The sequence below is a fragment of the Pandoraea nosoerga genome, assembly GCF_902459585.1.
Taxonomy (GTDB): Bacteria; Pseudomonadota; Gammaproteobacteria; order Burkholderiales; family Burkholderiaceae; genus Pandoraea; species Pandoraea nosoerga.
This window is the reverse complement of record NZ_CABPSC010000010.1, coordinates 1-56,041: the sequence shown is the minus strand read 5'-3', so window position 1 is coordinate 56,041 and position 56,041 is coordinate 1. Positions and strand designations below refer to the sequence as shown.

Sequence of the window (56,041 nt, the reverse complement as noted above, 5' to 3'; positions counted from 1 at the left end):
GAAGGCGGTATCTCGGTGGTCACCGCGCAGTCCGCGTCGCTCTCGTCGGCCGCCTATGCGGCGACGGACCTCCAGCTCGCGCTGCCGGACGGCGCGCCGCTCGCCGCCGCGGGCTCGTTCGCGTTCGCGCCGGGCTCGCGCTGGCTCATTCGCGGGCGCTCGGGCAGCGGCAAGAGCACGTTGCTGCGCGCGCTGGCGGGCCTGTGGCCGTTCGGCGCCGGCCGCGTGGACGTTCCGGCGGGCGCGCGCGTGCTGTTCCTCTCGCAGCAGAGCTACCTCCCCATCGACACGCTCAAGGCCGCGCTGGCCTTCCCGTCGTCGCCGGAGGCGTTTACCGACGACGAGTGCCGCGACGCGCTCGCCGCCGTGAACCTCGGCCAGTATCTGGACGACCTGCCGAGCGTCGCCCACTGGGCGCGGCGGCTCTCCGGCGGGGAACAGCAGCGCCTGGCCGCGGCGCGCGCGTTGCTGCACAAGCCCGACTATCTGTTCCTCGACGAAGCGACCAGCGCACTCGACGTGGAAACGGAGCAAGCCGTATACGAAGCGCTCCATACCCGCCTGCCGGCGACGACGATGGTGAGCGTGGCGCATCGCGACACACTCTCGCACTTTCATCAGCACACCATGACGCTGCGCGGTGCTCGCGAGGAGGCGGCCGACGCGCAGCGCACGAGTCGCGCCGACCCGCCGCAGGCGGTGGACGCGGCGTAGTTCGTTCACCTGCTAAATAATATTGACGCGCCTGTCCCGAGGCGCAGGCGGTTTGGCATAATCACGAGCACCCTAGGCATTACACGGGCTCATCGTGACCACCCCCACTCCCTCGTCCGGCAGCGCCGACACGACTCAGCGCCGGACCATCGTCGTCACCGGCGCCGCTTCCGGCATCGGCGCGGCCATCGCCCGCCGGCTCGCCTCCCCCGACACCCGACTGCTGCTGCACACGCGCGGCGCCTCCGACGCCAGCCGCACGCGCCTCGCCGACGTCCGCCAGACCTGCGAGGCCGCCGGCGCGCAATGCGCGCTGTGGTTTGGCGACCTGTGCGAGGCGCCCGCAGCCACGCGACTGATCGACGCCGCGCGCGACGCGTTCGGCGCCGTGGACCAGATCGTGAGCAACGCCGGTTTCGCCACGCGCGAGCGCCTGACCGACATCGACGCCGACGCCTTCGCCCGCACGCTCTCGGCCATGCCCGGTGCGTTCGCCGCAATCCTGCGTGCGGCGCTGCCCGACCTGCAGCGCTCGGCGTGCGCCAGCGTCGTGGCCGTCAGTTCGTTCGTCGCGCATCGTTTCGCGCCGAATCAGGCCGGCTTCCCGGCGACGGCCGCCGCCAAGGCCGCGATCGAGGCGCTCGCGAAGAGCGCCGCCGCCGAATACGCGCGCGCCGGCGTGACGGTCAACTGCGTCGCGCCCGGCTACACGCGCAAGGACAGCGGTCACTCGGCGATCGATCCGGCCGCATGGCAGCGTGCGGCGCACGCCACGCCGACCGGGCGCCTGTGCGAGCCGGACGACATCGCCGCGCTCGCCGCCTTCCTGCTCGGCCCGCACGCGCGGCAAATCACCGGGCAGGTGATTCACGTCGACGGTGGATTGACACTCTGAACGAGCGCCGCGCGACAAACCTCCCTACATCACACATAACGACAAGCACACGGTCCACCGAGGAGTCTTCATGGCATTCTTTTCCTGGTTCAAGGAACTCAACACGAAGGAGCGCAAGGCCCTGTATGCGGGCTTCGGCGGCTACGCCGTCGACGCGTTCGACTTCATGATCTACTCGTTTCTCATCCCCACGCTCATCGCCGCGTGGGGCATGTCGAAGAGCGAGGCCGGCATGATCGCGACGAGTTCGCTGATCTCGTCGGCCGTGGGCGGATGGCTCGCCGGCATTCTCGCGGACCGCTACGGCCGCGTGCGCGTGCTGCAGTGGACCATCGCCACCTTCTGCCTGTTCACGTTCCTCTCGGGCTTCACGCACTCGTTCTGGCAACTGCTCGTCACGCGCACCCTGCAGGGCATCGGCTTCGGCGGGGAGTGGACGGTCGTCACCATGATGATGGGCGAGATGATCCGCTCGCCGCAGCATCGCGCCAAAGCGGTCGGCACGGTGCAAAGCAGCTGGTCGGTCGGCTGGGGCGCCGCCGCGCTGCTCTACTGGTTCTTCTTCGCCGTGTTCGAGGCTGACACCGCATGGCGAGCGTGCTTCTGGATCGGCATCGTGCCCGCGCTGTGGATCACCTACGTGCGCCGCAACGTGTCGGATCCGGAGATCTTCACGCAGACGCGCAAGCAGGTTGCCGAAGGCGCGCTCAAGAGCAACTTCGCGCAGATTTTCGCACCCGCGCACGTGAAGACGACGATTCTCGGCAGCCTGCTGTGCAGCGGCATGCTCGGCGGCTACTACGCCATCACCACATGGCTGCCGACCTATCTGAAGACCGAGCGCGGGTTGTCCGTGTTCAACACGAGCGCGTACCTCATCGTGCTGATCGTGGGGTCGTTCGTGGGTTACATCGTCGGCGCGATTCTGTCCGACAAGTTCGGACGCCGCGCGGCGTTCATCTTCTTCGCGGTGGCGTCGTTCCTGCTGGGCATGGCCTACACGATGCTACCGATCACCGACGGTGCGATGCTGCTGCTGGGCTTCCCGCTGGGCATCGTGGTGCAGGGCATCTTCGCGGGCATCGGCGCGTATCTGACGGAGCTGTATCCGAACCATATCCGCGGCTCCGGCCAGGGTTTCTGCTACAACCTCGGGCGCGGCATCGGGTCGTTCTTCCCCATCGGGGTCGGCATGCTCGCGCAGGCGGGCTCGCTCGTGAAGGCGATCGGCATTGTCGCGGGCGGCGGCTACCTGCTCGTGGTGGTGTGCGCGCTGCTGCTGCCCGAGACGCGCGGCAAGGCGCTCACGGCGGCCGACCCCGCGCGCTGAAGCCGACGGGCGGCAAGACGGGACGCCGGATCGCTCGTCGCGGCGCCATCGACGGCGCTCGAATGCCGCGCGGCGTCGCGAGCGCCGTCTCTCCTACACGAGTGCCGCCGGCAACGTCCCCGCATAGGGCGTCTCCGGCAGTCCCTTCACGCCGCATCGCACGGCAAATACGTGACCGTCCTGATCGGTCGCGTTCGCGCCGGGGCGAATCGACGTCACGAACAACGTGTCGAACTCGCGCCCGCCGAACGCGCACATCGACGGTTTGGACACCGGCAGCAGGATTTCCCGATCGAGATCGCCCCTGGGCGTGAAGCGCAGCAGTCGGCCGCCGTCGTTGGCGCACGTCCAGTAGCATCCGTGCGCATCGACCGCCGCGCCGTCGGGCCGCCCCGGATACCGGTTCATGTCGACGAACAGGCGCCGCGCGCTGATGGCGCCGCTCGCCGCGTCGAAATCGTATGCCCACACGCGTCGACGCGTGGGATGCGAGTCGCTCAGATACATCGTGCGACTGTCGGGAGAAAAGGCCAGCCCGTTCTGCGTCACGAGCCCGTCGACGAGCGGCGCGGACAACTGCCCTTGCGCGTCGAAGCAGAACAGCGAACCGGCATCGCTCGCGAGCGACATGTCCTGCACCATCGTGCCGGCCCAGAAGCGGCCCTGACGATCGCAGCGGCCGTCGTTGAAGCGCATGCCCGCCGCCGGGAACGCCGGCGCGGCCAGCCGCCGCCATTGCGCCGCGGTAACGTTTGCGTCAGCGCCCAGCTTCGCCGCGAACAGCCCCGTCTCGGCGCCGACGAGCAGCGTGCCCGAAACATCGAAGGAGAAACACGCCACCTGCTCGGGGAACGTCCATTGCCGGTGCTCGCCGTCAGCGGGCGTTACTCGATGCAATTGCCGCGCGGGGATGTCGACCCAGTACAGCGCCTGCTCGTCGGCGCGCCACAGCGGGCTCTCGCCCACCGCGTGCGGTGTCGGGCGCGACGGCTCGAGCCGTTCGATCGACACGCTCATGGCTTGGGCTCCATCGGCCCGAGCAGCACGAAGGGGCCGCCCTGATAACGCTGCGCCCAGTCGTCCATCTGCGGATCGGGCGCCTTGGGCGGGAACAGATGCGCAAACTCGGCCGAGCTGTCTTGCGGGCGGAAGCCGAGAAACGCCGCCTTCGTGTTGTCGACCCACAGCGTGGGGTTGTTCGACACGCCGTAGACGATGGCGTGTCCCACGCGATTCGTGAACAGCGAGCAGCGCACGAGTTCGACGAAATCCCGATAGCTCAGGTACGTCACCATCATGCGCGGATTCTTCGGTTGCTCGAACGACGAGCCGATGCGCAGGCACACCGTCTCCAGACCGAAGCGGTCGAAATAGTAGCGCGACAGGTCTTCGCCGAAACACTTGGAGATGCCGTACATGCCGTCAGGGCGATGCGGTGCATCCACGTCCAGTACTTCGGTGACCGGATGGAAACCGACGGCATGGTTGGAGCTGGCGTAGACGATGCGCTTCACACCGTGCTTCTGCGCCGCGCTGTAGACGTTGTACAGCCCGAGGATGTTGGCTTGCAGGATGTCGTCGAACGGCGCCTCGACCGAGATGCCGCCCAGATGCACGAGGGCGTCCACGCCTTCGAGCAGCGCATGCACCGCCGCACGATCGGCGAGGTCCACCTGCATCGCTTCTTCGTGCGGCGCTTCGGCCGCGATCGGCGCGATGTCGCTCACGCGCACGATGTCCGCCCATTGAGCGAGTTTGCCGCGCAGTTGTTTGCCGAGATTGCCCGCCGCGCCGGTCAGCAGCAGACGGCGGTACGGTTTGCCGGAAGTCTGGCTCATGTCACTCCTCATTCATCGCTGGATCGCCATGCACACCGCGGTGCATCGCCACTCTCACACCGACGCCGCGCCGCTCGCCGCGAGCGCGTCGCCTCATGGTTCCTACGCCGGGTCAGGCGCCGGCCGCCGTGCGGGGGGCCTGATGGGCCTGATGGGCCTGATGTGTCTAATGGGCCTGATGCGCCTGATACGGCGCCTGGGCCGCATGCGCGTCGCCCCGCGCGCCCGACTGTGGCGCGACCGTGCCCGGAATGACTGGCTTGACCGGCTTGACCACCGTCCACAGAATCACCGCGCCGATCAGGTCACCCAGTCCCAGCGCCACGAAGAACGGTGCATAGCCGAGTGCCGTCACGAACGTGCCGATCACCAGCGTGAAGAGCAGGTTGCCGATGCCGGCGGACAGGCTCGCCAGCCCCGTGGCCGTTGCCACTTCGTTGCGCGCGAACAGGTCGGCCGACATCGAGATCACCGTGATCGAGAGCGTCTGATGCGCGAAGCCGCCGAGACACAGCAGGAAGATCGCCATCATCGGGTCCTTCACGAAGCCCACGCCGCACATCGCCGTCATGATGATCGCGCCGATCGTGAACACCACGCGCTTGCCGTTGAAGATGGTGATGTTGAAGTGCTTGTTCAGCCACAGGGAGATCGTGCCGCCCATCAGACAGCCGACGTCCGCCGCCACGAACGGCAGCCACGCGGTCGCGGCGATCGTCTTCAGGTCGAAGCCGCGCGCCTGATTGAGATACAGCGGCATCCAGAAGACGATCGTGCCCCACACCGGATCGGCGAACAAGCGCGGCAGCGCGATGCCCCAGAAGTTGCGCTGGCGCAGGATGGAAAGCGGGCTGGGCTTGCGGGCGTCGGCTGCGGCGTCGACCGCGCGGCCTTCGTTGATATAGTCCGACTCGGCCTGCGTGAGCGACGGGTGATCGGTCGGGTGACGGTAGAAGACGAGCCACAGCACGCCCCACACGAGGCCCATGCCGCCTGCGATCACGAACGCCGTCTCCCAGTTGTAGCGCATGATCGACCACGCGATCAGCGGCGGCGCGAGAATCGCGCCAACCGACGTGCCGATGTTGAAGATGCCTGCCGCCAGGGCGCGCTCCTTCGTCGGGAACCAGAACGCGGCGGCGCGCATGCCGGCGGGAATGAACGACGCTTCGGCCAACCCCAGCAGCCCGCGCAGCACGAACAGGCCGATCCAGCCGTCGGCCAGGCCGTGCAGCATGCACACGACCGACCACGTAACGCCGCACAACAGGAAGCCCAGACGCAGCCCGATGCGGTCCATCAGGTAGCCGGTGAGCGGCGCACCGATCGGATACAGGACGAGAAAGGCGCCGGTGATCCAGCCGTACTGCTGAGTGGTAATGTGGAGATCTTTCATTACCGTGGGGGCGGCGACCGCAAGCGAGCTGCGCGCGAGGTAGTTCATGACCGTGCCGAGCGTCAGCAGCCCGATCATCCACCAGCGCAGGCCTTTGATCTTCAGTGCCATGATGGGTGTCTCTCTCCGTAATTTATTCTGTTGCGGGCCGGGGCTCGCATGGAGAGGCATCCTACGTCAGATGATGTACGATGACAATGGCTGAAAACGGTGTTTACGGATAATCCCTAAGGTTTCTCGCTCGATTCCGAATTCCGTCGGTTCGCTTGACACCGCTGAAACATGCACATATTGGGAGCGTTTTACCGCATACCGAAAAGGCAATCGAACGCTTGAATGTATGACGTCCTATGTCGCGGCATTTTCGGTCATTTGGCGACTCGTCGGCCTCCTTCCGCCACGCCCGCGCGGGCAAGAAAAAACCGCCCGGACGTTGCCGTCCGGACGGTTTCTTCACAGTGGCGCGGCGGCCTACCCCCGCGCCTCCTCCTCTCAACCTCTGCCCATCTCGTATTCACGAGGTTTCGTCAGGTGTAACCGTGTGCGCTCGGGCGCACGGCAAGACCGATGGCGCTCAGCGCGGCAGCTCCGAGTGCCCCATCAGGAATTCGTCGACGGCACGCGCGCACTGGCGGCCTTCGCGAATTGCCCACACCACGAGCGACTGACCGCGACGCACGTCGCCGGCCGCGAACACCTTCGGCAGATTCGTCGCGTAGGCGCGCTCGCCTTCGGTCGACGCACGCACGTTGCCGCGCGCATCCTTGTCCACGCCGAACGCGTCGAGCACGGTCTGCACCGGCGAGACGAAACCCATCGCGAGCAGCACCAGATCGGCCTTGAGCTCGAACTCCGAGCCGGCGATTTCCTGCATCTTGCCGTCCTTCCATTCGAGACGCACGGCGATGAGCTTTTCGACCTTGCCGTTCTTGCCTTCGAAGCGCTTGGTGGCGACCGACCAGTCGCGCTCGCAACCTTCCTCGTGGCTCGACGACGTGCGCAGCTTGGTCGGCCAGTACGGCCACACCAGCGGCTTGTTCTCCTGTTCGGGCGGCTGCGGGAGCAGCTCGAACTGGGTGATGCGCTTCGCGCCGTGGCGGTTCGACGTCCCCACGCAGTCCGAGCCGGTGTCACCGCCGCCGATCACGATCACGTGCTTGCCCGTCGCCGTCAACTGCTTGGCCAGCTTGTCGCCCGCGTTGACCTTGTTCTGCTGCGGCAGGAACTCCATCGCGAAGTGAATGCCATCGAGCTCGCGCCCCGGCACCGGGAGATCGCGCGGCTGCTCGGCGCCGCCGGCAATGACCACCGCGTCGAACTGCGCCTGCAACTGCTCCGGCGAGATCGTCTCTTTGGAGAAATTATTGATGTGCGCGTCCGGCGCGTCCTTGCCGACGTACACGCCGGTGCGGAAGGTCACACCCTCGGCTTCCATCTGACGCATGCGGCGATCGATCAGCCACTTCTCGAGCTTGAAGTCGGGGATGCCGTAGCGCAGCAGGCCGCCCACGCGATCGTTCTTCTCGAACACGGTCACGTCGTGACCGGCGCGCGCGAGTTGCTGCGCGACCGCGAGCCCGGCAGGGCCGGAGCCGACCACGGCGACCGTCTTGCCGGTCTTGTGTTTCGCCGGTTGCGGCTCGACCCAGCCTTCGCTCCACGCCTTGTCGATGATCGCGTGTTCGATCGACTTGATGCCCACCGCGTCGCTGTTGATGTTCAGCGTGCAGGCGGCCTCGCACGGCGCCGGACAGATGCGGCCCGTGAACTCGGGGAAGTTGTTGGTCGAGTGCAGCACCGAGATCGCCGATTTCCAGTCCTGGCGATACACCAGGTCGTTGAAATCGGGAATGATGTTGTTGACCGGGCAGCCGTTGTTGCAGAACGGAATGCCGCAGTCCATGCAGCGCGCCCCCTGCACCTTCGCCTGCTCGTCGGAGAGCGCGAGCACGAACTCCTTGTAGTGCTTCACGCGTGCCAGCGGTGCTTCGTAAGACTCGCTCTGGCGCTCGAATTCGAGAAAACCTGTGACCTTGCCCATGTTTCTTCAGTCGGAAAGTTTTGTGGTTACCGTGCCTCGTCCGCGCGCGGCACGCCGCGGGGTCCTTGCCCCACGGCTGTGCCGCGCAAACGGCGTCAGGCCGCCAGTGCTTGCTTGTCGTTAGCCTTCGCCATGTCGCCCAGGGCGCGCTTGTATTCGTTCGGGAACACCTTCACGAACTTGCGGCGCGCGCCGTCCCAGTCTTCGAGCAGCGCCTTGGCGCGCGTCGAACCGGTGTACTGGAAGTGGCGCTCGATCAGCTCGCGCAACTGCGCTTCGTCCGTCTGGCCGCGATGCCACAGTCCCGGGCTCACCGTGCGCTCCTGCTCACCGTGCGGCAGCACCGGATCGAGCGCGACCATGGCCGTGTTGCACTTGGCGGCGAACGTGCCGTCGGCGTCGTACACGTAGGCCACACCTCCCGACATGCCGGCGGCGAAGTTGCGGCCGGTCTCGCCGAGCACGACCACCGTACCGCCGGTCATGTATTCGCAACCGTGATCGCCCGTGCCTTCCACAACAGCCGTGGCGCCCGAGTTGCGCACGCAGAAGCGTTCGCCGGCCACGCCGTTGAAGAACGCCTCGCCTTCGATCGCGCCGATCATCACCGTGTTGCCCACGATGATGTTGTCCTCGGCGTTGCCGCGGAAGTCGTTGGTCGGACGCACGATGATGCGGCCACCCGACAGGCCCTTGCCCACGTAGTCGTTGCCGTCGCCGACGAGGTCCAGCGTGATGCCGCGCGCGAGGAATGCGCCGAAGCTCTGGCCCGCCGTGCCCTTGAGCTGCACGTGGATCGTGTCGTCGGGCAGACCCTCGTGACCGTAGCGCTTGGCCACTTCGCCCGAGAGCATGGCGCCGACCGTGCGGTTACGGTTGCGCACGGGCTGGATGAACGACACATGCTCGCCCTTCTCCAGCGCCGGCATCGCCTTCTCGATCAGCGCGTGATCGAGCGCGCCGGCCAGGCCGTGGTCTTGCGACTCGACATGCAGGCGCGGCACTTCGGCTTCCACTTGCGGCAGATGGAAGATGCGCGAGAAGTCGAGCCCCTTCGCCTTCCAGTGCTCAACGCCCGCCTTGGTGTTGAGCAGGTCCGCGCGGCCGATCAGGTCGTCGAACTTCGCGATGCCCAGTTGCGCCATGATTTCGCGCACTTCCTCGGCCACGAAGAAGAAATAGTTGACGACATGCTCCGGCTTGCCCTGGAATTTCCTGCGCAGTACCGGATCTTGCGTCGCCACGCCCACCGGGCAGGTGTTCAGATGGCACTTGCGCATCATGATGCAGCCCTCGACAACGAGCGGCGCGGTGGCGAACCCGAATTCGTCGGCGCCGAGCAGCGCGCCGATCACCACGTCGCGGCCGGTCTTCATCTGACCGTCGGCCTGCACGCGGATACGGCCGCGCAGACGGTTGAGCACCAGCGTCTGCTGCGTTTCGGCCAGCCCCAGTTCCCACGGCGTGCCGGCGTACTTCACCGACGAGAGCGGCGAGGCGCCCGTACCGCCGTCGTGACCGGCGATCACCACGTGATCGGCCTTGGCCTTCGCGACGCCGGCGGCAACCGTGCCCACCCCCACTTCCGAGACGAGTTTCACCGAGATCGACGACGACGCGTTCACGTTCTTCAGATCGTGAATGAGCTGCGCCAGGTCTTCGATCGAGTAGATGTCATGGTGCGGCGGTGGCGAGATCAGGCCGACGCCCGGCACCGAATAGCGCAGCTTGCCGATGTACTCGGTCACCTTGTGGCCCGGCAGCTGACCGCCTTCGCCCGGCTTCGCGCCCTGCGCCATCTTGATCTGGATCTGGTCGGCCGACACCAGATAGTCGGCTGTCACGCCGAAGCGGCCCGAGGCCACCTGCTTGATCTTCGAGCGCAGCGAATCGCCGTCCTGCAGTTCGATGTCGGTCTCGATGACGTCGCGACCCACGATCGACGCGAGCGACTCGCCCTTCTTGATCGGAATGCCCTTCAGTTCGTTACGATAGCGGCGCGGATCTTCACCGCCCTCACCGGTGTTCGACTTGCCGCCGATACGGTTCATCGCGACAGCCAGCGTGGCGTGCGCTTCGGTCGAGATCGAGCCGAGCGACATGGCGCCGGTGGCGAAGCGCTTCACGATTTCCTTGGCCGGCTCGACCTGATCGAGCGGGATCGCGCGCTGCGGATCGACGCGGAACTCGAACAGACCGCGCAGCGTCATGTGCCGCTTGCTCTGATCGTTGATGAGATTCGCGTATTCCTTGTACGTCTGGTACGAATTCGAACGGGTCGAGTGCTGGAGCTTGGCGATGGCGTCCGGCGTCCACATGTGGTCTTCGCCACGGATGCGGTACGCGTATTCGCCGCCGGCGTCGAGCATGTTGGCGAGCACCGGGTTCTCGCCGAAAGCATCGCGATGCAGACGCACCGCTTCTTCGGCCACTTCGAAGATGCCGATGCCGCCGACGTTCGACGCCGTGCCCTGGAAGTACTTCTGCACGAGTTCCTGCGACAGGCCGATGGCCTCGAAGATCTGCGCGCCCGTGTACGACATGTACGTCGAGATGCCCATCTTCGACATGACCTTGTGCAGGCCCTTGCCGATCGCCTTGACGAAGTGCTTGATCGCCTTTTCCGGCGTCAGGTCGCCACCTTGCTTGCGGGCGATCTGTGCGAGCGTTTCCATCGCGAGGTACGGGTGAACGGCTTCCGCACCGTAGCCGGCGAGCAGCGCGAAGTGATGCACCTCGCGCGCCGAACCCGTCTCGACCACGAGACCGGTGCTGGTGCGCAGGCCCTGCGCGACCAGATGCTGGTGCACGGCCGACGTGGCAAGCAGCGCCGGGATCGCCACCTGCTCGCGATTGGTCAGACGGTCCGAGACGATGAGGATGTTGTAGCCCGACTTCACGGCGTCCACGGCTTCCGCGCACAGCGAGGCGAGGCGCGCTTCGATGCCTTCCTTGCCCCATGCGACCGGGTAGCAGATGTTGAGCTCGTAGGAGCGGAATTTGCCGCCGGTGTACTTGTCGATGTGGCGGATCTTCGAGATTTCCTTGAAGTCCAGCACCGGCTGCGACACCTCGAGACGCATCGGCGGGTTGATGTTGTTCGTGTCGAGCAGGTTCGGCTTCGGGCCGATGAACGACACGAGCGACATCACCATGTTCTCGCGGATCGGGTCGATCGGCGGGTTCGTCACCTGTGCGAAAAGCTGGCGGAAGTAGTGATAGAGCGTCTTGTTCTTGTTGCTCATGACCGCGAGCGGGCTGTCGTTGCCCATCGAGCCCACGGCCTCTTCGCCGTTGATCGCCATCGGCGTCATCAGCAGCTTCACTTCTTCCTGCGTGTAACCGAACGCCTGCTGCAGGTCGAGCAGCGGCGTGGCCGTGTCGTGGTGCACGCCGGCCTCCTCGACCTTCGGTTCGATCTCGTCGAGCTTGATGCGCACGGCGTCGATCCAGCTCTTGTACGGCTTGGCGTTGGCCAGGTTGTCCTTGAGCTCCTTGTCGTCGATGATGCGGCCCTGCTCCATGTCGATCAGGAACATCTTGCCCGGCTGCAGGCGCCACTTCTTGACGATCTTGGACTCGGGAATCGGGAGCACGCCCGACTCCGAGGCCATGATGACCATGTCGTCGTCGGTGATCAGATAGCGCGCCGGACGCAGGCCGTTGCGATCAAGCGTGGCGCCGATCTGGCGGCCGTCGGTGAAGGCGATGGCCGCCGGGCCGTCCCACGGCTCCATCATCGCGGCGTGGTACTCGTAGAACGCACGGCGGTTCTCGTCCATCAGCGTGTGCTGCTCCCAGGCTTCGGGGATCATCATCATCACGGCGTGGGCGAGCGGGTAGCCGGCCATCGTCAGCATTTCGAGACAGTTGTCGAACGACGCGGTGTCCGACTGGCCCGGGTAGATCAGCGGCCACAGCTTCTGCAGATCGTTGCCGAGCACGGCCGACGAGATCGCGCCCGTGCGGGCGTTGATCCAGTTCACGTTGCCCTTCACGGTGTTGATTTCACCGTTGTGCGCGACCATGCGATACGGGTGCGCCAGTTCCCAGGCCGGGAACGTGTTCGTGGAGAAACGCTGGTGAACGAGGGCGAGCGCCGAGACGGTGCGCGGATCGGCAAGGTCGCGGTAATAGCGGCCGACCTGATCGCACAGCAGCAGGCCCTTGTAGACGATGGTGCGCGCCGACATCGACGGCACGAAGTATTCCTTGCCGTGCTTGAGCTTGAGCGCCTGGATGCGGTGGCTGGCGGTCTTGCGGATGACGTAGAGCTTGCGCTCGAGCGCGTCCGTCACCATGATGTCCTGGCCGCGGCCGATGAAGATCTGACGGATCACCGGCTCGGTGGCCTTCACGGCCGGCGACATCGGCATGTCGCGATCGATCGCGACGTCGCGCCAGCCCAGCACGACCTGACCTTCCGCCTTCACGGTGCGCTCGAGTTCCTGCTCGCAGGCCAGGCGCGACGCGTGCTCCTTCGGCAGGAAGATCATGCCGACGCCGTATTCGCCAGCCGGCGGCAACGTCACGCCCTGCTTGGCCATCTCTTCGCGGAAAAACTGATCGGGAATCTGCAGCAGGATGCCCGCGCCGTCGCCCATCAGCGGATCGGCGCCGACGGCGCCCCGGTGGTCGAGGTTTTCGAGAATCTTCAGACCCTGCTCGACGATGGCGTGGCTCTTCACGCCCTTGATGTGAGCCACGAAGCCGACGCCGCAGGCATCGTGTTCGTTGGCCGGGTCGTACATGCCCTGTGCGTCCGGCGCCGAGTACGCCTCACCCGGCAGCGCTGCTGCCGTCGCAATCGGTTGCTGTTTCTTTTCCACGAGTTACACCGTCTCTTGGCGAGGTCGCCGCGCGCATGCTCGTCGCGGTCGACCGGGTTAAGTGGGGTTGGCCGGGCCGGCCAGAGCTGCGGATTCGCGCACGTCGAAGGTCTTTCTCGAGCGTTGCCACAGGGGGCCGACTCAGCGCGCACGGTTTTGCGCATCGCACCAATCGGCCGAAGTTGGAATATACGCCAGGAATTTCACAATGACAAAATATTTTATTAGGGTCGGATGCAATTTAAAAACCGCACCAAAAGGAGGCTTGTTTTTATTGGGGTCAGATTAACGAGACACAGGCCCCGACGATAGAAAAATTTCGTGTTTTCAAGCATTTGGCGAAAGGACGGCAGACCGGGGACGGCCTGCCGCAGGGGCGATCAAGCGGCGCCGGCGGCCAGTTTGCGGGGGCGCCCGCGCGTGAGCGGGCTCACACGACGGTTGGCGGCGAGCGACATGCGGGCCTGATATTCGGGCCCGCCGAGCAGCCAGCCCTTCTGCGTGGCTGTACGCAATGCGTCGACTTCGTGCGCCGGCAGCGGGATGGAGAATCCTTCCGCGTAGGCGCGTTGACGCTCGAACGGCGTATTCCCCAGGGCCCAGTACAGGGCGTGGTCGGTGACCAGGCTGTCGACCGTGAGGCCCACGTGATGGTTGTAGCTCGACCACACATAGTTGCCCGGCGCATCGGTGAGGCCCGCCCGTACCGGATTGAGCTCGACGTAACGACTGGCGAGCAGCAGATAGTGCTCGGCTTCGATCACGGTGGCGCGGTAGCGGCCCTCCCAGAGCGTGCCCGTGCGCTGGTGGCGCCGGTTGAAATACAGCACGTAGTAGCGCCCCACCGCCTGCAGGGTTGCGGGCAGGCTGCGCTCGTCGGCGGGCGTGGCGACCAGGTGCAGGTGGTTCGGCATCATGCACCACGCGTGGATTGCCAGGCCGTGCGTGCGTGCGGCGTCGCGCAGGCGGTCGTGAAATACGCGCCGATCCTCGTCGTCCACGAAGATCGCCTGCCGGTTATTGCCGCGCAGAATTACGTGCTGCGGTTGGCGCGGAATGAAAAGTCGCGGTAATCGGGCCATGCGGATTCAAATGTAATGCTTTAAAACTCGATATCACGATATTCGAGGGACTTTCACTGCTCAAAAACCCTTTAAATACTGATATCTAGCGAAATCCTTTCGATTCGTACAAAAACTCTAGATTCGACGATTGCACTGCGAAATCCCAAGCGCATAATGCATCGAAAAATAAATAAATAATCTTGGGAGGATAGACAAATGACAACTCGGGCCTATCGGTCCGCGGCGCGTTTGTGCGCGCTCGGATTCGGCATTTCCCTGGCGTCCGCCGGCGCCTTCGCTCAACAAGCTGGAGACAACGTCATCAACCTGGGGTGGTTCCACATCGCCCCGCAGGATTCCAGCAAACCCATGACTACGAACGTGACCCAGCAGGGCATCACGCCGGCGCTCGTGCCCTCGAGTTTCACGTCCCCGGGCAGCGGCGCCAAGGTCAGCAACGCCGACACGCTCGGGCTGGTCATCACGCACTTTCTCACCGACAACATCGCCGTTCAGACGGTGGCCGGCGTGCCCGCGAAGTTCAAGCTTAACGGACAGGGCGTCATTGCGCCGCCGGGTGTGGCCGGTGCGCTGACCAGCATCGATCTGGGCGCCGCGCAAAACAATCCGATCGTGCAGAGCGTGCGCCAATGGAGCCCGGCGCTCGTGTTTCAGTATTACTTCGGACAGGCCAACTCGACGTGGCGCCCGTTTCTCGGCATCGGCGTGAGCTACACGTTCTTTACCAACGTGAATCTCAATCCGAATTTCGAATCGGCGCTGAATCAGAATTTCGGCAGCGTGCTCGCTTTCACTTCGGGGCATAACGGCCCGACGAGCGTGGAAGCCAAATCGTCCGCGTCGTGGCAGCCGGTTTTCAATGCCGGCTTTTCTTATGCCTTCGACAAGCACTGGGTCGCCAGCGCATCGGTCTCGTACCTGCCGCTCAAGACGACGGCGAACATCAAGATCAAGGCACAGGACGGTACGGTGCTGTCCTCGTCCGATGCCGAAATCAAGCTCAATCCGATTGTGACGTTCGTCTCGCTCGGCTACAAGTTCTAGACCCAGCGTGCGGGACGCGTATTGCGTCCGGCATGTCGGACTCCGCAGTGAATTCCGAAAGCGTGCCTGACATATACGGGCACGCCTTTCTTTCGTCCAGCGCTTTTTCCTAAGGGCATTCCATGAGTCGATGCGTGGATACAACACCTTTAGAGCGCAGCCTCCAGACTCTTGCTACCCCGGCCTTTGCACCGTCGGCATAATGGCCCTGAATTTCATTTAACGAAATTCTCGACAATAAAGAATCTTGAGCAGGAGACGAATCGATGAAGTTGAAACATCTGACGATTGCTGCCGCGGCCATGCTGACGGCATCGGGGGCCGCCTTCGCGCAACAAGCCGGCGATAACGTTATCAACCTTGGCTGGTTCCACCTCTCGCCCCAGGTTTCGAGCGACCCGCTGCATGTAACCGGCTCGAACGTGCCGGGTCTCGCCAATGCAGTGAACAGCCGCCTCGGCAACACAGGCGCGGACGTGGATGACGCCGACACGCCGGGCCTGACCTTCGCCCACTTCTTTACCGACAACATCGCTGTCGAGGCGGTCGTCGGCCTTCCGCCGAAGTTCCGTCTCTATGGTAAGGGAGCGCTGGCACTGCCGGGCGGCGGATCGCTCGCCTCGGCCAAGCAGTGGAGCCCGGCACTGCTGCTGAAGTACTACTTCGGCCAGGCCAACGATACGTGGCGTCCGTTCGTGGGTATCGGGGCGAGCTACTTCTTCTACTCGAACATCGAGCTCACGCCGGGCTTCCAAAACCTGGCCAGTGCCGCGCTGACCGGCGCGCCGGGAGGCAACACCACGGCCTCGCTGACCAACTCGTGGGCGCCGGTGTTTAACGCGGGTATCAACTACAACATGGACAAGCACTGGACACTCGCTTTCTCCGTGTCGTACATCCCGGTGAGCACCACGGCCAAGCTGACCACTACGCGCGGCCCGATCACGACCACCAGCGAGGCCAAGGTCAAGTTGAACCCCGTCGTGACGTTCCTGTCGCTGGGCTATCGCTTCTAAGCCGCCCGCGTATTGTCCCGACGCCGCCGAAGTCGCATCGGATGAACGAGAAAACGCCGCCATATGCGGCGTTTTCGCATTTTTGGCGGTGCTCTCGCACTGTCGGCCCGTTCTGACGTTATCTTCGGCCATCGCGCTGCAACTTTCCATTTTTGCGAACTGTCTCTGAAGATGCCCCCGAGCTAGAACCGGCGCGTCATAATGGTCGCTCGCCTCAGGGTTCCACCGGCGTCCGCTCCCGTCTCCGGATACGCGAACGTCGTATTTCAATACCTCTTCTTGGGAGTCTGAAAATGGGAATTGCCTCGAAAGCGGAAACTGCACTGAACAGCAGCCTGGAGGACGCGCGCTACGCCGGCCGCCGCACCGCGCGTGCCGCACGGCTCGCCGGCGGCGATGTGTCGTCTCGCGTGCGCGACCTTCTCGACGATCTCGAACACGCCCTCGCCAACGCGAAATCGGCGTCGGACATCGAAGCGCTGCGCAACGAAATCGGCGACAAGCTGCGGCAGGCTCGCAGCGACTTCGGCGATGCGCGCGCGAATTTGCGCCGGCGAGCGGGCGAAGTGTGGGACGAGGCCGACGGCTACGTACACGAGCGCCCATGGCAAGCCCTCGGGACTGTTGCGGCCGTCGCGCTGGTGCTCGGCTTCATCGCCGGTCGCAGCTAGGCTCCCGAGCGCCCCGATGTGCCTCGCCGCATGGCAGCGTGGGGGGCGTGCGCTGCAAAGGTCAAAAACCTGCGGACGCCGGGACCCGCGCTACCGACGCCCCGCCTCAAACGAAACAGCCGGCAAACCCGCCGGCTGTTTCGCTATTTCGTTCGCTCGTTCGCCTTCCAAGTCCACCTGTGGCTCGCGGGCTTCCCCTCTCGGGCGCCTTATGGTCGACCGAGGGCCGACGGGCGGGCAACAGGAGGCCAACGGACGGTCGACGCGGTCGCAGTGCGATCAGAGCGTTGGCGCAATGGTAAATAGCCGGCTGTATTCCTTGATCGCGTAGCGATCCGTCATCCCCGCGATGTAGTGTGCGATCCAACGCGGTTGATCGGCCGCATTCTCCGTGCGGTAATTCGGCGGCAGCAGGCGCGGATCCGTGAGAAACGCGTCGAACAGTTCCTGGACGATGCGTTGCGCCTTGGCCGCCATGCGCATCACGAGGTAGTGCCGATAAAGGTTCTCGAACAGGAACCGCTTGAGCTGGCCGGCGTGCTCGCGCATTTCGTCGCTGAAAGCGACCAGCGGGCCGGCGTCGCGGACCTCTTCCATCGAGGCGGGCGAAGCGTCCGCCACGCGACGCCGCGTAGTGGCAATCAAATCGACGATCAGCGCATTGATGATCCGGCGCGTCGTCTCGTGTACCAGACGGCGGCCAGAGATCGCCGGCCACTCCAGCCGCGCTTCGGCACAATAGCGTTTCCAGAGTGGGACGTCGTCGAGTTGTTCGAGCGTCAGCAGCCCCGAGCGCACGCCGTCGTCGATATCGTGGTTGTTGTAGGCGATTTCGTCGGCCAGATTGGCGATCTGGGCCTCGATGCCGGGTTGGCGCCCCTTGAGAAAGCGCTCACCCAATTCGCCCAACGCCCGCGCATTAGCGCGCGAACAGTGCTTGAGAATGCCCTCGCGTGTCTCGAAGCACAGGTTCAAGCCGTTGAAGCCGCCGTAGTGCTCCTCCAATTCGTCTACGACGACGAGACTCTGCAGGTTGTGCTCGAAGCCACCGTACTCGCGCATGCTGGCGTTGAGCGCGTCCTGTCCCGCATGGCCGAAGGGCGTGTGCCCAAGATCGTGGGCCAGCGCGATCGCCTCGACGAGGTCTTCGTTCACACGGAGATTGCGGGCGATCGAGCGGCCGATCTGCGCGACTTCGAGGCTATGCGTGAGACGCGTGCGAAACAGATCCCCTTCGTGATTCACGAAGACCTGGGTCTTGTATTCCAGCCGACGGAATGCAGTTGAATGAATAATGCGATCGCGATCACGCTGGAATTCGGTGCGCGTCGCCGGCGCAGGCTCGGCGAAGCGCCGCCCGCGCGAAGCCGAAGAGCGCGCCGCGTAGGGGGCAAGCGACGCTTCGTAATCGATCATCGCCCGCCTCCTTCCTTACACGTTGGCGCGCAGCGTAGCGCGCAAATCGGCGTCGGGAACGCTTGTCATGAACGCGCCCCCCAGGCGGTTGAGCAGCACGAAGCGGATGTCGCCGCCTTCGGCCTTTTTGTCCACACGCATCAGATCGACGTAGCGGTCTTCGCCGAGATCCGGCCCGACGACCGGCAGCCGGGCCGCCGCGACCAGTGCCTTGATGCGCGGCACGAGGCCTTCGTCGATGAACCCGAGGCGCGCGGACAGGTCGGTCGCCATCACCATGCCGCAGCCGACAGCCTCACCGTGCAGCCACTCGCCGTAGCCGAGCCCTGCCTCGATGGCATGGCCGAAGGTATGCCCGAAATTCAGCGTGGCGCGCAGGCCCTGTTCGCGCTCGTCGCTGGCCACGACCTGCGCCTTGATCTCGCAGGAACGCTGCACCGCGTATGAGAGCGCCGCCGTATCGTGCGCGTTGAGCGCGTCGATGTTCGCCTCGATCCAATTGAAGAACTTCTCGTCCGCAATCGCGCCGTGCTTGATCACCTCGGCCAGGCCCGCCGCGAGTTCGCGCTCGGGCAGCGTGGCGAGCGTGCCGATGTCGGCCAGCACGGCGCTCGGCTGCCAGAAAGCGCCGATCATGTTCTTGCCCATCGGATGGTTGATGCCTGTCTTGCCGCCAACCGACGAGTCGACTTGCGCGAGCAGCGTCGTGGGCACCTGCACGAACGGCACACCGCGCATGTAGCAGGCCGCCGCGAAGCCGGTCATGTCGCCGACGACGCCGCCGCCCAGGGCAATCAGCGTCGTCTTGCGGTCAGCCTGGGCACCGAGCAATTCGTCGAACACCAGATTGAGCGTCTGCCAGTTCTTGTGCGCCTCGCCATCGGGCAACACCGCAGTGACGACGCGTTTGCCCAACCGCTGCAGCGTGGCGGCCACCCGCTCCGCATACAGCGGTGCGACGGTCGTGTTCGTGACGATGACCGCATGCGTGCCGCGCACGTGCGGCGCGAACAGCGCGTCCTGCGTCAGCAGATCGGTGCCGATGTGGATGGGATAGGCGCGCTCGCCCAGATCGAGTTTGAGGGTAATCATGCCGCTTGTTGTCGTATTCGCGATATCGGCCGGCCGATATCAGCGAGAAAAGGTGTCACGGGTATCACGGGGCATCGTGGGCCGGCGGGACGGACGCTGCCGACTCCGGGTCGTCGCTATTTGGCCGATGGTTTGGCCAGCGATTTGGCGCGCTATTCGGCACGCTAATTGAGGCGCTGTTTGACGATATCAGTCTGCCACCCTCACGCGGGACATCCTGCCCCTGTGCCACGGTCGGAGCCACTTCGGCGAGTGCGCTGTCGGGCACGCCCGGCACGGCGCCGGATGTGCTCGGCACGATGCCCGCGACTTCGAGTTGCATCAGCACCATGTTGACGAGCGCATTCACACTCGGCCGCCCCGTTTCAATCACGAAGGTCGCGCACTCGCGATACAGCGCGTCGCGCTCCTGAAACAGTTGTTCGAGACGCGCGCGCGGATCCGCCGTTTGCAGCAACGGCCGATTCTTGTCCCGGCGCGTGCGCAGCCACAGGTCATGCGGATTGGCCCGGAGATAGACGACAGTGCCGCGCGACTTGATGCGTTCGCGGTTCTCGGCGCGCAGCACGGCGCCGCCGCCGGTGGCGAGGACGATGCCGCTGCGCTGGGTGAGTTCGTCGATGGTCTGGGCTTCGCGCTGACGGAAACCGTCTTCGCCCTCGTGCTCGAAGATGACCGGAATGCGCACGCCTGTGCGCGCTTCGATCTCGTGGTCGGAGTCATAGAACTGCCGTCCGAGACGTCGTGCCACTGCGCGTCCAACCGTGGTCTTGCCCGCCCCCATCAGTCCGACAAGTATTACGTTTTCCAGCATAAATCGCTGATATTTGGGTTCCAATCCCTGATGATACCGGGATATCCCTCCGGCGTGCGGAACGCGTCGCCTCGGGCATCCCCTCGGTCAGCCTGGGATGGCCGGAAGGTAGGTCGCCCCTTGGCGCCAGCGGCGGCACCCATACCGTTGACGCGGGCGACGGGGCAGTCTGTGGCGGCGCCGCCTCCGGTACGGCCGGCAGTTCAGGCAGCGCTTCCACGAGGGGCGGCGCGGCCGCGGGTAGGGCACCGCCCTCGGGCACCACACTCGGCGTCAGGAATACCAGCAGTTCGGTGCGTCGGTTTTCCTCCGTGCGGTTTCGAAACAGGGCGCCGAGCACTGGCACCTCTCCAATCCACGGCACGCCCGCCCGGGAATCGCGCTGCTCCTCCTGATATATCCCGCCGATGGCGACCGTTCCCCCGTTCTCGACCTGTACCTGAGTCTTGACCTGCCGCGTATCGATGGCAAACCCACCGACGACCTCCTGCCCAACACTGTCCTTGCGCACGTCGACGTCGAGAATTACGCGACCGTCGGGGGTGATCAGCGGCGTGACTTCCAGCCGCAACGTCGCCTTTCTGAAGCGCACCGACGGCAGGCTGCGCCGGCCCTCGCGCATCACATAAGGCAATTCCGTACCCTGCTCGATGACGGCCTGGATCTTATCCGCCGTCACCACGCGAGGTCGGGAAATCACGCGTCCGCGTCCGCTCGTCTCCAGAGCGGAGAGCTCGAGTTGCAGGAACCGCGTGGCAGAGCGACCGAACAGGGTGATGGCCAGGCTCGGCGGTACGGCGCCCGCCAGCGCGGCGGCCGGCAAGCCGATGTCGAGCGAACTGCCGCGTGGCTTGCCTCCGACGCCACGCGTGCCCTCGGGCTTTTCGGCACCTCGCGGCTCGCCGGAACCCCCTCGGCCGCCACGATCCGACGAATCGCCACTACCGCCACCACCGCCGTTCCCCGGCGCCCCACTGTATCCCGCGAGCCGCACGCCGAGCGAATCGCTGAATCGATCGTCGACTTCGACGATGCGCGCTTCGATGAGAACCTGGCGCACCGGCACGTCGATGCGCGCGATGAACGAGGCCAGCGCTTCGAGCTTCTCGGGCACATCCGTGACGAACAGCTGGTTGGTGCGCGGATCGGCAATCAAGCTGCCTCGTGCCGATAAAAGCCGCCGCCCCTTGGCATCCTTCTCTCCCATGATGATCTCCCGCAGGGCCTGCGCGCGCGGATAGTTGAGCGTGAAGCGACGACTCGCGAGCGGCAGCAGCGCCTCCCGCTTGGCCTCGGCCTCGAGCTGCGTCTGCTCGTCGGCCAGCAACTGCGCGCGCGGTGCAATCCAGTCCACGCCACCGACCTGTCGCACCCCCAGCCCGGCGCTGCGAATCATAACGTCGAAGGCTGTCTCGGCCGTCACTCCGTGCAAATCCATGTCGAGACTCCCGTGCACGGGCTCCCCGAGCGCCACGCTGCGCCCGGTGAGCTGAGCGAAAGTCCGGAGCGCGTCGCCCGCCGGAGCGCCGTGCAGCGTGACGTCCACGGTGTCGGCATCCGCCGTTTTCGTCCGCCGTTGATCCCTGGGCGCTTCGCGCCAGGTCGCCTCCAGTCCGGTGGCGCCGCGCCGAAGCATCACGTAACGCGAACCCGCTCGCATCGACCCCACCAGCGGCGCCTTCTCGATCGATGGCGCCTGGCTGGACGCCGCCATCGTCACGGCGCCGCGCGCCGGCCGGCGCGTCAGCGGCGTTCGGAATACGTCGACCATGTCTGCGGGTAGCGCCCACGGCGGCAGCAGTGCGGGCATTGCAGGAACAGCTTGCGAGGCGGCACGCACAGCGAGGTCCGAGGGCTTGCGCCAGAGAAAGGCGGCAACGGTCACGGTCAGCACGGCCTGCGCATCCGTCGCCCCGGCGGTTTCCCGCGAAGGGCCCTGCAACGAAAACCGTTCGACTTCTAGATGACGCGGCATTCGGTCCACTTCGGCGAGCCAGGCGAGCAGGTCCGCTACCGCGCCGCGAACGCGCATTTCCGCCCGCTCGATTTCAATACCGTCTTCGCGGCTGGCGTGTTCGGACGCCACCGAGGCGCCCGGCCGCGCCGTCTCCAATATCAGCCCGCTTCGTGCCACCTGTTGCTCGAGGTCCGCGCGCCACGTGCTCGACGGCTCGTGATGCGGTTCCTCCATCCGGGGTGCAGCACCGCCCCAAGGCTGGCCGGACGCCAACGAAGCGCCCGATGGTCCGTCCGCGCGCGGCAGCAAGCGCTGCCAGGCAACGTCGTCCGCGTGCGCCCTCCGGAGCGACTCCGCCAGCACGGGCAGTTGTCCTGCGGCCTCATCGGTTCGTGCCAGCGTCGCCTCCTCGATGCCGAGATCCTTCTGCAACGCCGCCCGCGTCGGTAATCCGATGAGCCACCATACGGACCACGCCAACATCAGCCCGGTCAACCATGCAACCGCCGCCAACACCCATCGCACAGGTGCAGACCACTCGGTGGGCGAGGTGGACGTCAGCGCGGCCCATCGCGCGCGCCAGCGGCTCGACATGTCGTGTACAACGTCGCGGACGTCGTCCGGCGGATGGGGTTCACCGTACATCGGCCACCTCCTCCGACGACCACTCGTCCACGGTGTCTACCCCCCGCGCCGCCGGTCTGGGCGACGGCTTGGGCTCGATGCGCAGCGTGAACCGACGGATCTCAGGCTGTGGGCCCGAGGTGTCGGCATCGGCCCACTGGCGCCGAACGCTCTCGGGCACCACGCTCGACTCGACCTCGGCGACCTTGCGCACCCACGGCAGTGCGCGCAGGCGCTTCTGTGTCTCGCGGACTCTCGACTGAGTCGTCGCGTACCCCTCGATGCGCAAATGGTCTCCACCAGACTTCACGGACGTGAGCCGCACGCCGTCAGCGCAGGCGCGCATCACGTCCAGCAGCCGAGGGGCGACGGATTGCCGCTGCTCGACCAGGGTCACGGCCGCGCGGCGATGCGCCACCATGGCAGACAGAGCACGCGCGGTCGCATCGAAAGCTGCGCGCTCGCCCGCTCGGGCTTCATTGCTCGCGCGCAGCGCAGCAAGTCGTGCCCGCGCCTCCCCGCGTAAGTGGAGATCAAGCGCGATCGGCGCGGCCGCGGCCACGGCTCCGAGCGCCGCGATCGCGGTCCAAAGTCGCCACTGACGACGGAACGCCAGTTGACGGCGCTGCTCGAGCGTCAGCAGGAAGTCGAGCGGTGGCAGTGAGGCCTTCACTCGCATGACACCCCCTGCACGGACATTGCGCGAAGCGCTAACCCGCATGCCACCGCAAAGGCGCCGCGCTGCGCGAATGGCTGACGGCGATGCGAGATCGAGAATCGCCGCAACGGATCGAAAGGGCGTACCGGAATGCCACATGCCGCCTCGAGTGCATCGCAGATTGCGACCAGCGTGCCCGGGCTGGCGCCTTGTGCGGCCAGGTACATCGCACGGGGTCTGACCGCCAGCTTGCCCGCCACCTCGCGCACAATACCCGCCAGCGCGTCCGGATGTCCGCCAATGCCGTCGAATCGCTCGCGCGCATCGGCCACGCAATCGCTACCGTCAAATACCGAAAGGTCGAACTCGTGGGCATCCACCTGCAGCAACGCCAACGGCGGCGGCTCCCGCTCCACCCCAGCGTTCGCGTCAGTCTCGGTGTTGGCGCCGCTGCCGGCCGACGCATCCGCGTGCGCGGCGCTCGGCCACGCCCACCGGAACGCGCGTCGTGCTGCTTCGTGTGCCGCATCGACCGCCTGCGGCTGCAAGCCGCACATTTCCAGTACCGCGACGCGAGCGTCGACCAACTCCGCCTCGCAGGCGTACAGCCGCAGCCGATGGTTGGCGGGGTCTGCCCACGTCACCCCGACCCGGCAGCGCAGGCCGGCGTCCGCGTCGCCAGGCACCAACAGCGCGGCGCGCCGCTCGCACCACGCACGTAGTGCGCGCGGCGGCACGTCCGCCGGATAGTCGACGACTTCGGTCTTGAGCCCGTGCGCCGGCAGCGCCAGCACGATCGTGTCGTCGCGCAACTCCGAAGCGCTCATGCCGGTTCGCTCCAGCAAATCGGCGAGGTGACGCGCAGCTGCTTCGGGCTTGGCAATCAACGCGCCTCGCACGACACCGTCTTCGACCACCGCGCTGCCATAGGCCGTCAGGCGCAGACGTGCGGGGCCGGCACACCGCGTCAGACGAACGAATTGGACCGCCGCCGCGTCAAAGTGAATGCCCACCCCGCCACCGCCGGCGCGTGGCGGCGCCGACGTGAGTCCGCTGCTCATCTGACGTACTCCGCGCAGGACCGCTCTCATCATGCCCCTCCTTCCGTTTCTCGCTTTGTCGATGCGATCGATCCTAGCGATGGCGATACGGCAGTCCAATCGGACCAGTCCGAATCCTGAGAGGCACATAGCGGTCAATTTCCGCTTTAGGAATTCATGCGTGTTTTTTCTCGTCTTTTTCCGAGACCCCGTAGGCCTGCACTCCGATTTCCGGCAGGTCCGGCGGGTGGGCGCGGGGCGTTCGTTATAATCGGCCCATCGTTTTTTCCGGTTCCCCCATGGCAAGCACACCCCAAACCGAGACACCTCGCGACAAGCGCCCACCCAAACCGCGCCGCTCCCTGTGGCTGCGCCTCGCTCTGTGGTTCGTCGGCCTGGTCGCCGCGATGGGCGTGTGTGGCGCGTTGCTCGCCGGGTACATCCTGGTGGTGATGACGCCGCAGTTACCGTCGCTCGACACGATCGTCGACTATCGACCCAAGATTCCGCTGCGCATCTATACCGCCGACGAAATCCAGATCGGCGAGTTCGGCGAGGAGCGTCGCAATCTGGTGCGCTTCGCCGATATCCCGGACGTCATGAAAAAAGCCGTGCTCGCCATCGAGGACGACCGCTTCTATCAGCACGGCGGGGTGGACTTCATCGGGATATTCCGCGCGGGCGTGGCGAACTTCACGCGCGGCGGCTCTTCGCAGGGCGCCAGTACGATCACGATGCAGGTGGCGCGCAACTTCTTCCTGTCCAGCGAGAAGACATATACGCGCAAGATTTACGAAGCGCTGCTCGCCTACAAGATCGAATCGCGCCTCACGAAGGATCAGATTCTCGAGCTGTACATGAATCAGATCTATCTCGGCGAGCGGGCCTACGGCTTCGCGAGCGCCGCGCGGGTGTATTTCGGCAAGGATCTGAAGGACATCACGCTGGCCGAGGCGGCCATGCTCGCCGGCCTGCCCAAGGCGCCGTCCGCCTACAACCCCATCGTCAATTACAAGCGCGCCCGCGTGCGTCAGGAATACATCCTCAAGCGGATGTACGACCTGGGCTACATTTCCAAGGCGGAATACGACCAGGCCATCGCCCAGGAACTCGTGGTGCGCGGGCTCGGCAGCGAGTTCAGCGTCCACGCCGGCTACGTCGCGGAAATGGTGCGTCAGTTGCTCTACGCCCAGTTCAAGGACGAGATTTACACGCGCGGCTTCAACGTCTACACGACGATCAACTCGGCCGACCAGGAAGCCGCGTATGAAGCGCTGCGCTCGGGTGTGATGGCCTATGAACTGCGCCACGGCTACCGCGGCCCCGAGGCGAACATCGATCTGCCAGACGATCAGGACGCCCGCGAACAACTGATCGACGATACCCTCGTCGAGCATCCGGACAGCGGCGACATGGTCGCGGCCGTGGTGCTGTCGGCCACGCCGCAACAGGTCAAGGCGGTGCTGCTCAACGGCGACGACGTGACGGTGACCGGCGACGGGCTGCGCTTTGCCGCCGCGGGCCTGAGCGCCAAGGCGCAACCGAAGCAGAAGATCCGTCGCGGTTCGGTGATCCGCGTCACGAAGGACGCGAAGGAAAACTGGCGCATCGTGCAGATGCCGGACATCGAAGCCGCATTCGTCTCGCTCGACCCGCAGAACGGCGCAATTCGCTCGCTCGTCGGCGGCTTCGACTTCAACCGCAACAAGTTCAACCACGTCACGCAGGCATGGCGGCAGCCGGGGTCGAGCTTCAAGCCATTTATCTATTCGGCCGCCCTGGAAAAGGGTTTCGCGCCGGCGACGATCATCAACGACGGCCCGCTCTATTTCACCGCGGCGCAAACGGGCGGTCAGCCGTGGGAGCCGAAGAATTACGGCGGGGGCTTTGAAGGGCCGATGCCCATGCGCGTGGCGCTGATGCGCTCGCGCAACCTCGTGTCGATCCGTATTCTGCAGAGCATCACGCCCGGCTATGCGCAGAAGTACATCGGGCGCTTCGGCTTCGAGGCGGACAAGCATCCTGCGTATCTCCCGATGGCGCTCGGCGCCGGCATGGTCACACCGCTGCAAATGGCTAGTGCATATGCGGTCTTCGCGAACGGCGGCTTCCGCGTGAATCCCTTCATCGTGGCGCGCATCACCGACTCCAAGGGCAACGTCATCATGGAGGAGAAGCCGACGACGGCGGGTGACGAGTCGATCCGCGCGATCCCTGCGCGCAACGCGTTCATCATGAACTCGATGCTCCACGACGTGGCCACGCGCGGGACTGCGGCGAAGACCAACGTGCTCAAGCGCAGCGACCTCGCGGGCAAGACCGGGACGACCAACGATTCTCACGACGCCTGGTTCGCCGGCTACCAGTCGCAACTCGTAGGGGTGGCCTGGATCGGCTTCGATCAGCCGCGCAATCTGGGGGATCGGGAGACCGGTGGCGGGCTGGCGCTGCCGATCTGGATCGACTACATGGCCAAGGCGTTGCGCGGGGTGCCGGAGTCGACGCGTCCGGTGCCGCCGGGCATCATCCAGGCCAATGGCGATTACTTCTATGACGACTATCCGCCTGGCCGTGCGGTGAGCACGGTGGGGCTGAGCGCGGATACGGCCCCGGATGGATCGGCCGCGACCGGGCCGTCGACGTCAACCGGCGCCGGTGCGTTCCCGGGACAGATGCCGGCGTCGCCGGGACCGGCGCCGACGCCCGCACCGGTCGATCGGCAGGAGCGTCAACGTATCCTGGATATGTTCAACAGCAAGCCTTGACGCTGGGAAGCGCCTGCGGAGCAGGCGGCGACTGCATTTAGGCCGGCGCCGGGGGCGGGGGGCACTCGGCAATGCGCTCCAGACCGAGCCGGGGCCGTGGGATTCGAGCGCTCAGTCCGCGCTCAGCGTGACCGTCTCGCCGGCCTGCTCCGACGCGAAGCGCGAGAGCGCTTCGAACAGTTCCGAATCATCGCGGGTGTCACGCCACTTGTCGCCTTTGAGCCGGTAGTGATAGCCGCCCGAGCGCGCCGCGATCCAGATCTCGCTCATCGGGGTTTGCAAGTTGACGATAATCTTGCTGCCGTCTTCGAATTCGAGCGTCAGGACATTGCCGGAGCGCTCGCAATCGATGTCCACATCGCTGCCCTCGACAGCCGCCTCCACCTGCGCCAGCACCGCCTCGGCGAGCGCCAGGAATTCACTTTCCGTCATGCTAAACTCCACGATTTGCGTCATCGTTTGCATGCCGCACCACGCGGCGATACCCCCATGACTGCACCTATTCGAACCAGCGCGATTGTAGCGTCGATTGCTCTTCTGAGCGTGTTGGCCGGCTGCGGCCAGGCCGGGCCGCTGTATATCCCGGCCCGGCCCGTCAAACCGACGCCGCCGCCGGGCGCCCCGCTGCCCCCGCCGCCGCGCGTGCCGGAGCCGCAGCGCGGCCCGTCGGTCGAGGTGCCGCCCGCAGACGTGCTGCCCCCCGCCAAACCCGAATGAGCCTGGCGGCCAGCCCAATCCCGGCCAGCCCCCAGACAACCGCCGGCAAATTCCCCTCGAATTCCGGCTAAGCTACGGCCAGACCCAGCGCAATCGAGCGCTATTCGGCCCACGCCCGCCGCCCACCGGCGGGCCACCGTTTGATTACCGAGTACTCGCAATGTCCGACGCCACCTTCTCCTACCGCGACGACGTGCTCCATGCCGAGGGCGTTGCCCTGCCGGCGCTCGCCGAGCGTTTCGGCACGCCTCTGTACGTCTATTCGAAGGCGGCTCTGACGCGCGCCTATCAGGCCTACGCCAAGGCCTGCGAAGGGCGCAACGCCGCCGTGCACTACGCCGCCAAGGCGAACTCGAATCTCGCCGTGCTCGGCGTGTTCGCGCGCCTTGGCGCCGGCTTCGACATCGTGTCGGCCGGTGAACTGGCGCGCGTCATCGCAGCCGGCGGCGACCCGAAGCGCGCGGTGTTCTCGGGCGTCGGCAAGCATGCCGACGAAATGCGCTATGCGCTGGAAAAGGACGTCTTCTGCTTTAACGTCGAGTCGCGTCCGGAGCTCGACCGCCTCAACGAGGTCGCCGGGCAAACGGGCAAGCGCGCCCGCGTGTCGCTGCGCGTGAACCCGAACGTCGACGCCAAGACGCACCCGTACATCTCCACCGGCCTGCGCGGCAACAAGTTCGGCGTGGCCTACGAGGAAGCGTTCGACGCCTATCGCGCCGCTGCCGCCATGCCGCACCTGGAAGTGGTCGGCATCGACTGCCACATCGGCTCGCAGATCACCGAAATCTCGCCGTATCTCGACGCGACCGACAAGGTGCTCGATCTGGTCGAAAAGCTCGAAGCCGCCGGCATTTCACTACATCACATCGATGTGGGCGGCGGCCTGGGAATCACCTACACCGACGAGACACCGCCGGACATCACCGCCTTTGCCACCACGCTGCTCGATCATATCGCCAAGCGCGGCCACGGCCATCGGCAGGTCCTGTTCGAGCCGGGCCGCTCGCTGGTGGGCAACGCCGGCATACTGCTCACGCGCGTGGAATTCCTCAAGCACGGCGAAACGAAGAACTTCGCCATCGTCGATGCCGCCATGAACGATCTGGCCCGTCCCGCCATGTACGAGGCCTATCACGACATCGACCCGGTCGAGCGGCGCGCGCTGGACGTTGCCACGTATGACGTCGTCGGCCCGGTTTGCGAGAGCGGCGACTGGCTCGGTCGCGACCGGGCGCTGGCCATCGCGCCCGGCGACCTGCTCGCAATCCGTTCGGCGGGCGCCTATGGCTTCACGATGAGCTCGAACTACAACACGCGCCCGCGCGCCGCCGAAGTGATGGTCGACGGCGAGAACGCCTACCTCGTGCGCGAGCGCGAAACGGTCGAGTCGCTGTTCGCCGGCGAACGGCTGCTGCCCGATGGCGTCTGAGCGCGCCTGCGAAGCGCCCACAACACGCGGGCGCCGAGCAGGCACGCCACCACGATCGCGTAGATCGCCGGCTCGGCAAAGTCGCGCTTGCCCGCCTTCATCCACCAGTAGTGCAGAATCGCCAACACCGCGATCGCGTATATCGCGCGATGCAGCCGTTGCCAGCGCCGCCCACCCAGACGCCGCACCATCGCATGCGGCGAGGTCAACGCCAGCGGCACCATCAGCACGAATGCCGCGAAGCCCATCGTGATGAACGGGCGCTTGCCCGTCACGTCGCGTATGATGCTCGCCCAGTCGAACCACTGATCGAGCCAGAAGTACGTCGTGAAATGCAGCGCGGCGTAGAAGAACGCGAAGAGCCCCAGCATTCGGCGAAAGCGCAGCAGCCATGCCAGACGCGGCAACCGCCGCACGGGCGTGACGGCCAGCGTGACGCAAAGCAGGACCAGCGTCCATGTCCCGGTCGAGCGCGTGATGAACTCGACGGGATTCGCGCCCAGCCGGTCCGTTATGCCGTTCACCACGAGACGCAGCAGCGGCAGCAGCGCGAGCAGGAAGACGGTGGCTTTTCCCCAAGGCACCCAGCGCGGCGCACCGCCCCTCGGCACGGCCCGCACGTGGGCTTGCCAGGCGCGCACCGGGCCGTCTCGTGCCGGCGGCGAGGAAACGGCAAGACCGTCGCGTGATTCGGTGGGTTGGGTGGACACGACGCGTCGACTCGGAAGATTCAGAAAAATTTGCGCAGATCCATGCCCTGGTACAGGCTGGCGACTTGCTCGCCATAGCCGTTGAACATCAGGGTCTTGCGCTTGGGCGTGAAGATGCCGCCGTCGCCGATCCGGCGCTCGGTGGCCTGGCTCCAGCGCGGATGGTCGACGTCGGGATTCACGTTGGAGTAAAAGCCGTACTCTTCCGGCGCGGCGCGATGCCAGCTCGTGACAGGCATCTTCTCGACGAAGCGGATCTTCACGATGGATTTCGCGCTTTTGAAGCCATACTTCCACGGCACCACCATGCGCACCGGCGCGCCATTCTGGTTGGGCAGGACCTCGCCGTACAGGCCGAAGGTCAACAGTGAAAGCGGATGCATTGCCTCGTCCATGCGCAGCCCTTCGACGTATGGCCAGCCGAGCACCGGGTACGACAGGCCCGGCATCTGTTTGGGATCGGCCAGCGAAACAAACTCCACGTACCGCGCATTGCTCGTCGGCTGCACTTGCCTGATCAGCTCGGACAGCGAGTAGCCGATCCACGGAATCACCATGGACCAGCCCTCGACGCAACGCAGGCGATAGACGCGTTCTTCGAGCGGCGCGAGCTTGAGCAGCGCGTCGATGTCGTAGACCTTGGGTTGCCGCACCTCGCCTTCGATCGCAATCTGCCACGGACGCGGCCTGAGCGTGCCCGCCCGATGCGCCGGGTCGGATTTGTCCGTACCGAACTCGTAGAAGTTGTTGTAGGTGGTGACGTCCTTGATGTCAGTGGGCTTGTCCGTGACGACATAGCGCGTGTTGCGCGGCGCGCTCAGTTTCGCCAGCCCCGTGCCCGGACTGTCGGCGCCTGGCGCCGCCAAGGCAGTCTCGTGCGGTAGCAGGCCCAACGCAGCGCCGCCGATACCGGTCAGCCCCACCAGCCCCGCGCCCCAAGCGCGCAAAAAATGCCGTCGCGCCTCGACGAGTTCCCGCGGCGTGATGCTGCTCGCCGGGATGTCCGCGCCACGCAGGCGGGATTTGTTCGTGCTCATGACTCGCTCTCCTGATGCAGCTTGCCGGCAGCGGCGCCGCGCTGCGCCAAGCCCCGGGACTTCGCCCGCCCCGACACGTCGGTTCGACCGTGCTCGCGCGCCTGCCGGTTCCCCCGCACGCAATGCAAAAATCATACGCCACGATGAAAAAAGCCGCCGGCTCATGAGCGCGGCGGCTTTCGGGCGACGTTCGGCGTCAGGCGCCGCGTCAGAGCTGTCCGTAGCTATGCAGCCCCGACAGGAACATGTTCACACCGAGGAATGCGAATGTGGTGATCAGCAGGCCCGTCAGCGACCACCATGCCGCCACGACCCCGCGCAGCCCCTTCATGAGGCGCATGTGCAGCCACGCGGCGTAGTTCAGCCAGACGATCAGCGCCCACGTCTCCTTCGGGTCCCAACTCCAGTAGCCGCCCCACGCGTCCGCGGCCCACAGCGCACCGAGGATCGTCGCGATCGTGAAGAACGCAAAGCCGACGGCGATGGCCTTGTACATCACGTCGTCGAGCAGTTCGAGCGACGGCAGACGCGACGAGAAGAAGCCTGTGTCGGGCGCCTTGCCCGCCGCGGCCAGCCGCTTGTTCTCGCTCGACTTGAGCAGATACGCCACCGCGACCATCGCAGCGAGCGCAAACGTACCGTAGCCGATGAAGTTCGCGGGCACGTGAATCTTCATCCACCAGCTCTGCAGCGCCGGCACCAGCGGCTGAATCTCATAGGCGCTGCGCGCCACGCTGTACCACAGGTTGAAGCTCACGGCCGCGCTGATCACCAGCAGCACGAACGGGCCAAGCGCGCGGGTTTCGTAGCGGTGCTCGTAGTACAGGTAGAACAGCGCGGTGATCAGGCAGAAGAGCACGAACACCTCGTACAGGTTCGAGATCGGAATGTGCCCGACGTCTGCGCCGACCAGATACGACTCGTACCAGCGCACCATCATGCCGGTAAAGCCGAGCAGCACGGCCGCCCAGCACAGCGACGAGCCTACGCTCGCGCCGAACGGCGAGCGTGCGAGCAGGCCGCCCCAGTAGAAGAGCGTCGACAGGAAAAACAGCGCGCTCATCCACAGGATCGCCGACTGGCTCGAGAGGAAATACTTGAGGAAGAAGGCCTGATCGGCGCGCGCCAGATCGTGGTGATACATGGCGATGCCACCGAGCGCGAGAACCGCGATGCCGGCCATCAACCAGCGCACCGCACGCCAGTGCCAGCCCAGCAGCGCGAAGGTCGGCACCGCGAGCACGAGGATCGTGTGCTCGTAGTAGTCCATGTAGTGACCGTACTGGCTCAGCGCCACGCCCGCGCCAACGGCCAGCGCGAGCGCGAACAGCCAGTCGCCGGGACTGCGCCGGCGCAGCCACGAGGCCTCCGAATACTGTTGCGATAACTCCATCTGTCTCACCTTCATCGTTTTGTGACGATCTCGTCCATTTCCGCCTTCGTGCGGGCGAATTCCTTTTCGAAATCCAGCGTGCGGCGCGTGGTCGACACCGCCATGAGCACCGAACTGCCGCCTTCGGGTGCATCCTTGATCCACAGCCACAAGCGGCGCTCGCGCACGTAGAACATGGAGAAGATGCCGAGCACCAGCAGCAAACTGCCAAGATACACGATCTTCTTGCCGGGCGAGCGCGTGAGCTGGAAGACGCTCGCCTGAATCTGGTCGAACGAGTCGAGCTGCAGGAACACGGGCGCGTCATACAGGAAGTTGTCGGACAGCGCATTGGTCGCCGTATGCACGAAGCGCTCGGTCTGCGGCGTGGACTCCGCACTCGCCTGCCCGGCATGCTCGCGTGCGACCTGCCACAGTTGCCACACCGTGCCGTCGAGAATGCGACGGAACATGTCCGCCGCCGCGGACTGCTGCTCTTGCGGCACCTTCTCGCTGACGAACTCGGCAATCGCCTGCAGACCGCCCGTCGCACGACCGTTCCTGCTCGCCGGAATCGCGCCGGCAAACAGGTCGAGCTCGCGCTTCGCGCTTTCCTGCAGTTGCTCGCGCAACTGTGCCGAGGTCTGCGCCGGCAGCGACTGCGCCGCGAAACGGCGGGCCGCTTCGGCGCGCGCGCCATCGTCTTGCAGGGCGGCGCGCAGCAGCATCCATTGCCTGACCGAGCCGTCTTCGTCAGCCGGAATGCGCAGGTACTGGAACGGGCCGTCAGGCGTGTCGCGCACGCCGGTCATGAACACGCGCTGCCCATCCTCGACCAGGATGGGCAGCATGTAGTTGCGGTACTCCTTGGCCTGCCCGTTGCGATCGCGCACCTTGTATTGCACCGACGGTCCGACGTTGCGCAGGTCCTTGCCCAGATCGGGACGCGCGCCCGAACCCAGTTGCGCACCGAGATCCTCGCGCAACGATTTGCGGGCCACGCCTCGCACGTCGCGCTCGCCGCCGCCGGTGCTGATGTTCTCCACGTTGATCGCGCGGAAGTCGCTGAATTCGATCGTGTATTCGTCCTTGCCCGCCGCGCCGCCGCGCAGTTGCGTGGAGCCGCCGACGTCGCCCGAGAACGCGAACGGCTTGCTCGACGGGCCGTGCATCGGGTAGCCGGTCAGGCGCAGCTTGCTGCCGCCATCCTCGAAGCTCGACTGATAGATCGCCACACCCTTGTAGATGAACGGTTCGTTGACCTTCACGGTCGCGCTCATCGTCTTGCCGTTCTCGGGATCGGTCACCACGATGTCGCTCGCGAACAGCTTGGGCATGCCCGTCGAGTAATAATCGACGTGGAATTTCTTGAGCTCGATGGCAAACGGCAGGTCCTGCACGACCGAACCATCCTGGAAATTCAGGATCGCCGTGGTCGACTTGCCGCCTTCCGGCACGAACGAATAGCCGCGAAATGCCGGGTTGTTCGGCGACAGGCGGTGCGTTTCGGGGATCTGCGCGATGACGGCGTTGCCCTGCAGCGGGGATTTGCCGAAGAGCGCCATCTGCACGCGAATCAGCAGATCGCTGTCGATGAGTCCGCCCAGGCAGATGATCACGATCGCGCTGTGCGCGAAGATGTAGCCGATCTTGTTGACAGCCCCGGCCTTGGCGGCCACGAGCGTGGCGCCATCGCGCTCGCGGACCACGAAGCGGTAGCCGCGATGGCCGAGATAGCGCGTCAGGCGCGGCAGCAATTCCGCGCGCGGCGCCGGCCCGGTGAACTCGCCCCTGTGACCGAAAGCGCGCAAGCTGCCCTCGCGCACGTGATCGCGCCAGCTTCGGATGTCCGCGATCATCTTCGGCGCGTTGCGCACGATGCACAGCGTCGTGGACGCCATCAGGAAGAACAGGATCAGCAGAAACCACCACGAACTGTAGACCGTGTACAGGCCCAGCGAGCGAAAGATGTCGGCCCAGAACGGGCCGAACTGATTGACGTAGTTGGGATACGGATCGCCCTGCTTGAGCACCGTACCCACGATGCTGGCGATGGCGAGCACGGTCAGCAGGCTGATGGCGAAACGCATCGAACTGACGAGTTCGACGCCGTCGCGCACCCAGCGTTGCGCGCCCTTGATCTGCATTCCGGAGGTACTGATGCTCATCCTGATTCCGACAACAAAAAAGGGCGGGGACGCGTGTCTCACGCGCCCGCCACCCTGTGTATGCTAAACCAGTTCGAATGCATCGCCTCGCGGCAACGCTGCTGGTTTCGTTATAAGTCAGCGAATATACCCTGACGTTCACACGATGTCAGGGCAGGGGCTGCCGGTCAGCGCAAACCGGCGATGTAATCCGCGACCGCCTTGATTTCCTTGTCCGACAGCCGCGACGCGATGTCGTGCATCGGGGCATTGTTGCCGCGCGTCTCGTCGCGGAACGCGACTAGTTGGGCGGCGGTGTAATCGGCCCACTGGCCCGACAGACGCGGATATTGCGACGGCATGCCGGCCCCCGCCGGCCCATGGCACGACGCGCAGGCCGGCACGCCCTTGTCGGCCAGACCACCGCGGTAGATCTTCTCGCCCAGCGGCACCGTGGCCTTGTTGCGCGCGGCGCCCGGCTTCTCGGTCTGCGAGGCGAAATACGCCGACACGTTGCGCATGTCCTGATCGGACAGTGCCGCGGCCATGCCGGCCATGATGGGATTGTTTCGTGCAGGGGTCTTGCCCGGCTGCGCCTTGAAATCGGCGAGCTGCTTGTAGAGGTATTCGGCATGCTGGCCCGCGAGCTTCGGATAAGCGCCGCCGGTGCTGTTGCCGTCCGCGCCGTGGCAGGATGCGCAGACCTGACTGGCAATCGCCTGTCCCCGGTTCAGGTCAGGTTTGGCAGGCGCCGGCGGATCGGCGGCCTGACTGGCGCCGCTCAGAAGCAAGCATGCCAGCGCCAACGGTGCTGCAGCGAGAGACTTCCACACTCCTCGGTTCATTCGCACACCTTATATCTGTTTTGTCGGGAAATCGGTCGTTCGAACTCACCGTCCGGCGCCGTGTTTCTCCTCCATCCTCACGGCGCGCGAGACGTTCGGGCAAGCCTTGGCAAGGCCAAGGTTAACTTTGATATTGTACAATAAAGACTTTCCCCGGCTTTAGGGGATTTCCATGTAGAAGGCCGCAGAGCGGGGCTTCCCGGGCTGTTGCCGGTGAGCGTCGGACTCGCCGTTTTGCGCCCCTTCAGTCGCGTTGCAGCCGCCTCCCGCAGCTTGCGCGCTCCCGGTTTTCGCCATGTCCCTACTTCATCAAGCCCGCTTCTTTACGACCGTCAATCACCTGCGCGACCTGCCTGCCACGGCCGTGCCCGAGGTCGCCTTCGCGGGCCGCTCGAACGCGGGCAAGTCGAGCGCGCTGAACATCCTTTGCAATCAGAAGCGCCTCGCCTTCTCGAGCAAGACGCCGGGCCGTACCCAGCACATCAACTACTTCGAGATCGCGCACCTGGAGCATCTGTACGGCTACCTGGTCGACCTGCCCGGCTACGGCTACGCCGAAGTCGGCGGCGGCGTGAAAGTCCACTGGCAACAGTTGCTGGGCGACTACCTCGTGCAACGTCCGCAACTTCGGGGCCTGGTGCTCGTCATGGATTCGCGCCGCCCGTTCACGGAACTCGACTGCGAACTGATCGACTGGTTTCTGCCGACCGGACGCCCCATCCATGCACTGCTCACCAAGGCAGACAAGCTCACGCGTCAGGAGGCCACAGTCGTGCTGCGCGACACGCAAAAGCGACTGTCGGCCCTGCCGCGCACCGACGGTCTGCCGTCCGACGATCCGGCCGTCGCACCGCAGTTCACGGCGCAGTTGTTCTCGTCGCTCAAGCGCACCGGCGTGGACGCCGCCCAGCGCATGCTCGAAGACTGGCTCGCCATCCCGCCGCGCGAGTCAGGCAAGAAATGAGCGACGCTCGGCCACACCGACCAGTCGCGCTTCCTTCGGTTCCGCGCTTGGTTCCGCGCTCGTTCGCGTTGTCCGCTCTCTCGCTCCCCATGGCACCGATCATGCGGCGTCCAACTCCGTAAGGTAGTGGTCGAACGGGCGCCGCGGGCGCGACAAATCGTCGCGGCGCACGGCGGCCGCGCATCGAATGGGAAATGCGGGACTCGGGTCCCTCGGCCGAACGGATGAGGGTGACAAGTTCAGCGAAAATGCGCGAGTCGGCCGGCATCCGGGGACATCGACGTCGCAAAGTGCGCGCACATAAAAAAACCGCCGTGTAGGCACGGCGGGTTTAAATAAGCCTTATCGTAGAACGACAGGCGCCCGCTCAGGGAGGAGAAGCGGGGGACGCCGCACGCAGTGCGAACATCCGGTTGGTATGATATACCATGCTTCCGAAAGTTTCCGGGCAAGCGCCGTTTTTTTGCGCGCCTTCCGCCTTACGGTTTCATTGAGCCAGACGCAGCGGCGGTGCATTTCGGGACGCGTCGACACGCCCCGAATTACGGAATTTTCCGCCGCGCCATTCTCCGTCCAAAGGACCGATCGCATGAGTTCCTACCCCCTGCTTCGCCCGCGCCGCATGCGACGCGATGACTTCTCGCGCCGTCTGATGCGCGAAAACCGCCTGACCTGCGATGACCTCATCTACCCGGTGTTCGTGCTCGACGGGCACAACCGCCGTGAAGCCGTCGATTCGATGCCGGGTGTCGAGCGCGTGTCGATCGACGAGTTGCTGCGTGTGGCCGATACGTGCGTCACGCTGGGCGTGCCGGTGATCTCGTTGTTCCCGAACGTCGAAGCCTCGCTCAAAACGCCCGACGGCATCGAGGCCACCAACCCGGACGGCCTGATTCCCCGCGCGGTGCGCGAGCTCAAACGCCACTTCCCCGAGCTCGGCGTGCTCACGGACGTCGCGCTCGATCCCTACACGAGCCACGGCCAGGACGGCGTACTCGACGAAAACGGTTACGTCGTCAATGACGTGACCACGTCCATTCTCGTGAAGCAGGCGCTCACGCAGGCCGACGCGGGAGTCGACATCGTCGCGCCGTCCGACATGATGGACGGGCGTATCGGCGCGATCCGCGAGGCGCTCGAAGCGGGCGGACACATCCACACGCGCATCATGGCTTATGCCGCGAAATACGCGTCGGCCTTCTACGGCCCATTCCGCGACGCCGTCGGTTCGGCATCGAACCTCGGCAAGGGCAACAAGATGACCTACCAGATGGACCCGGCCAACTCGGACGAGGCCCTTCGCGAAGTGGCGCTCGACATCGAGGAAGGGGCCGACATGGTGATGGTCAAGCCGGGCATGCCGTATCTGGACATCGTGCGCCGCGTGAAAGACGAGTTCCGCTTTCCCACTTACGCCTATCAGGTCAGCGGCGAATACGCGATGCTCAAGGCCGCCGCACAAAACGGCTGGCTCGATCATGACAAGGTCATGATGGAATCGCTTCTCGCCTTCAAGCGCGCAGGCGCCGACGGCATCCTCACCTACTTTGCGCTCGACGCCGCCCGCCTGATACGCGCACAGGCCTGAGACGGTCGCAGGCGAACGATCGCGGGCCCTGACGCCATGAAAGCGCCCGCTCGGCTCGCGGCGGGCCGGTAAGCGCGGCGGCTCATATTCGACGCCGCGCCGGACTCAGGCCGAGGGCCCGAACGAAGGCCCGAAGGCCTTGTCGAGGCTGCGCAGAAACTGTTCCGGAGACTGGGCGCCGATCACGCGCGCGCCCGGGATTTCCTTGCCGCCCTGGAAGAAGATGATGCCCGGCGGTCCGAACAGCCCGAAACGCTTGAGAAGCGCCTGATCGTCGGCGCTGTTTGCCGTCACGTCCGCCTTGAGCAGCACCAGTTCGTCGAGCCGCGCCCTCACCTTCGGATCGGTGAAGACGAATCGCTCCATTTCCTTGCAACTGATGCACCAGTCGGCATAGAAGTCGAGCATCACGGGGCGCCCGGCGGTTGCCACGATTTGGTCGAGCTCCGCCACGCTGCGCACGCGCTCGAATTTGGCGCCTTCGGCGGCGACCGCCGCCCCGGTCGCCGTCGCCCCTGCCGTGAGGCCCGCCAGCGGCGCCAGCGGATCGCGCGCACCGGCGGCCGCGCCGACCAGCGCCACGGCACCGAGCAATGCCACGGCCACGCCAAGTCCCTTGAGCAGACGCCGCGCGCCGCCCGCGCCATCCGGCAGGCTGTCGAACACGCGCATGAACGTCGCCGCCACGAGCAGCAGAACCCCCGAGGTCAGCAGCAGCACCGGCGTCGGCAGCAGAGGCCGCACGATCCACAGGGCCACGCCGAGCAACAGGAAACCGAAGAAGCGCTTGACCCCTTCCATCCAGGCGCCCGCGCGGGGCAGCAGCGTACCGCCGCCTGCCGCAAGGATCACCAACGGCAGCCCCATCCCCAGTGACAGGACGAAGAGCGTGGCGCCCCCGAAGACGGCGTCGCCCGTCTTCGCGATGAAGGCGAGGGCGGCCGCCAGCGGCGCCGTCACGCAGGGACTGACGATGAGTCCGGACAGCACGCCCATCATGGCGGCGCCAAGCCACTGACCGGACTTCTGCTTACGCGCCGCGTTGTCGATGCGCTCACGCAGCGCCGACGGCAACTGAATCTCGTACATGCCGAACATCGACAGCGAGAGGATCACCATCAACAGCGCGAACGACGCCAGCACCCACGGCGCCTGCAGGAACGCGATCAATCCCTGGCCCAGCAGGCCGGCGGCCACGCCGATCACCGTGTTGACCACCGCCATTCCGAGCACGTAGGCGATGGCCAGACGCAGTGCCTTGCCGCGGCTTGCCGACTGCCCCGCCACGATCGACAGCAGAATCGGCACCATCGGCAGCACGCACGGCGTGAATGCCAGTCCGACGCCCAATGCGAAGAAAATCCCGAGCGCCACGGCAAAGCTGCCGCCTGACAGGATGCGTTCGGCTTCGCTGTAATCCTCGCGGGCCGACAGCCAGCCGCCCTTGCCGGCAGGCGCTGACGTCGCAGCCGGATCGGCGGAAGCCGCGGGTTCCGCCGCCGGGAGGGAGCCCCCCCCCAGCAACGCTCGTGTTGCCGGTCCGGGCGAGGACGCTGCCCCCGCGAGGCCGGCAGCACCGCCGCCGGCGGCCACAGCCGAGATCTTGAGTGGCTTGTCCATCGGCGGATAGCACAAGCCCTTGTCCGCACATCCCTGCATGGTGACGTTCAGCGTGAACGGGCCGCTGGCCTGGCTTACCGGAATGCGAACGTCGATGGGCTCGTGGTACACCTCCATGTCCTTGCCGAAGGTTTCGTCATGTTTGACCTCGCCCTTGGGGAATTGGGGCGCACCGAGCGTAGCGGCGCCGTTGTCCGCGGCAAAGGCGAAGCGCTCGCGATAGAGGTAATAGCCCTTTGCCACGTCGAAGTGCAGCACGACGGCGCCGGGCTCTTCGGTCTTCGAGACCTTGAAGGCGACATCCGGATCGAGAAAGTCGCTGGCGGCGTGGGCGCGTCCGGCCGTCAGCGTCAGCAGCATTGCGACGGCGCACAGCACCATTGCCCAAAACGCGAAAACGCGTGAGCCCCCCGGCATGGCGGCACCGGGCAAGCCCGATGCGCCCGATGCGTTCGCTCCCGCGCCAGCCAAAACCCGCCGAACCGTCGTCTTCACATCAAACATGCAACTCTCCCCGGGTTTCATCCTCGACCCAGCGCGCATACGCCGGCAGTGCGGCGGCGGCCGGCCACGCGACGATCTCGGGTACGTCGTAAGGATGGTGGTCTTTGATGTATTGTTCGAGCTCGCGATAACGCGCCGCGCTCGTCTTGATCATGAGCGGTACTTCCACGCTCGTCTCGCGCTTGCCTTGCCACCGATAGCTCGAACGCACCGGCGCCATCTGCTGGACGCAGGCGGCAAGGCGCGCGGTCAACATACCGTCAATGGCGGCTTCGGCGCTCGCCTCGTCGGGGAACGTCGTCATGACGATGAGAAGGGCATCCATGTTGTGCGGTAGACCCGAGTGGCTTGAGGATCGTTCACTCTACACCGACACCGCCGCAAGCGTGCAATAGCAGCCCCATTTCGAGGCAAATGCCGGCGATGGCTTCGGACAATACCCCAAAAAAACAAAAAAGCCAGGTCGGTGACCTGGCTTCTTCTTACGGCGGACGGCCCGCAAGGGCCGTTGCGCGAATTGCTGACGAGTTACTCAGCGACTTCCGGCGCTTCCGTGTCGACTTCCGGACGGTCCAGCAGTTCGACGAAAGCCATCGGCGCGTTGTCGCCCACGCGGAAACCCATCTTCAGAATGCGCAGGTAGCCGCCCGGACGGTTGGCAAAGCGCGGGCCGAGTTCGTTGAACAGCTTGGTGACCATTTCACGGTCGCGCAGGCGGTTGAACGCCAGACGGCGGTTTGCAACCGTGTCCTTCTTGCCCAGCGTGATGAGAGGCTCGACGACCTTGCGCAGTTCCTTGGCCTTCGGCAGCGTGGTCTTGATCGCTTCGTGCTGGATCAACGAGTTCGACATGTTACGCAGCATAGCCAGACGGTGGCTGCTGGTACGGTTCAGTTTACGCAGACCATGACGGTGACGCATTTCAACTTTCCTTTAAACAGAGTTTTCGACCAAGCTCTTCTATCGGTGACAAACACCGCGGGCCGGTACCTTCGCTATCGGCCGTATCGGATCGCTCCGACGCGCCGCACTTACGTAGCAACACGGCCGCCCGAAGGCGGCCATGTCATTACACCTTACTTCTCGAGACCGGCCGGCGGCCAGTTTTCGAGCTTCATGCCGAGCGTGAGACCACGCGAGGCAAGCACTTCCTTGATCTCGTTGAGCGACTTGCGACCCAGGTTCGGGGTCTTGAGCAGTTCGTTCTCGGTACGCTGGATCAGGTCGCCGATGTAGTAGATGTTTTCGGCCTTCAGGCAGTTGGCCGAACGCACCGTGAGCTCGAGATCGTCCACCGGGCGCAGCAGGATCGGATCGATCTGCGGCGCACGCGACGGCGCTTCGCTCGTGGCCTCCGTGCCTTCGAGCGCAGCGAACACCGACAGCTGGTCGACGAGGATGCGCGCCGATTGACGGATCGCTTCTTCCGGCGACAGCACACCGTTGGTCTCGATGTTCATCACGAGCTTGTCCAGGTCGGTACGCTGCTCCACACGGGCCGATTCGACCGCATAGCTCACGCGCTTGACCGGCGAGAACGAGGCATCGAGCACGATACGGCCAATCACCTTGGCCGACTCGTCGCCATAGCGGCGCACGTTACCCGGGACATAACCACGACCCTTCTCGATCTTGATCTGGACGTCGAGCTTGCCGCCCTTGGCCAGATGCGCGATCACGTGATCGGGGTTGATCAGTTCCACATCGTGGGGCACTTCGATATCCGAAGCACGCACCACACCCTCACCATCCTTGCGCAGCGTAACGGTGACTTCGTCACGGTTATGCAGCTTGAACACCACACCCTTCAGGTTCAACAGGAAGTTGACGACGTCTTCCTGGACACCGTCGATGGTGGAGTATTCGTGCACTACGCCGGCGATCGTCACTTCCGTCGGCGCATAACCGACCATCGACGACAGCAGCACGCGGCGAAGCGCGTTGCCCAAGGTGTGGCCGTAGCCACGTTCGAACGGCTCCATCACGACTTTGGCGTGATGCTCACCGACCGGCTCAACCGCAATGATCTTGGGCTTCAACAAACTGGTTTGCATAGGTTTCCTTTTCAATACCCTCGGCTCGTTACACCGATAAGGCTGATGGGTGACAACCTGCACGGAACGCAAAACGCGCCGTGAGGCGCGTCAGCATACGGATTAACGCGAATACAATTCGACGATCAGGCTTTCGTTGATGTCGCCCGCGATATCGCTACGTTCCGGCAGTGCCTTGAAAGTGCCTTCCATCTTCTTGGCATCAACCGAAACCCAGATCGGGAAACCGACTTGCTCGGCCAGCGACAGTGCTTCTTGAATACGCACTTGCTTCTTGGCCTTTTCACGCACGGCGATCACATCACCGGCCTTGACCTTGATCGACGGGATGTTGGCAACAACACCGTTCAGCACGATCGCCTTGTGGCCGACCAGCTGGCGCGCTTCGGCGCGCGTCGAACCAAAGCCCATGCGGTACACGACGTTGTCCAGGCGCGACTCGAGCAATTGCAGCAGGTTTTCACCCGTGTTGCCCTTGACGCGGTCGGCTTCCGCGAAATAACGACGGAACTGACGCTCGAGCACGCCGTAGATACGCTTGACCTTCTGCTTCTCGCGCAGCTGGTTGCCGTAGTCCGAGGTGCGAGCACCCGAGGTGCGGCCGTGCTGACCCGGCTTGCTGTCCAGCTTGCACTTGTCGGCGAGCGAGCGGCGTGCGCTCTTCAGGAAGAGGTCGGTACCTTCACGACGGGAGAGTTTGGCCTTCGGGCCGATATAACGTGCCACGGTTGTTCCTTTATCTCAAAATCTGACGCAGCGAACCTTGTCCACTGCGCAAGTCCGGTACCAATGTACCGGACGGTGGTCTTAGAAATTGCTACGCGCACGGCCGAGACCGTGCGCGAACCCGCGATTATAGCAGGATTTTCTTACGCGTCTTAGATGCGACGACGCTTCGGCGGGCGGCAACCGTTGTGCGGGACCGGCGTCACGTCCGAGATGGCCGTGATCTTGATGCCCAGCGCATTGAGTGCACGAACCGCGGACTCGCGACCCGGGCCCGGGCCCTTGATGCGAACTTCCAGGTTCTTCACGCCGTGTTCCAGCGCCACGCGGCCAGCCGACTCGGCAGCGACCTGAGCGGCGAACGGGGTCGACTTGCGCGAACCCTTGAAGCCCTGGCCACCCGAGGTCGCCCATGCCAGCGCATTGCCCTGACGATCGGTGATCGTGATGATCGTGTTGTTGAACGAAGCGTGGACGTGCACGACGCCTTCGGCAACGCTCTTCTTGACCTTCTTGCGAACGCGCTGCGAAGCGGCGTTGTTCTGTTGCTTAGCCATGAGTTCCTATCCTCTGGTTACTTCTTCAGCGAAACGCCGGCCTTACGCGGGCCCTTGCGGGTACGCGCGTTGGTACGGGTGCGCTGACCGCGGAGCGGCAGGCCCTTGCGGTGACGCATGCCGCGATAGCAGCCCAGATCCATCAGGCGCTTGATGCTCATGGTCACTTCACGGCGCAGATCCCCTTCCACCGTCAGTTGACCGACTTGATCACGCAGCTTTTCGAGATCGGCGTCGTCGAGGTCCTTGACCTTCTTCGAGAACGGCACACCGGCGGCTTCGCAAATCTGGCGAGCGCGCGTGCGACCGATACCGTAAATGGCCGTCAGGCCAATTGCGGTGTGCTGGTGGTTCGGGATGTTAACCCCTGCGATACGAGCCATTCGTAATTCCCCAACTAAATAGCGTTAAAGGCCGATTAGCCCTGACGTTGCTTGTGGCGCGGATCCGAGCTGCAGATCACGCGCAGCACGCCTTTGCGCTTCACAAACTTGCAATTGCGGCAGATGCACTTAACAGATGCCAAAACTTTCATGACAATTCCCTCTCTCTAATCACTTCGCCCGGAAGACGATCCGCGCACGCGACAGATCGTAGGGCGTCAACTCTACCGTCACCTTATCCCCGGGCAGAATGCGGATGTAGTGCATCCGCATCTTGCCGGAAATATGTCCGAGTACTACATGGCCATTTTCCAGCTTTACCCGGAAGGTGGCATTGGGGAGGTTTTCAAGCACCTCACCCTGCATTTGAATAACGTCGTCTTTCGACATGATCCCGGATCAGCGAAGCGTCATGTTATTGCCGCCCTTGAAATTCGCCTTGCGGAGCAGCGACTCATACTGTTGCGACATTACATAAGACTGCACTTGCGCCATGAAGTCCATCGTCACCACCACGATAATCAGCAGCGAGGTTCCACCGAAGTAGAACGGGACATTCCAGCGCAACACCAGAAACTCGGGCAGCAAACACACCAGGGTGACGTAGGCTGCGCCGGCGAGCGTCAAACGCGTCAGGATCTTGTCGATGTACCGAGCCGTCTGGTCGCCCGGACGGATTCCCGGAACAAACGCGCCGCTCTTCTTTAGGTTCTCCGCGGTCTCCTTGCTGTTGAACACCAGTGCGGTGTAGAAGAAGCAGAAGAACACGATCGCCAGTGCGTAGAGCATCACGTAGATCGGCTGGCCCGGCGACAGCTTCGCGGCGATATCCTTAAGCCAGCGCGCATTGTCACCCGCACCGAACCAGTTCGCGATCGTTGCCGGGAACAGGATGATCGACGACGCAAAGATCGGCGGAATCACGCCTGCCATGTTCAGCTTGAGCGGCAGGTGCGAAGCCTGACCGCCGTACACCTTGTTGCCGACCTGGCGTTTGGCGTAATTCACGAGGATCTTGCGCTGACCCCGTTCCACGAACACGACGAAGAACGTCACGAGCACCACGAGGGCACAGATCACGATCGCCGAGAACGGACCGATCGAACCAGTGCTGACGAGCTCGAACAGGCCGCCCACGGCATTGGGCAAACCGGCCGCGATACCACCGAAGATGATGATCGAGATACCGTTGCCGAGGCCGCGTTCGGTGATCTGCTCACCCAGCCACATCAGGAACATCGTGCCGGTCACGAGCGTGATCACCGTCGTCAGGCGGAACACCATGCCCGGATCGACGACGAGCCCCGGCTCGCTCTCCAACGTCACCGCGATCGCCGCTGCCTGGAAGAGCGCGAGCACCACCGTGAAATACCGGGTGTACTGCGTGATCTTGCGCTGTCCGGCCTGGCCTTCCTTGCGCAACGCTTCCAACTGCGGCGAGACCATCGCCAGCAGCTGCATGATGATCGACGCCGAGATATACGGCATGATCCCCAGCGCGAAGACCGTGAAACGCGACAACGCACCGCCCGAGAACATGTTGAACATGCCCAGGATCCCGCCCGACTGGCGCTGGAACAACTGCGCCAGCTGATCGGGGTCGATGCCCGGCACCGGGATATGCGCACCAATACGGTAGACGATCAACGCCAGCAGCAGGAAAACCAGCCGCCGGCGCAGATCCGCATACTTCGGGCCCTGCGTACCAGGCTTAGCGAGATTAGGAGACTTGGCCAATGATGGCTCCGGGGTGTCCTAACTTACTCGGCGACCGAACCGCCAGCCGCTTGAATGGCGGTGAGCGCACCCTTGGTGACGCCCAGACCCTTCACAACGACCTTGCGGGTGATCTCGCCCGAGGCGATGATCTTGGCCGACAGCGACAGCTCGCTCACCAGACCGGCCTGCTTCAGAACCAGCAGATCGATCTCGTCGACCGGCAGGTTGTTCAGGTCCGACAGGCGAACTTCGCCCATGAAACGACGCGTCAGCGACTTGAAGCCACGCTTGGGCAGACGACGCTGCAGCGGCATTTGACCGCCCTCGAAGCCCACCTTGTGGAAGCCACCCGAACGCGACTTCTGACCCTTGTGACCACGGCCGGCGGTTTTACCCAGACCCGAACCGATGCCACGGCCGACGCGGCGCTTGGCGTGCTTGGCGCCTTCTGCCGGCTTAATCGAATTCAATTCCATGTTGCCCTCGCTCAGTCGACGATCTTCACAAGGTACGAAACCTTGTTGATCATGCCCCGCACAGCGGGCGTATCCTGCAACTCGCTGACCGAATTGAGGCGACGCAGGCCCAGACCCTTGACGGTCGCGCGATGGTCTTCACGCGTGCCGATCAGGCTCTTGACCAGCTTAACTTTCACAGTTTGCTGCGACATATTGATCACCCTTAGCCGAGGATCTCTTCCACCGACTTGCCACGCTTGGCGGCGATGTCAGCGGGAGTCGATTGTTTCTTCAGGCCGTCGAGCGTGGCGCGGACCAGGTTGTACGGGTTCGTCGAGCCGAGGCTCTTCGTCACCACGTTGGTCACGCCCATCACCTCGAACACCGCGCGCATCGGGCCACCGGCGATCACGCCGGTACCGTCCTTCGCCGGCGACATCAGCACGCGCGAGGCGCCATGCTGGCCGAGAACGTTGTGTTGCAGGGTGCCGTTCTTCAGGGGCACCTTGAACATGTTGCGGCGGGCTTGTTCCATTGCCTTTTGAACGGCAACCGGCACTTCCTTCGCCTTGCCCTTGCCCATGCCGATGCGGCCATCGCCGTCACCAACCACGGTCAACGCGGCAAAACCGAGAATACGGCCGCCCTTCACCACCTTCGTGACACGGTTGACCGCGATCATCTTCTCGCGAAGGCCGTCGTCGCGTTCGTCAGCCTGAACTTTCGCTTGCATCTTTGCCATGACGGATCCTTACTTAGAACTTGAGGCCGGCTTCACGGGCAGCGTCGGCCAGAGCCTTGACGCGACCGTGATAGCGGAAGCCCGAGCGGTCGAAAGCCACGCTCTCGATGCCGGCAGCCTTCGCCTTTTCGGCGATACGACGACCGATCAACGCAGCAGCGGCGGTGTTGCCGCCCTTGCCTTCCTTGTCGCCCAGTTCCTTGCGCACTTCGGCTTCCAGCGTGGAAGCGCTGGCCAGCACTTGCGTGCCGTCTTCCGAGAACACTTGCGCGTAAATGTGCACGTTGGTGCGATGCACGGAAAGGCGATGCACCTTCTGAGCTGCCAGCTTGATACGGGTCTGGCGAGCGCGGCGCACACGAGATTGTTTCTTGTCCATGTTTCGCACCCTTACTTCTTCTTGGTTTCCTTGAGGATCACCACCTCGTCCGCATAGCGGACGCCCTTGCCCTTGTAGGGCTCGGGCGGACGGTAACCGCGAACTTCCGCAGCCACTTGTCCGATGCGTTGCTTGTCAACGCCCTTGATGATGATCTCCGTCTGCGTCGGGGTCTCGGCCTTCACGCCTTCCGGCATGGGATGCACGACGTCGTGCGAGAAACCCAGCTCGAGCTTCAGGTTGTTACCTTCAGCCTTGGCACGGTAACCCACGCCAACGAGTTGCAGCTTCTTTTCGAAACCCTTGCTCACACCGGTCACCATGTTGTTGACCAGTGCACGTTCGGTACCGTACAGCGCGTTCGCCTCGCGGCTTTCGTCGGCCGGTGCGAAGGTGATGGTGCCGTCTTCGATCTTGACGTTCACGAGCGCGTTGATGCCGCGGGTCAGCGAACCCAGGGCGCCCTTGACCGTCAGCACATTGCCGGCCAGCGTTGCTTCAACGCCCTTCGGCAGCGCAATAGGACTCTTACCTACTCGAGACATTTCTACTCTCCTCGGTTAGGCCACGTAGCAGATGACTTCGCCGCCCACGCCGGTGGCGCGCGCCTTGCGATCCGTCATCACGCCCTTCGGGGTCGAGACGATTGCAACGCCCAGGCCGTTCATGACCTGCGGGATGTCGTTGCGGCTCTTGTACACACGCAGGCCCGGGCGCGAGACGCGCTCGAGGCGCTCGATCACGGGACGGCCAGCGTAGTACTTCAGTGCGATGTTCAGCACCGGCTTGGTTTCTTCTGCTTCAACCGCGAAGTCTTCGATATAGCCTTCGTCCTTCAGGACCTTGGCGATCGAGACCTTCAGCTTGGACGAGGGCATCTTCACCGATGCCTTCTCAACCATCTGAGCGTTGCGGATGCGAGTCAGCATATCGGCGATAGGATCGCTCATGCTCATGGTGCTTCTCCTATTACCAGCTTGCTTTGGTCACGCCCGGGATTTCGCCGCGGAAGGCGATTTCACGGATCTTGTTACGGGCCAGGCCGAATTTGCGGAAGGTACCGCGCGGACGGCCGGTCAGGTCGCAACGATTGCGTTGACGCGTCGGGTTGGCGTTACGCGGCAGCTGTTGCAGCGCCAGACGTGCTTCATAACGCTCGTCTTCCGACTTGCTGGTGTCTTCGATGATCGCTTTGAGGTCAGCACGCTTGGCAGCGTACTTCGCCGCCAGACGGGCGCGCTTCTTTTCGCGTTCGATAAGTGCCAGTTTAGCCACGATTACCTCAGTTACGGAACGGGAATTTGAACGCCGACAGAAGAGCCTTGGCTTCTTCGTCAGTCTTCGCGGTCGTGGTGATGCTGATGTTCAGACCACGCAGCGCGTCGATTTTGTCGTACTCGATTTCGGGGAAGATGATCTGTTCCTTCACACCGATGTTGTAGTTGCCACGACCATCGAACGCACGGCCCGAGATACCACGGAAGTCACGCACGCGCGGCAGGGCCACGGTGATGAAACGATCCAGGAATTCGAACATACGCTCGCCGCGCAGCGTCACCATCGTACCGATCGGGTAACCTTCGCGGATCTTGAAACCGGCGATTGCCTTGCGAGCCTTCGTCACGACCGGCTTCTGGCCGGCGATCTTCGTCAGGTCGCCAACGGCGTGTTCAATGATCTTCTTGTCAGCGACGGCTTGACCAAGGCCCATGTTCAGGGTGATCTTGGTGATGCGCGGCACTTCCATGATGGACTTGTAGCCGAACTGCTTCGTCAGCTCGGCGACAATCTTGTCCTTATAGAATTCTTGCAAACGGGCCATTATCTATACTCCCTGCGACTTAGGCACCGACGACCGCACCGGTCGTCTTGAGGAAGCGGACCTTCTTGCCGTCTTCGACCTTGATGCCCACACGCGACGGCTTGCCATTGGCATCCACCAGCGCCACGTTCGACACGTGGATCGGCATCGTCTTGTCGACCACGCCACCTTGCGTGCCCTTCATCGGGTTCGGCTTGACGTGCTTCTTGGCAACGTTCACGCCTTCGACGACCACCTTGTCGCCTTGGACGGCCAGGACCGTGCCACGCTTGGCCTTGTCCTTACCCGTCAGCACGATGACCTGGTCACCCTTGCGAATCTTGTTCATGTGTCGGCTCCTTACAGCACTTCCGGGGCCAGCGACACGATCTTCATGAAGCGTTCGGTACGCAGTTCACGCGTAACCGGCCCGAAGATACGGGTGCCGATCGGCTCGAGCTTGGTGTTGAGCAGCACGGCGGCGTTGCCGTCGAATTTGACCAGCGAGCCGTCCTGGCGACGCACGCCCTTGGCGGTGCGCACGACCACTGCGTTGTAGATTTCGCCCTTCTTGACGCGACCACGCGGGGCAGCATCCTTCACGCTGACCTTGATGATGTCGCCAATGCCGGCGTAGCGACGCTTGGAGCCGCCCAGCACCTTGATGCACATCACTTCGCGCGCACCGGTGTTGTCGGCTACTTCGAGCCGGGTTTCAGTTTGAATCATGGTGTTATCTTCCCAACTTAATCCGACACATACGCGTCGGTCAGTCTTGGTCCCCGTCAGCATCAAAGGATGCCGTTTGGGTTGAGTCGTTCAAAAGTGGACAACCTTGCCACCTGGGCCAGACTCGTAGAGGGTACGAATCGGCTTCGGAAGCCATCCACTCCCTTGCGAAACCAAAGACCGGTTTTGGCGAAAGAAGCGGAAAGTCCGGAATTATACAATGATAATTCCGGACTTGCAAGTCAACGTTCGCTTCAGCGCGCCTTAGATGATGCGGGCGGCTTCCACGAGACGGGAGACGGTCCAGGCCTTGGTCTTCGACAGCGGACGGGATTCCTGAATCTCGACCGTATCGCCTTCCTTGTACTGGTTGGTCTCATCGTGCGCGTGGTACTTCTTCGAACGCACGATGTACTTGCCGTAGAGCGGGTGCTTCATTTGACGCTCGACCAGCACGGTAACCGTCTTGTCCATCTTGTCGCTGACAACCTTACCCACGAGGGTACGCTTCAGCGAGGTCTTAGCGGTATCGTTCATTTCTGGCTCGCCTTCTCAGTCAACACGGTACGCACGCGCGCGATGTCCTTGCGCACCTTCTTCAGCTGGCTGGTGTTGCTCAGCTGCTGGGTGCCCGCTTGCATGCGAAGACCGAATTGGGCCTTCAGCAGATCCGACAGTTCCTTGTTCAGACCGTCGACATCCTTGGCACGAAGTTCGGATGCTTTCATTTCATTCTCTCCAATCAGGCGCCAAGGCGACGGACGAGGAACGTCGTCTGGATCGGCAGCTTGGCTGCCGCCAGACGGAACGCCTCGCGCGCCAGCTCTTCGGTCACGCCGTCCATCTCGTACAGCATCTTGCCCGGTTGAATCTCGGCGACGTAGTACTCCGGGTTGCCCTTACCGTTACCCATACGCACTTCAGCCGGCTTTTGCGAGATCGGCTTGTCCGGGAAGATACGGATCCAGATACGGCCGCCGCGCTTGATGTGGCGGGTCATGGCACGACGCGCGGCTTCGATCTGACGAGCCGTCAGGCGACCACGACCGACCGCCTTCAGGCCGAATTCGCCGAACGACACTTCGTTGCCACGGGTGGCGACGCCAGTGTTACGGCCCTTCTGCTCTTTGCGATACTTTCTGCGTTTCGGTTGCAGCATGTTTATTCTCCAGTCTTGGCGTCGCCTTCAGGCTTGCCAGCCGGGCGGCGTGCACCACCGCGCTTGGCGCCGGCCTTGTCGCCAGCGTCGTCACGACGGGGGCGACGGTCGCCCGGACGCGCGTTGCGGCGCGGACGCTTTTCTTCGGCCGGCTCTTCAGCCACCGGAGCGTCGTTGCGGCCCAGCGTGTCACCCTTGTACACCCACACCTTGATACCGATGATGCCGTAGGTCGTCTTCGCTTCCGAGGTAGCGTAGTCGATGTCGGCGCGCAGCGTGTGCAGGGGCACACGGCCTTCGCGGTACCACTCGGTACGGGCGATTTCGATGCCGTTCAGGCGGCCCGAGCTCATGATCTTGATGCCCTGGGCACCCAGACGCATCGCGTTTTGCATCGCGCGCTTCATGGCGCGACGGAACATGATGCGGCGCTCGAGCTGCTGAGCGATCGAGTCGGCGATCAGCTGCGCATCGGTTTCCGGCTTGCGGATTTCCTCGATGTTCACGTGCACGGGCACGCCCATGCGCTTTTGCAGCTCGGCCTTGAGGATTTCGATGTCCTCGCCCTTCTTGCCGATCACGACACCCGGACGCGAGCTGAAAATCGTAATGCGAGCATTACGCGCCGGACGCTCGATGACCACGCGGCCGACCGAAGCGTTCTTCAGCTTCTTCTTCAGATATTCGCGAACGCCGATGTCTTCCTTCAGCATTTGCGCGAAATTCTGGTTGTTGGCGTACCAACGCGAAGCCCAGTTACGGCTGACAGCCAGACGGAAGCCAGTCGGATGAATTTTCTGTCCCATCGTGACCCCTTAGTTGCCCAGCGTCACAGTGATGTGACAGGTTTGCTTCTCGATGCGGTTACCGCGGCCCTTGGCGCGCGCGGTGAAACGCTTGAGCGAGGTCGCCTTGTCGACGTAAATGCCCTTGACGCGCAGTTCGTCGATGTCAGCACCTTCGTTGTGCTCGGCGTTGGCGATTGCCGACTCCAGCACCTTCTTGATGATGACCGCGGCCTTCTTCGGCGAGAAGGTCAGGACATTGAGCGCACGCTCCAGCGGCAGGCCGCGGATCTGGTCAGCGACCAGACGCGTCTTCTGCGCCGAGATGCGGGCACCGCGATGAATTGCTTTCACTTCCATGATCGGCCCCTTATTTCTTCGCCTTCTTGTCGGCCGCATGGCCCTTGAAGGTACGGGTGAGTGCGAACTCACCCAGCTTGTGGCCGACCATGTTTTCCGTCACGTACACCGGCACGTGCTGACGGCCGTTGTGAACGGCGATCGTCAGACCGATGAAATCGGGCAGGACGGTCGAACGACGCGACCAGGTCTTGATCGGCTTCTTGTCACGCGATGCAGCCGCCGCTTCCACCTTTTTCAGCAGATGAGCGTCGCAAAACGGACCTTTTTTAACAGAACGAGTCATTTGCTAGCTCCAATTAACGCTTCTTGCGACGCTGAACGATCATGCTGTCGGTGCGCTTGGTCGAGCGGGTACGCTTACCCTTGGTATGCTGCCCCCACGGGCTGACCGGATGACGACCGGCAGCCGTGCGACCTTCACCACCACCGTGCGGGTGATCCACCGGGTTCATCGCCACACCGCGAACGGTCGGGCGAATACCGCGCCAACGCTTGGCACCGGCCTTGCCCAGTTGGCGCAGGCTGTGCTCTTCGTTGCCGACTTCACCGATGGTGGCGCGGCACTCGATGTGCACGCGACGAACTTCACCCGAACGCAGACGCACTTGTGCATACGTGCCTTCGCGAGCCAGCAGCATGGCCGACGTACCGGCGGCGCGAGCGATTTGCGCGCCCTTGCCCGGTTGCAGCTCGATGCCGTGAATCGTGGTACCGACCGGAATGTTGCGGATCGGCAGCGTGTTACCGGCCTTGATCGGGGCTTCCGAGCCGCTGACCAGTTGCTGGCCGACGGTCAGACCCTTCGGGGCCAGGATGTAACGGCGCTCGCCATCGGCGTAGCACAGCAGTGCGATGTTCGCGCTGCGGTTCGGATCGTATTCCAGACGCTCGACCTTCGCCGGGATGCCGTCCTTGTTGCGACGGAAATCGACGATACGGTAGTGCTGCTTGTGACCGCCACCCATGTGACGGGTGGTGATGTGACCGTTGTTGTTACGGCCGGCGGTCTTGCTCTTGGTATCGAGCAGCGGGGCGAACGGCTTGCCCTTGTGCAGATCCTTGTTGACGACCTTGACCAGCGAACGGCGGCCCGGCGACGTCGGTTTCGTTTTGACGAGTGCCATGATTACTTGGCCTCCGCTTCAAAATTGATTTCCTGACCCGGCTTCAGGCTCACGTAGGCCTTCTTCTCGTGGTCGCGACGACCCATGAAGCGGCCGAAGCGCTTTTGCTTGCCCTTGCGGTTCAGGATTTGCACCGACTCGACTTCCACCTTGAAGAGAAGCTCGACAGCCGCTTTCACTTCCAGCTTGTTCGCGTCGCGTGCAACTTGGAACACCACTTGTTCGTTCTTGTCGGCCACCAGCGTCGCCTTCTCGGAGATCACCGGCGCGAGCAGGACCTGGTACAGACGATGGTCGTTTTTACGCACGTCGCTCATGACAGCATCTCCTCAATCTTGGCGATCGCGCCCTTCGTCAGCAGCACCTTCTTGAAGTAGATGAGCGACAGCGGGTCGGCGAAACGCGGCTCGGTGACGGCGACGTGAGCCAGATTGCGCGAGGCCAGGAACAGGTTCTCGTCCACGCTATCCGTGATCAGCAGCACCGACTCAAGGCCCATCGCCTTGATCTTTTCAGCGAGCAGTTTGGTCTTCGGGGCATCCAGCTTGATGTCCTCGACGACCGACAGACGACCTTCGCGGGCGAGCTGCGACAGAATCGAGCACACACCGGCGCGGTACATCTTCTTGTTGACCTTGTGGGTGAAGTTCTCTTCCGGCGAATTCGGGAAGATACGGCCACCGCCGCGCCACAGCGGGCTCGACGACATACCGGCACGGGCGCGGCCCGTACCCTTCTGACGCCACGGCTTCTTCGTCGTGTGCTTGACCTGTTCACGGTCCTTCTGCGCACGGTTGCCGCTGCGGGCGTTGGCCTGATAGGCCACCACAACCTGATGGATCAGCGCTTCGTTGTAGTCACGGCCGAACACGACGTCCGACGCGTTGACAGCAGCGCCTTCCTGACCTTGCTCATTCAGGAGCTTCAGTTCCATTGTTACGCTCCCTTCGCGAGTTTGGCCTTGACTGCCGAGGTCACGAAAACCTTGCCTTCGTTGGCGCCCGGAACGGCACCCTTCACGAAGATGAGGCTACGCTCAGCGTCAATGCGCGCGATTTCGAGATTCTGCACCGTCGTGGTGACATCACCCAGGTGACCCGTCATGCGCTTGCCCGGGAACACACGGCCCGGATCCTGCGCCATACCGATCGAACCCGGCACGTTGTGCGAACGCGAGTTACCGTGCGAAGCGCGGCCCGAACCGAAGTTGTAGCGCTTGATGGTACCGGCGTAGCCCTTACCGATCGACACGCCCTGCACGTCGACCTTCTGGCCCACCTGGAAGAGATCGACGCCAACGACCGCGCCCGGCTGCAGTTCAGCAGCTTTGGCAGCGTCAACGCGGAATTCCTTGAGAATTTCACCGGCTTCGACACCTGCTTTCGCGAAGTGACCGGCGGCGGCTTTGACCACGCGCGTGGCGCGGCGAGTGCCGAAAGTGACTTGAACGGCGGTGTAGCCGTCCGTTTCATCCGTCTTGATTTGCGTCACACGGTTGTTAGACACGTCGAGCACGGTGACGGGAATCGAATCGCCGTCGTCCGTGAAAATACGCGTCATGCCAACCTTGCGACCGACAAGGCCAAGGCTCATGATTTTCTCCATTCCCGACTGCGATTGGCCGGGGCTAAATGACAAAAGGATGGTCCACGGACGTGGGCCATCTTTTCAAAACTACACTTGAGCCCGCCATTATAGACGAGCTTTTATCGCTTGACAAGTGTTGCTAAATCGCATAACAAAAGCCCCGCCGGGTTCAGCATTGGCGGGGCTTTCAAGAGCAAAGTCGCTCGTCAGCCTTACTGCAGCTTGATTTCGACGTCCACGCCAGCCGGCAGGTCCAGCTTCATCAGTGCGTCAACAGTCTTGTCCGTCGGATCGACGATGTCCATCAGGCGCTGGTGCGTGCGGATTTCGAGCTGGTCGCGCGAGGTCTTGTTGACGTGCGGCGAACGCAGGATGTCGAAACGCTCGATGCGCGTCGGCAGGGGCACCGGGCCCTTGACGATGGCGCCGGTGCGCTTGGCGGTCTCAACGATTTCGGCGGCCGACTGGTCGATCAGGCGATAGTCGAAGGCCTTCAGGCGAATGCGGATCTTCTGGTTCTGCATGGAAATTCTCCAAAGAGCGTGGCAGCCCTCGTTCGGGTGCCGGGTAAATCACAAAGAGCAAACAGACTTTTCGAAACGGGCGGCGGCAGCGCCGACGCCCGCTTCATCGAATCCGCAATGATTAGGCGATGATCTTGGCCACGACGCCGGCGCCGACGGTACGACCGCCTTCGCGAATTGCGAAGCGCAGGCCTTCCGACATGGCGATCGGGGCGATCAGCTTGACCGTGATCGACACGTTGTCGCCCGGCATGACCATTTCCTTGCCTTCCGGCAGCGTGATCGAGCCGGTCACGTCCGTCGTGCGGAAGTAGAACTGCGGACGGTAGTTGTTGAAGAACGGCGTGTGACGACCGCCTTCGTCCTTCGACAGCACGTACACTTCGCCCGTGAATTCCGTGTGCGGCGTGATCGAGCCCGGCTTGGCCAGAACCTGACCACGCTGAACTTCTTCGCGCTTCGTGCCGCGCAGCAGGATACCCACGTTGTCGCCCGCCTGGCCCTGGTCGAGCAGCTTGCGGAACATTTCAACGCCCGTGCAGGTCGTCTTCACCGTCGGCGTGATACCGACGATTTCGATTTCCTCGCCAACCTTGATCACGCCCGACTCCACGCGACCCGTCACCACCGTACCGCGGCCCGAGATCGAGAACACGTCTTCGACCGGCATCAGGAACGGCTTGTCAACGGCGCGCTCCGGCGTCGGGATGTACGTGTCCAGCGCTTCGGCCAGCGCCATGATCGCGGCTTCGCCCAGCTCGCCCTTGTCGCCCTCGAGCGCCAGCTTGGCCGA

General features: G+C 64.0%; 60 protein-coding genes and 1 pseudogene (1 of these 61 cut by a window edge). 11 read left to right on the top strand and 50 right to left on the bottom strand.

Features of this window, described 5'->3' with window-relative positions; genetic code table 11:
• The 3 genes from PNO31109_RS13760 to PNO31109_RS13750 form a co-directional block, all read left to right on the top strand.
• Positions 1-714, top strand: the 3' end of a protein-coding gene (locus tag PNO31109_RS13760) for an ABC transporter ATP-binding protein/permease (protein ID WP_150556056.1). 1,107 nt of this gene lie to the left of the window's left edge; 714 of the gene's 1,821 nt are visible here — the last part of the coding sequence; its start codon lies off the left edge, out of view; the stop codon is at positions 712-714.
• Positions 715-808: 94 nt separating this feature from the next.
• Entirely contained in the window at positions 809-1,609 is an 801-nt protein-coding gene (locus tag PNO31109_RS13755; RefSeq protein ID WP_150556055.1) for an SDR family NAD(P)-dependent oxidoreductase, read from the top strand.
• Between the two features lie 70 nt (positions 1,610-1,679).
• Entirely contained in the window at positions 1,680-2,939 is a 1,260-nt protein-coding gene (locus PNO31109_RS13750; RefSeq protein WP_150556054.1) for an MFS transporter, read from the top strand.
• Between the two features lie 93 nt (positions 2,940-3,032).
• Here PNO31109_RS13750 and PNO31109_RS13745 read toward each other — a convergent pair whose 3' ends face one another.
• From PNO31109_RS13745 to PNO31109_RS13720, 6 genes are all read right to left on the bottom strand, one after another.
• Entirely contained in the window at positions 3,033-3,956 is a 924-nt protein-coding gene (locus PNO31109_RS13745) for an SMP-30/gluconolactonase/LRE family protein (protein WP_150556053.1), read from the bottom strand.
• The gene (locus PNO31109_RS13740) at positions 3,953-4,777 is read right to left on the bottom strand and encodes an NAD-dependent epimerase/dehydratase family protein (RefSeq protein WP_150556052.1); all 825 of its coding nucleotides are present in this window, start codon (positions 4,775-4,777) and stop codon (positions 3,953-3,955) included. Before PNO31109_RS13740 ends, PNO31109_RS13745 begins: the two co-directional genes overlap by 4 nt.
• 166 nt (positions 4,778-4,943) lie before the next feature.
• Positions 4,944-6,284, bottom strand: a complete 1,341-nt coding sequence (locus tag PNO31109_RS13735) for an MFS transporter (RefSeq protein ID WP_150556051.1) — start codon at positions 6,282-6,284, stop codon at positions 4,944-4,946.
• A gap of 463 nt (positions 6,285-6,747) precedes the next feature.
• A complete protein-coding gene (locus PNO31109_RS13730) occupies positions 6,748-8,214 on the bottom strand; it encodes a glutamate synthase subunit beta (RefSeq protein ID WP_150556050.1) in 1,467 nt (488 codons plus the stop codon).
• A gap of 95 nt (positions 8,215-8,309) precedes the next feature.
• Positions 8,310-13,043 carry a glutamate synthase-related protein gene (locus PNO31109_RS13725; RefSeq protein WP_477642610.1) on the bottom strand — a complete coding sequence of 1,578 codons (4,734 nt, stop codon included), beginning with the start codon at positions 13,041-13,043 and terminating at the stop codon, positions 8,310-8,312.
• Positions 13,044-13,423: 380 nt separating this feature from the next.
• Positions 13,424-14,125: a transposase gene (locus tag PNO31109_RS13720; RefSeq protein WP_150556049.1), complete on the bottom strand. Its 702-nt coding sequence runs from the start codon at positions 14,123-14,125 to the stop codon at positions 13,424-13,426.
• Between the two features lie 198 nt (positions 14,126-14,323).
• Between PNO31109_RS13720 and PNO31109_RS13715 the strand changes: the two genes are divergently transcribed.
• The 3 genes from PNO31109_RS13715 to PNO31109_RS13705 all read left to right on the top strand — a co-directional run bounded on the left by PNO31109_RS13715 (position 14,324) and on the right by PNO31109_RS13705 (position 16,859).
• Complete coding sequence (locus PNO31109_RS13715; protein ID WP_150556048.1) at positions 14,324-15,172, top strand: OmpW/AlkL family protein; 849 nt, start codon at positions 14,324-14,326, stop codon at positions 15,170-15,172.
• 266 nt (positions 15,173-15,438) lie between these two features.
• Complete coding sequence (locus tag PNO31109_RS13710) at positions 15,439-16,188, top strand: OmpW/AlkL family protein (RefSeq protein WP_150556047.1); 750 nt, start codon at positions 15,439-15,441, stop codon at positions 16,186-16,188.
• A 293-nt stretch (positions 16,189-16,481) separates the two neighbouring features.
• Positions 16,482-16,859, top strand: a complete 378-nt coding sequence (locus PNO31109_RS13705) for an ElaB/YgaM/YqjD family protein (protein WP_150556046.1) — start codon at positions 16,482-16,484, stop codon at positions 16,857-16,859.
• Positions 16,860-17,138: 279 nt separating this feature from the next.
• Here PNO31109_RS13705 and PNO31109_RS13700 read toward each other — a convergent pair whose 3' ends face one another.
• The 6 genes and pseudogenes from PNO31109_RS13700 to pilM form a co-directional block, all read right to left on the bottom strand.
• On the bottom strand, positions 17,139-18,275 hold the full coding sequence (locus PNO31109_RS13700) for a deoxyguanosinetriphosphate triphosphohydrolase (RefSeq protein WP_150556045.1): 1,137 nt from the start codon (positions 18,273-18,275) through the stop codon (positions 17,139-17,141).
• Between the two features lie 15 nt (positions 18,276-18,290).
• Positions 18,291-19,367 carry a 3-dehydroquinate synthase gene (gene aroB / locus PNO31109_RS13695; RefSeq protein WP_150556044.1) on the bottom strand — a complete coding sequence of 359 codons (1,077 nt, stop codon included), beginning with the start codon at positions 19,365-19,367 and terminating at the stop codon, positions 18,291-18,293.
• A gap of 295 nt (positions 19,368-19,662) precedes the next feature.
• Positions 19,663-20,181: pseudogene (locus PNO31109_RS13690) on the bottom strand (shikimate kinase); the annotation flags it as partial.
• Positions 20,087-22,783, bottom strand: a complete 2,697-nt coding sequence (locus PNO31109_RS13685; protein WP_150556043.1) for a type IV pilus secretin PilQ — start codon at positions 22,781-22,783, stop codon at positions 20,087-20,089. The pseudogene PNO31109_RS13690 and the gene PNO31109_RS13685, both read right to left, overlap by 95 nt.
• Complete coding sequence (locus tag PNO31109_RS13680; RefSeq protein WP_174966387.1) at positions 22,773-23,441, bottom strand: PilN domain-containing protein; 669 nt, start codon at positions 23,439-23,441, stop codon at positions 22,773-22,775. Before PNO31109_RS13680 ends, PNO31109_RS13685 begins: the two co-directional genes overlap by 11 nt.
• A complete protein-coding gene (gene pilM, locus PNO31109_RS13675; RefSeq protein WP_174966386.1) occupies positions 23,432-24,481 on the bottom strand; it encodes a type IV pilus biogenesis protein PilM in 1,050 nt (349 codons plus the stop codon). Before pilM ends, PNO31109_RS13680 begins: the two co-directional genes overlap by 10 nt.
• Positions 24,482-24,759: 278 nt before the next feature.
• Here pilM and PNO31109_RS13670 point away from each other — a divergent pair, with 278 nt between their 5' ends.
• The gene (locus PNO31109_RS13670; RefSeq protein ID WP_150556040.1) at positions 24,760-27,225 is read left to right on the top strand and encodes a penicillin-binding protein 1A; all 2,466 of its coding nucleotides are present in this window, start codon (positions 24,760-24,762) and stop codon (positions 27,223-27,225) included.
• A 111-nt stretch (positions 27,226-27,336) separates the two neighbouring features.
• Here PNO31109_RS13670 and cyaY read toward each other — a convergent pair whose 3' ends face one another.
• Positions 27,337-27,657, bottom strand: coding sequence for an iron donor protein CyaY (gene cyaY / locus PNO31109_RS13665; RefSeq protein WP_150556039.1), 321 nt, complete (start codon positions 27,655-27,657; stop codon positions 27,337-27,339).
• Between the two features lie 57 nt (positions 27,658-27,714).
• Here cyaY and lptM point away from each other — a divergent pair, with 57 nt between their 5' ends.
• Entirely contained in the window at positions 27,715-27,942 is a 228-nt protein-coding gene (lptM, locus tag PNO31109_RS13660) for an LPS translocon maturation chaperone LptM (RefSeq protein ID WP_150556038.1), read from the top strand.
• A gap of 160 nt (positions 27,943-28,102) precedes the next feature.
• Entirely contained in the window at positions 28,103-29,371 is a 1,269-nt protein-coding gene (gene lysA, locus PNO31109_RS13655; RefSeq protein ID WP_150556037.1) for a diaminopimelate decarboxylase, read from the top strand.
• Here lysA and msrQ read toward each other — a convergent pair.
• The 5 genes from msrQ to PNO31109_RS13630 form a co-directional block, all read right to left on the bottom strand.
• Positions 29,299-30,012 (bottom strand): protein-methionine-sulfoxide reductase heme-binding subunit MsrQ, encoded by a 714-nt coding sequence (msrQ, locus tag PNO31109_RS13650; RefSeq protein WP_174966396.1) that lies wholly within the window; start codon positions 30,010-30,012, stop codon positions 29,299-29,301. The genes lysA and msrQ overlap by 73 nt on opposite strands.
• Positions 30,013-30,101: 89 nt before the next feature.
• Positions 30,102-31,118, bottom strand: coding sequence for a protein-methionine-sulfoxide reductase catalytic subunit MsrP (gene msrP / locus PNO31109_RS13645; RefSeq protein WP_150556036.1), 1,017 nt, complete (start codon positions 31,116-31,118; stop codon positions 30,102-30,104).
• A 208-nt stretch (positions 31,119-31,326) separates the two neighbouring features.
• On the bottom strand, positions 31,327-32,511 hold the full coding sequence (ccsB, locus tag PNO31109_RS13640) for a c-type cytochrome biogenesis protein CcsB (protein ID WP_150556035.1): 1,185 nt from the start codon (positions 32,509-32,511) through the stop codon (positions 31,327-31,329).
• A gap of 11 nt (positions 32,512-32,522) precedes the next feature.
• Positions 32,523-34,658 (bottom strand): cytochrome c biogenesis protein ResB, encoded by a 2,136-nt coding sequence (locus PNO31109_RS13635; protein ID WP_150556034.1) that lies wholly within the window; start codon positions 34,656-34,658, stop codon positions 32,523-32,525.
• A gap of 167 nt (positions 34,659-34,825) precedes the next feature.
• Entirely contained in the window at positions 34,826-35,482 is a 657-nt protein-coding gene (locus PNO31109_RS13630) for a c-type cytochrome (protein ID WP_150556033.1), read from the bottom strand.
• Between the two features lie 295 nt (positions 35,483-35,777).
• Between PNO31109_RS13630 and yihA the strand changes: the two genes are divergently transcribed.
• Both yihA and hemB read left to right on the top strand, forming a co-directional pair.
• Positions 35,778-36,446, top strand: coding sequence for a ribosome biogenesis GTP-binding protein YihA/YsxC (gene yihA, locus PNO31109_RS13625; RefSeq protein WP_150556032.1), 669 nt, complete (start codon positions 35,778-35,780; stop codon positions 36,444-36,446).
• A 589-nt stretch (positions 36,447-37,035) separates the two neighbouring features.
• Positions 37,036-38,034, top strand: coding sequence for a porphobilinogen synthase (gene hemB / locus PNO31109_RS13620; protein WP_150556031.1), 999 nt, complete (start codon positions 37,036-37,038; stop codon positions 38,032-38,034).
• A 105-nt stretch (positions 38,035-38,139) separates the two neighbouring features.
• On the opposite strand, the gene dsbD is transcribed toward hemB, so the two are convergent.
• The 32 genes from dsbD to PNO31109_RS13460 all read right to left on the bottom strand — a co-directional run.
• A complete protein-coding gene (gene dsbD / locus PNO31109_RS13615) occupies positions 38,140-40,014 on the bottom strand; it encodes a protein-disulfide reductase DsbD (protein ID WP_244958172.1) in 1,875 nt (624 codons plus the stop codon).
• Positions 40,015-40,150: 136 nt separating this feature from the next.
• Positions 40,151-40,483 carry a divalent-cation tolerance protein CutA gene (gene cutA / locus PNO31109_RS13610; protein ID WP_150556030.1) on the bottom strand — a complete coding sequence of 111 codons (333 nt, stop codon included), beginning with the start codon at positions 40,481-40,483 and terminating at the stop codon, positions 40,151-40,153.
• A 203-nt stretch (positions 40,484-40,686) separates the two neighbouring features.
• Positions 40,687-41,079 carry a 50S ribosomal protein L17 gene (gene rplQ, locus PNO31109_RS13605; RefSeq protein ID WP_039406335.1) on the bottom strand — a complete coding sequence of 131 codons (393 nt, stop codon included), beginning with the start codon at positions 41,077-41,079 and terminating at the stop codon, positions 40,687-40,689.
• A gap of 155 nt (positions 41,080-41,234) precedes the next feature.
• Positions 41,235-42,212 (bottom strand): DNA-directed RNA polymerase subunit alpha, encoded by a 978-nt coding sequence (locus PNO31109_RS13600; RefSeq protein WP_150556029.1) that lies wholly within the window; start codon positions 42,210-42,212, stop codon positions 41,235-41,237.
• Between the two features lie 102 nt (positions 42,213-42,314).
• Complete coding sequence (gene rpsD, locus PNO31109_RS13595) at positions 42,315-42,938, bottom strand: 30S ribosomal protein S4 (protein WP_150556028.1); 624 nt, start codon at positions 42,936-42,938, stop codon at positions 42,315-42,317.
• Between the two features lie 152 nt (positions 42,939-43,090).
• A complete protein-coding gene (gene rpsK / locus PNO31109_RS13590) occupies positions 43,091-43,495 on the bottom strand; it encodes a 30S ribosomal protein S11 (RefSeq protein ID WP_150556027.1) in 405 nt (134 codons plus the stop codon).
• 17 nt (positions 43,496-43,512) lie between these two features.
• Positions 43,513-43,878: a 30S ribosomal protein S13 gene (gene rpsM, locus PNO31109_RS13585; RefSeq protein ID WP_150556026.1), complete on the bottom strand. Its 366-nt coding sequence runs from the start codon at positions 43,876-43,878 to the stop codon at positions 43,513-43,515.
• 35 nt (positions 43,879-43,913) lie between these two features.
• Positions 43,914-44,030, bottom strand: coding sequence for a 50S ribosomal protein L36 (gene rpmJ, locus PNO31109_RS13580; protein WP_010804115.1), 117 nt, complete (start codon positions 44,028-44,030; stop codon positions 43,914-43,916).
• Between the two features lie 19 nt (positions 44,031-44,049).
• On the bottom strand, positions 44,050-44,268 hold the full coding sequence (gene infA / locus PNO31109_RS13575; protein WP_010804116.1) for a translation initiation factor IF-1: 219 nt from the start codon (positions 44,266-44,268) through the stop codon (positions 44,050-44,052).
• Positions 44,269-44,277: 9 nt separating this feature from the next.
• Positions 44,278-45,615, bottom strand: coding sequence for a preprotein translocase subunit SecY (gene secY, locus PNO31109_RS13570; RefSeq protein WP_150556025.1), 1,338 nt, complete (start codon positions 45,613-45,615; stop codon positions 44,278-44,280).
• A gap of 23 nt (positions 45,616-45,638) precedes the next feature.
• Positions 45,639-46,073 carry a 50S ribosomal protein L15 gene (gene rplO, locus PNO31109_RS13565; RefSeq protein WP_150556024.1) on the bottom strand — a complete coding sequence of 145 codons (435 nt, stop codon included), beginning with the start codon at positions 46,071-46,073 and terminating at the stop codon, positions 45,639-45,641.
• Positions 46,074-46,084: 11 nt separating this feature from the next.
• A complete protein-coding gene (gene rpmD / locus PNO31109_RS13560) occupies positions 46,085-46,267 on the bottom strand; it encodes a 50S ribosomal protein L30 (RefSeq protein ID WP_023593832.1) in 183 nt (60 codons plus the stop codon).
• Positions 46,268-46,278: 11 nt separating this feature from the next.
• Entirely contained in the window at positions 46,279-46,797 is a 519-nt protein-coding gene (rpsE, locus tag PNO31109_RS13555) for a 30S ribosomal protein S5 (protein WP_010804120.1), read from the bottom strand.
• 13 nt (positions 46,798-46,810) lie between these two features.
• Positions 46,811-47,176: a 50S ribosomal protein L18 gene (rplR, locus tag PNO31109_RS13550; RefSeq protein ID WP_150556023.1), complete on the bottom strand. Its 366-nt coding sequence runs from the start codon at positions 47,174-47,176 to the stop codon at positions 46,811-46,813.
• A gap of 11 nt (positions 47,177-47,187) precedes the next feature.
• The gene (gene rplF, locus PNO31109_RS13545) at positions 47,188-47,721 is read right to left on the bottom strand and encodes a 50S ribosomal protein L6 (protein ID WP_150556022.1); all 534 of its coding nucleotides are present in this window, start codon (positions 47,719-47,721) and stop codon (positions 47,188-47,190) included.
• A 15-nt stretch (positions 47,722-47,736) separates the two neighbouring features.
• Positions 47,737-48,132 carry a 30S ribosomal protein S8 gene (rpsH, locus tag PNO31109_RS13540; protein WP_010804123.1) on the bottom strand — a complete coding sequence of 132 codons (396 nt, stop codon included), beginning with the start codon at positions 48,130-48,132 and terminating at the stop codon, positions 47,737-47,739.
• 13 nt (positions 48,133-48,145) lie between these two features.
• Positions 48,146-48,451, bottom strand: a complete 306-nt coding sequence (gene rpsN, locus PNO31109_RS13535) for a 30S ribosomal protein S14 (RefSeq protein WP_039406348.1) — start codon at positions 48,449-48,451, stop codon at positions 48,146-48,148.
• A 7-nt stretch (positions 48,452-48,458) separates the two neighbouring features.
• A complete protein-coding gene (gene rplE, locus PNO31109_RS13530) occupies positions 48,459-48,998 on the bottom strand; it encodes a 50S ribosomal protein L5 (RefSeq protein WP_039406351.1) in 540 nt (179 codons plus the stop codon).
• 19 nt (positions 48,999-49,017) lie between these two features.
• Positions 49,018-49,326, bottom strand: coding sequence for a 50S ribosomal protein L24 (gene rplX, locus PNO31109_RS13525; RefSeq protein WP_150556021.1), 309 nt, complete (start codon positions 49,324-49,326; stop codon positions 49,018-49,020).
• Positions 49,327-49,337: 11 nt separating this feature from the next.
• Positions 49,338-49,706: a 50S ribosomal protein L14 gene (gene rplN, locus PNO31109_RS13520; protein WP_010804127.1), complete on the bottom strand. Its 369-nt coding sequence runs from the start codon at positions 49,704-49,706 to the stop codon at positions 49,338-49,340.
• A gap of 264 nt (positions 49,707-49,970) precedes the next feature.
• On the bottom strand, positions 49,971-50,243 hold the full coding sequence (gene rpsQ / locus PNO31109_RS13515) for a 30S ribosomal protein S17 (protein ID WP_010804128.1): 273 nt from the start codon (positions 50,241-50,243) through the stop codon (positions 49,971-49,973).
• Positions 50,240-50,434, bottom strand: coding sequence for a 50S ribosomal protein L29 (gene rpmC / locus PNO31109_RS13510; RefSeq protein ID WP_010804129.1), 195 nt, complete (start codon positions 50,432-50,434; stop codon positions 50,240-50,242). The genes rpsQ and rpmC overlap by 4 nt, the downstream gene beginning before the upstream one ends.
• Positions 50,435-50,448: 14 nt before the next feature.
• Positions 50,449-50,865, bottom strand: a complete 417-nt coding sequence (gene rplP, locus PNO31109_RS13505; protein WP_039406357.1) for a 50S ribosomal protein L16 — start codon at positions 50,863-50,865, stop codon at positions 50,449-50,451.
• 2 nt (positions 50,866-50,867) lie between these two features.
• On the bottom strand, positions 50,868-51,671 hold the full coding sequence (gene rpsC, locus PNO31109_RS13500; RefSeq protein ID WP_039406359.1) for a 30S ribosomal protein S3: 804 nt from the start codon (positions 51,669-51,671) through the stop codon (positions 50,868-50,870).
• 9 nt (positions 51,672-51,680) lie between these two features.
• The gene (rplV, locus tag PNO31109_RS13495; protein ID WP_023593826.1) at positions 51,681-52,010 is read right to left on the bottom strand and encodes a 50S ribosomal protein L22; all 330 of its coding nucleotides are present in this window, start codon (positions 52,008-52,010) and stop codon (positions 51,681-51,683) included.
• 10 nt (positions 52,011-52,020) lie between these two features.
• Complete coding sequence (gene rpsS / locus PNO31109_RS13490; protein ID WP_010804133.1) at positions 52,021-52,296, bottom strand: 30S ribosomal protein S19; 276 nt, start codon at positions 52,294-52,296, stop codon at positions 52,021-52,023.
• 13 nt (positions 52,297-52,309) lie between these two features.
• Complete coding sequence (gene rplB, locus PNO31109_RS13485) at positions 52,310-53,137, bottom strand: 50S ribosomal protein L2 (protein ID WP_150556020.1); 828 nt, start codon at positions 53,135-53,137, stop codon at positions 52,310-52,312.
• 2 nt (positions 53,138-53,139) lie between these two features.
• The gene (rplW, locus tag PNO31109_RS13480) at positions 53,140-53,454 is read right to left on the bottom strand and encodes a 50S ribosomal protein L23 (RefSeq protein ID WP_039406361.1); all 315 of its coding nucleotides are present in this window, start codon (positions 53,452-53,454) and stop codon (positions 53,140-53,142) included.
• The gene (gene rplD, locus PNO31109_RS13475) at positions 53,451-54,071 is read right to left on the bottom strand and encodes a 50S ribosomal protein L4 (protein WP_010804136.1); all 621 of its coding nucleotides are present in this window, start codon (positions 54,069-54,071) and stop codon (positions 53,451-53,453) included. The genes rplW and rplD overlap by 4 nt, the downstream gene beginning before the upstream one ends.
• Before the next feature lie 2 nt (positions 54,072-54,073).
• Entirely contained in the window at positions 54,074-54,730 is a 657-nt protein-coding gene (gene rplC / locus PNO31109_RS13470; RefSeq protein WP_150556173.1) for a 50S ribosomal protein L3, read from the bottom strand.
• A gap of 206 nt (positions 54,731-54,936) precedes the next feature.
• The gene (gene rpsJ / locus PNO31109_RS13465) at positions 54,937-55,248 is read right to left on the bottom strand and encodes a 30S ribosomal protein S10 (RefSeq protein WP_010804138.1); all 312 of its coding nucleotides are present in this window, start codon (positions 55,246-55,248) and stop codon (positions 54,937-54,939) included.
• A 121-nt stretch (positions 55,249-55,369) separates the two neighbouring features.
• Positions 55,370-56,041 (bottom strand): EF-Tu C-terminal domain-related protein (locus PNO31109_RS13460; protein ID WP_244958171.1); only part of this gene is annotated, 672 nt, incomplete at its 5' end.

Bases quoted from the DNA above. Each gene is read 5' to 3' on its own strand.
- ccsB (WP_150556035.1), bottom strand. From the start codon at position 32,511: ATGGAGTTATCGCAACAGTATTCGGAGGCCTCGTGGCTGCGCCGGCGC.
- rplQ (WP_039406335.1), bottom strand. From the start codon at position 41,079: ATGCGTCACCGTCATGGTCTGCGTAAACTGAACCGTACCAGCAGCCAC.
- rpsK (WP_150556027.1), bottom strand. From the start codon at position 43,495: ATGGCTAAGCAACAGAACAACGCCGCTTCGCAGCGCGTTCGCAAGAAG.
- rplC (WP_150556173.1), bottom strand. From the start codon at position 54,730: ATGAGCCTTGGCCTTGTCGGTCGCAAGGTTGGCATGACGCGTATTTTC.
- rpsE (WP_010804120.1), bottom strand. From the start codon at position 46,797: ATGGCAAAGATGCAAGCGAAAGTTCAGGCTGACGAACGCGACGACGGC.
- cutA (WP_150556030.1), bottom strand. From the start codon at position 40,483: ATGGATGCCCTTCTCATCGTCATGACGACGTTCCCCGACGAGGCGAGC.
- cyaY (WP_150556039.1), bottom strand. From the start codon at position 27,657: ATGACGGAAAGTGAATTCCTGGCGCTCGCCGAGGCGGTGCTGGCGCAG.
- PNO31109_RS13710 (WP_150556047.1), top strand. From the start codon at position 15,439: ATGAAGTTGAAACATCTGACGATTGCTGCCGCGGCCATGCTGACGGCA.
- PNO31109_RS13700 (WP_150556045.1), bottom strand. From the start codon at position 18,275: ATGATCGATTACGAAGCGTCGCTTGCCCCCTACGCGGCGCGCTCTTCG.
- PNO31109_RS13630 (WP_150556033.1), bottom strand. From the start codon at position 35,482: ATGAACCGAGGAGTGTGGAAGTCTCTCGCTGCAGCACCGTTGGCGCTG.
- PNO31109_RS13745 (WP_150556053.1), bottom strand. From the start codon at position 3,956: ATGAGCGTGTCGATCGAACGGCTCGAGCCGTCGCGCCCGACACCGCAC.
- rplX (WP_150556021.1), bottom strand. From the start codon at position 49,326: ATGAACAAGATTCGCAAGGGTGACCAGGTCATCGTGCTGACGGGTAAG.
- rpsC (WP_039406359.1), bottom strand. From the start codon at position 51,671: ATGGGACAGAAAATTCATCCGACTGGCTTCCGTCTGGCTGTCAGCCGT.
- lysA (WP_150556037.1), top strand. From the start codon at position 28,103: ATGTCCGACGCCACCTTCTCCTACCGCGACGACGTGCTCCATGCCGAG.
- hemB (WP_150556031.1), top strand. From the start codon at position 37,036: ATGAGTTCCTACCCCCTGCTTCGCCCGCGCCGCATGCGACGCGATGAC.
- PNO31109_RS13705 (WP_150556046.1), top strand. From the start codon at position 16,482: ATGGGAATTGCCTCGAAAGCGGAAACTGCACTGAACAGCAGCCTGGAG.
- rplN (WP_010804127.1), bottom strand. From the start codon at position 49,706: ATGATTCAAACTGAAACCCGGCTCGAAGTAGCCGACAACACCGGTGCG.
- rpsQ (WP_010804128.1), bottom strand. From the start codon at position 50,243: ATGAACGATACCGCTAAGACCTCGCTGAAGCGTACCCTCGTGGGTAAG.
- rplR (WP_150556023.1), bottom strand. From the start codon at position 47,176: ATGGACAAGAAACAATCTCGTGTGCGCCGCGCTCGCCAGACCCGTATC.
- PNO31109_RS13715 (WP_150556048.1), top strand. From the start codon at position 14,324: ATGACAACTCGGGCCTATCGGTCCGCGGCGCGTTTGTGCGCGCTCGGA.
- aroB (WP_150556044.1), bottom strand. From the start codon at position 19,367: ATGATTACCCTCAAACTCGATCTGGGCGAGCGCGCCTATCCCATCCAC.
- rplF (WP_150556022.1), bottom strand. From the start codon at position 47,721: ATGTCTCGAGTAGGTAAGAGTCCTATTGCGCTGCCGAAGGGCGTTGAA.
- rpsM (WP_150556026.1), bottom strand. From the start codon at position 43,878: ATGGCTCGTATCGCAGGGGTTAACATCCCGAACCACCAGCACACCGCA.
- rplW (WP_039406361.1), bottom strand. From the start codon at position 53,454: ATGAGCGACGTGCGTAAAAACGACCATCGTCTGTACCAGGTCCTGCTC.
- msrP (WP_150556036.1), bottom strand. From the start codon at position 31,118: ATGAGCACGAACAAATCCCGCCTGCGTGGCGCGGACATCCCGGCGAGC.
- rpmD (WP_023593832.1), bottom strand. From the start codon at position 46,267: ATGTCGCAGCAAACTGTGAAAGTTAAGCTGGTCAAGAGCCTGATCGGC.
- rplP (WP_039406357.1), bottom strand. From the start codon at position 50,865: ATGCTGCAACCGAAACGCAGAAAGTATCGCAAAGAGCAGAAGGGCCGT.
- rplE (WP_039406351.1), bottom strand. From the start codon at position 48,998: ATGGCCCGTTTGCAAGAATTCTATAAGGACAAGATTGTCGCCGAGCTG.
- pilM (WP_174966386.1), bottom strand. From the start codon at position 24,481: ATGAGCAGCGGACTCACGTCGGCGCCGCCACGCGCCGGCGGTGGCGGG.
- rplB (WP_150556020.1), bottom strand. From the start codon at position 53,137: ATGGCACTCGTCAAAACGAAACCGACGTCGCCGGGCCGCCGTTCGCTG.
- PNO31109_RS13635 (WP_150556034.1), bottom strand. From the start codon at position 34,658: ATGAGCATCAGTACCTCCGGAATGCAGATCAAGGGCGCGCAACGCTGG.
- dsbD (WP_244958172.1), bottom strand. From the start codon at position 40,014: ATGCTGCTGACGCTGACGGCCGGACGCGCCCACGCCGCCAGCGACTTT.
- yihA (WP_150556032.1), top strand. From the start codon at position 35,778: ATGTCCCTACTTCATCAAGCCCGCTTCTTTACGACCGTCAATCACCTG.
- rpmC (WP_010804129.1), bottom strand. From the start codon at position 50,434: ATGAAAGCATCCGAACTTCGTGCCAAGGATGTCGACGGTCTGAACAAG.
- PNO31109_RS13670 (WP_150556040.1), top strand. From the start codon at position 24,760: ATGGCAAGCACACCCCAAACCGAGACACCTCGCGACAAGCGCCCACCC.
- PNO31109_RS13720 (WP_150556049.1), bottom strand. From the start codon at position 14,125: ATGGCCCGATTACCGCGACTTTTCATTCCGCGCCAACCGCAGCACGTA.
- lptM (WP_150556038.1), top strand. From the start codon at position 27,715: ATGACTGCACCTATTCGAACCAGCGCGATTGTAGCGTCGATTGCTCTT.
- PNO31109_RS13730 (WP_150556050.1), bottom strand. From the start codon at position 8,214: ATGGGCAAGGTCACAGGTTTTCTCGAATTCGAGCGCCAGAGCGAGTCT.
- rplV (WP_023593826.1), bottom strand. From the start codon at position 52,010: ATGGAAGTGAAAGCAATTCATCGCGGTGCCCGCATCTCGGCGCAGAAG.
- PNO31109_RS13740 (WP_150556052.1), bottom strand. From the start codon at position 4,777: ATGAGCCAGACTTCCGGCAAACCGTACCGCCGTCTGCTGCTGACCGGC.
- PNO31109_RS13735 (WP_150556051.1), bottom strand. From the start codon at position 6,284: ATGGCACTGAAGATCAAAGGCCTGCGCTGGTGGATGATCGGGCTGCTG.
- PNO31109_RS13685 (WP_150556043.1), bottom strand. From the start codon at position 22,783: ATGTACGGTGAACCCCATCCGCCGGACGACGTCCGCGACGTTGTACAC.
- rpsJ (WP_010804138.1), bottom strand. From the start codon at position 55,248: ATGCAGAACCAGAAGATCCGCATTCGCCTGAAGGCCTTCGACTATCGC.
- PNO31109_RS13600 (WP_150556029.1), bottom strand. From the start codon at position 42,212: ATGCAAACCAGTTTGTTGAAGCCCAAGATCATTGCGGTTGAGCCGGTC.
- rplO (WP_150556024.1), bottom strand. From the start codon at position 46,073: ATGGAATTGAATTCGATTAAGCCGGCAGAAGGCGCCAAGCACGCCAAG.
- rpsH (WP_010804123.1), bottom strand. From the start codon at position 48,132: ATGAGCATGAGCGATCCTATCGCCGATATGCTGACTCGCATCCGCAAC.
- PNO31109_RS13680 (WP_174966387.1), bottom strand. From the start codon at position 23,441: ATGCGAGTGAAGGCCTCACTGCCACCGCTCGACTTCCTGCTGACGCTC.
- rpmJ (WP_010804115.1), bottom strand. From the start codon at position 44,030: ATGAAAGTTTTGGCATCTGTTAAGTGCATCTGCCGCAATTGCAAGTTT.
- rpsS (WP_010804133.1), bottom strand. From the start codon at position 52,296: ATGACTCGTTCTGTTAAAAAAGGTCCGTTTTGCGACGCTCATCTGCTG.
- rplD (WP_010804136.1), bottom strand. From the start codon at position 54,071: ATGGAACTGAAGCTCCTGAATGAGCAAGGTCAGGAAGGCGCTGCTGTC.
- infA (WP_010804116.1), bottom strand. From the start codon at position 44,268: ATGTCGAAAGACGACGTTATTCAAATGCAGGGTGAGGTGCTTGAAAAC.
- PNO31109_RS13750 (WP_150556054.1), top strand. From the start codon at position 1,680: ATGGCATTCTTTTCCTGGTTCAAGGAACTCAACACGAAGGAGCGCAAG.